We start from the raw sequence: 57,671 nt of genomic DNA, 5'->3' as shown, positions 1-57,671 counted from the left end.
TATGATACATCCTCATATTAATCACATCATATCCACCAATAGCATAAACCGAATTGTTACGTGCAGATGCATGCTGTACAAATGCAAGATTCTCTACAACTTCACCTTTAATCGACTCGTGTCCACCAATGGAAAAATAGCTAGTACGTTTGCAAAGTAAACTTTGGCCAAATCCACCTTTGTTGATCAATCTTTTGCTCAACAAAGGTGTCACAGTCACACCACTAGAGATAAATACAATAAGATGAAAAAAACTAGAAAATTTCTCATAAAACTTTTTCATATGATGATAAGGATGTATGGTTATTATTTCATATTTGCTGCTTTCAAAGAATAAAATAGCATTTTTCATTCCATTTGGTGCAAACCATGTATCTGCATCCACAAACATAAGATAATCACCTTTAGCAACTCTTGCTCCATTCCAGCAAGCCCAAGATTTTCCTAGCCAGCCTTGTGGTAACGGTGGATTATCAACTACCTTAACATTATATTCTAAGGCAATATTTTTTGTTTGATCTGAAGAATGATCATCAACAACAATAATCTCAAGAGGTTGATCAGCTTGAGATTTAATTGAGTTAAGGATTGTACGAATTGTTTCTTCTTCATTTCTTGCAGGAATAATAATAGACAGTGATTTTATAGCACTTCCATCATTCTCAAGATTACCTAGCTTAATTTTCGGTACATGATAGCACAAAATCAGAAATAAACTAATAGCTAATATCCCAGCAATCATCATTTATCTCCTTTTGGATAAATTTCATTGATTATTATTTGTTATCACATTAACCGATTCTTTTTCCTTCCTTATTTTCGTCTCCTAAAATAAGGTCTGCTGTTAACTGGCCTGACAATGTAACCATCGGAACTCCTCCACCTGGGTGAGTTGATCCTCCTACAAAATAAACATTTTCATATAGCTTACTTCTGCTAGGAATTTTAAATCCACCATTCATCTTCTTATCTGTCACAACACCATAAATAGAACCACCATTTGCCCCATATAATTGCTTCAAATCATCAGGAGTAAAGCTATATTCAAACTCAATTGATTCACGTAAATCTGACATTCCCATACGCTCTAGCTTTGAAAGCACTAGCTCTCGATAAGAGTCTTTATACTGCTCCCATGTTTCCCCTTCCTTTAGAGGTGGCACATGAGTGAGAACAAATAAATTCTCTTTCCCTTCAGGAGCTTGAGAGGAATCTGATTTTGATGAAATACCAATATAAACGGTAGGATCATCAGCTAACTGCTTTTTATTAAAAATTTGATCGAACTCTTTCTTTGGATCTTCTGAAAAGAAGAAATTATGATGAGCTAAATGGTCATATTTTTTATTTACACCTAACAATAGCACTAACCCTGATACAGTTGGTTCATATTTCTTCTTTAAATCCATTGTTGCCCGATTTTTCTCTGCTTCATCACTTAACATTGATTGATAAAAAGGGATAACCTCTAAATTTGAAACAACTAGATCAGATGAATAGTGCTCACCATTTTCAGTTATTACCTTATTAACCAAATTACCTGTTTTCGCGATTTCTGTAACTGTACTATTTAGATGTATCTTAACACCAAGCTCTTGTAAAAGCTGTTCCATTGCCTCTGCAATCTTGTACATACCACCCTTTACATAATACACACCAATTCCAAGCTGAACATGTGCAAGCTGACTAAGTATTGCAGGTGCTTGATATGGTGAAGATCCAATATACATAATTAAAAAGTTCATCAATTGTTGAATATGTTTATCTTTGAAGAATTTACTTGTTGCTTGATCAAGAGATTTCATCGGATCCATCATTAATAATTCCTTTAATGGATGTTTTTTACGTAAATCTTGTAACCCACTTATATTCTCTTTATAGAAGCTTTTCATCATGAGGTCATATTGCTTTTCGCAATATTGAAGATAAGAAAGAAAGGATTGCGAATCTTCAACAGATACTTTTTTTATCTCTTGAAGCATTGTTGGTAAATCACTTGTTAAATCAATTTTAGTTCCATCCTCAAAAAAAGTTCGCCAACCTGGCTCAACTCGAACAATATCAAGATAATCATGGACATTTTTCCCTACATCTGAAAATAGCTTTGCAAGTACCCATGGCATCGTTAAAATCGAAGGACCTGTATCAAACGTAAATCCATTACCTTTACGAATATTAAGCTTTCCACCAAGTCGTTCACCTTTCTCCAAAATTGTCACATCATACTTTTCAGCTGCTAAACGAATTGCCACAGACATACCAGCTAATCCTCCACCAATGACAGTCACTTTTTTTCTCAAGATATTTTCCTCCTAATTATAAACTTTGTTGCTTTTAGACTTCAAAAAATGTACTTTGAGATAAACACAAACTGATAACAATCCCTCTTTCAGTAAGTAGTCGTCTATGTAAATCATTATTTCCCTTTTTTACTATGATCAACACATTTGGTAAAAAAATCAATTATGTGTGTGTTGTCATGAATGTTAGGAAATAAAAAAAGTCCATTTAAGGACTTTTTTATTGTGAAGATATACTATTATTTGCTCCTATCAATTGAGACAATTCAATTCATACCACCATAACGTATTTCTCTCTGATAAACGATATGTTTTATTATGAAACTTTATTCTTAACAGTACTCACCTTCTTAATTGATTGCAGCTTTCCATAGGTAACAGATCTCCATAACCATTCAAATGGTCCGAATTGGTATGTTTTTAGCCAGTAATAACTCACTACTATCTGGAGTCCAAAGATCACAAGACATATGATTGTTCCTGCTAATAAGCTTATATCATTATACAAGCCTCCTAAAACGAAAATTGCCATACAAATGATAGTCTGAGCTAAATAGTTTGTAAGAGCCATCTGTCCAGCATAACCTAATGGACGCAGCCTTTTTTGCCATTGCTGTTTTTTTAATAGTAGAGTTAACGTTGAAATGTAAAAGAAACATAAAGTTACACCAGTTAAACTTGTAAATAACTCAATATAAATAACGCCTTTAAATCCTGTTGCAAGCAATTCTAATTTAGCTAAAGCCAAGAAAACCAGTAATGGAATGCTAACAACACCCATGATTATCTGGAATTTTCTAATAAAACCATGATGGACTGTATTTGGTTTAAAAATCCCTGCTTTTCCAGCAGCTAAACCAAATAGAAACATCGCCAGTATAGGTATCATATTTCCGATTAAATTAGATAGCACTGGTATTACTTCTGTTTGAATTCGATAAGACACCCACTCAGCATAACCTGCAGATTCATAAGTCTCAACATATTCATCTATCTTTTCTTCATAAATCATAATCGATTCTTGGTTTATTTCATCAAGTATAGATTCAGGTAAAATTAATGATAGACTCAAAAACAAATTGAATACAACAAGTAAACTAATTGCCCAGATAATCATCGTTTTTATTTTACGCTTATAGAAAAACAACAATAAAAACCCTGTTATTGCGTAAGTATGTAAAATGTCACCAAACCATAATAATATTAAATGCAATAAACCTATTACAAGCAAAGCAACCATTCTTCTTGTAAAAAGCCTTTTCATTTTCAAGCCCTTTTCTTCTGCTCGACTCATAAAAATATAAAAACCTAGACCAAATAAAAACGAAAAGATCGTAAAGAATTTCATATCAATAAATAATGTAAAAAAGAAATCTAACCAATAATCTGCTCCTGTATGTGCATGCTCAACACCATATAACATCGATAGAAATTCAGACGAATGAAAAGCTGGCATATTAACAAGAAAAATCCCAAACAATGCAAACCCCCGAATAATATCAATCGTCACAATCCGCTCTTTCCCTAAAACAGACAAAGAAGAACTCATCATTTCCTCACCCTTTATAAAATATAATTAATCCAACAACCATTATATCTTATAAAGATTGTAATTACTGTAAAAAAATGAAAGGTGCCTGTCACCACCCGGTTTTTGTCGAAAAATCACTACTAAGATAATATTAAAAAGGAACAGGTTCAATTTCTAAGTTCACTCCATTCCCTTAGAAATTGCCTGTCCCCATTTACACTAAACTCTTACGATACAACATCAAATTCGCCAGTTTCCACATCCACTAAATATCCATAAATTGGGATTGTTTTCATAATAAGTGGATGATTTTTCACTAAATCTATATTGTTTTTAATCGTTTCCTTTACATCCTCTGGACCTGCTAACCATTTTAGTAAATCATGATTTACAACATCTATATAATTAAGAGTGTTTATTAATTCCTCTGAAACCCCAGCAGCATGAATATTCTCTAATAGCCTTTCCTTACTCATTACTTCTTCTACATATGTGTTTTCTCCAATGATATAGATTCCATCAATTTCTTCTTTATAAGTTGCTAAAATTATATTTCTCATTAAACATCCAAAGGGCTGTGAAATAACAGAACCAAAACTGCTGAAGATAACTAAATCCTCTATTTTTTTATTTGTAATCTTTTGAACCAATAACCTTGTATCCTCATTAACACCAGTTATAACCAATGATTTATTTTGAGATGAATGATTTAATGTTGTCATTTTGCTTCCTCCTATTGTATCCATTTTGCTAATTCATAAAAAACAGGTATTCCAATAATTAAATTGAACGGAAAAGTTATTCCTAGTGCTAGGCCCAAATAGATAGATGGATTTGCTTCAGGGACAGACGTTTTTAATGCAGCAGGTGCCGCTATATAAGACGCACTTCCTGCTAAAACTCCCATTAAAGTCACACCGCCTAAAGATAAACCAACCATGCTTCCAACAAGAACACCTAAGCTGCCAAATAATACTGGTGTAAGAAGTCCAAAAAGAACTAATTTCATTCCATGCTTTTTAACCTCAGGCAATCGCTGTCCTGCAATCAATCCCATATTCAACAAAAACAGAATTAAAACACTACTATACAAATCCATAAATAACGGCTTCACCATTGGTACTGCACGTTCGCCTAGCACCCAACCTATTAACATACTTCCTACTAGAAGTAAGATGCTTTTTCCAAAAAGGCTTTCTCGAATAACTTCTTTATCAAACAAATTTGCATAAGCTGGCACAAACCCGATATTACGAGTAGAAAGTACTAAACCACTATTCTTATTTTCTAGCGTTTTTAACAGTAGCAGTGAAACTAAGATTGCCGGGCTTTCCATAAGAACTACCAATGCATTCATAAACCCTTCATAAGCTGTTCCATTTTTGTCAAGAAATGAAATCGCCGCTCCATATGTCACAATGCTTATCGAGCCGTAGGTTGCTGCTAAGCCGATCGAGTTTTTCAAATCCATTTTCATTAGCTTTAATATGAAAAGCGTGATAAAGGGAATGATTACCCCCAAAAATAATGCTCCTACTATTGGTCCAAGTACTGATTGAATTGAGTAATGAGATAGCTCAATTCCCCCTTTTATTCCTATAGCAATTAATAGATAAATACTTAATCCTTCACTTAATCCATTGGGGAATTTTAAGTCAGACTTAAAAATAGCCGCAATGAGTCCTAATACAAAAAATAAAACAACAGGTGATAATAAATTATGTAGGATAATTTCAGTCATTAAGTTCCCTCCTAATTAAGATTTTTTATAATAAAAAAACCGACAACATCAGATATTTATGGAGTTATCCACAAACATACTGAAATTGCCGGTTTATCTTTAACTAACTAATAGTCCTTTAAAGATCTCCCTTATTCTGACGCATTAAATGTTTTTTCATAATCCTTGCAAAGTTTAAATACCATCACACGTTCTCCGGTGCATGTACTTATATCTGTATGAAAGGTTTTCACTTCTTCTCCAGTGATGGAGGATACGATCGCTTTCAGATCATCGATACCTGACTCAACCATATCTGCTCTTACTTTCTTTATTGATAATATTCCATCCTTGGTTTCACAAACAGCATACTCAGCAGGAGTTAAAATACCATGTAAATTAATAATAATCATATTCCGCAAAATATCAGTCTTCACTGTTATTGATCCACGCCCAAGAAAATCCTTTTCCCATTGAGTTATTGCTTTGCTAATTTCCGATTCAATAGTACCTTTTGACTTCTTCATATAAATCCCCTCCTAAAACAAAAAATCGGTCTATTTCCCAAAACTAGTTTCCTAGCCAAGAAATACACCGATTTATCTTATTTCTAACCCATTATATTCACAGCACACCTTTTCTTGCAGTCAAAACACTACATTTCAACAACAAGCTAAAGTCCCTGTAATGATAAAAAGTTAAATAAAATCTCTCGTTTATTTATTTTATCTTACATTATTTTGTGGTGCCTGTCACTACCCGAATTTTGTCGAATAGATTTTCCAAGACGAATTACTACAAATTCAAATATATCTTTATATCTAAAATTCCCATCCAACTTTATTAGGTTTAACAATTGATTTATTTACCTAAAGCCCCTAATTGTTTTGCTTTATCTAACCATTTAGTACGATCTTTCATAGAAGAATCTTTAACTGGTCCTATTTCAGTTACTCGAATTGGAGTAATTCCACAAAACTCTAAGATGTTTTTCTTCATCACTTTATGCCCCGCATGCCTATAAATCCATTTGTTATACCATGAAGGTGTGTCCATTGTAACAATTAGATGAGCTGATTTCCCTTTAAGCAGCTTATCCCATTGGATCGAATTTTCTCTGTATTTAAAAGCAAATCCCGGTAAAAATATGCGATCAATGAATCCCTTTAATAAAGCCGGCATAGTGCCCCACCATGTAGGATACACAAAAACCAGATGATGAGCCCAACTGATTAGGTGCTGTGCGTTCAATAAATCATCCTCAAGCTCAACTCTTTTTCGATAACCAAACTTCAAATTAGGATCAAAAATTAGTTTTCCTATTTCAATTCTTTCTACATTTACGTTTATATCACTTAGTGCACCTTTCATATAAGCTTCAGAAAGAGCGGTACAGAAGCTCTCAGTATCTGGATGACCAACTATAATTAAAATATTCCTTTTCATCCTTGTATTCCTCCTTTAAACAATAATCTATAATAAACTTAAACTGTTTTATTGTTTTTAAAAATGATCATTTACGCATATATCTTGATGAATCATGTAAAGGAGGAATAGATTTTGCAAAACCAAGGAATTGCCATTTCTATGGTTTATCCAATCATGAAAACTCTTGTTCACAAAGGCTATGATTTCGATGATTTTTTCAAATATGCTATGTTTAATAAAGCTTTATTAGATGATGTTGAAGCGCGTATTACGGGAAAGGAATTTGAACAATTAATTCTTAGAGCTGCAGCTTATACAAAGGATGACTATTTTGGTTTACACCAAGGACAAATAATGGATATTGCAGATATGGGGATTCTTGGTTATGTAATGTTACACTCTAACACAATAGAAGATGCTCTTATTGCCTATCAAAGGTATAATGTGATCTTATGTAGTGGATTCAACCTAGATTGGGAAGATCAAGATGATAAAGTGTTTATTCGATTGTTTTCAGATGGTGCTGAAACATTGTCTCATCATTGTGTAGAGGATATGGCTAGCTCGTTGTATCGATTATTTAGAACATTAAGTAACAAACCAATAAAATTGCATGCACTTCATTTTACACATCCTTCACCGTGCAATATGGATCCACATCTTTCATTTTTTGGCATTACTCCTACCTTTAACAGTAAAGAAAATATTCTTTGTATGAGTAAAGAAGTGCTAACATATAAGGTTTTGTATTCAGATCCAAAACTATTGGCAACTTTTGAGGCAATTGCTCAAGAAAATAAAGATGATTTAATAAAGTCCGAATTGTTTACAGCAGAAGTATTAAAGTGGATGAAAAAGTGCATTCCTTCTTATTTACCGTGCTTAGAAGAAACTGCTAAAGCCTTCAGTATTAGCACGAGAACACTACAAAATAAATTAAAAGCTGAAGCAACCTCGTATAATGATCTAGCAACAAATGTGCGCAAGGAACTTGCCATGAATTACTTAAGAAAGCCAGAATACTCAGTAGCTGAAGTCGCCTATTTACTACATTACTCAGAACCAAGCGTCTTTCACCATGCATTTAAAAAATGGACGGGAAAAACACCAGGTCAATACAGGGCTTCGTTGCAGGATACGGTGCCTGTCACGCCCCGACTTTTGTCGAAACGTGAAAATTTGTTAGATTAATGCTACAGAGAACCATTAATTATATTTTAGTTTGGAACCATATGTTTTTAAATAATTTAAATTCTACTCCTAAACCTAGCCTATAAAAATATCCCTCAATCCGTTAACGTGTTAACGGATTGAGGGACAGACAAAAACTTAATTCCGATACCTAATCGCCAGGCCTTTCAAGAAGTTCCTCGCGTATTTGTCTCCACATTCTTTATAGTTTTTATGTCCTTCTTTTCGAAGGAGAGCACCTAGTTCACTTTTTGTGATTGAAACTCCTGCTTCTGCTAATATGTCTTGGATATCTTCACTTGTTAATGCTAGTGCTATTTTTAATTTTTTGAGTACAACATTGTTAACATTAGCATGATTTTTTATCGTCATTTCAGGTCTTTGAGGTTGTCCTGGCTTTGGATCTTGCTGTCCTCTATTAAACGTAATGAAGCCGTTTAAAAATGACTCTAACATAAAATTATCACATCGAATATGATCCTCATTTTCAACATCAGCACCAGCATCTTCGTCATAATCATAATCATCTTTATCCTTAGATTTTGTTAAAATCTTAAGCACATCATCTTTTGTAACATCTACTCCACCAAGCTTAAACATTTCCACCATATCATTATTTTTTATATCTAGGGCATATCGTACTCTAATTAATATATCGTTATTATCCATCATAATCCTCCGTATACTTCTTCACAAATTCAGTTATAAAAAAATACAGTCAAAAGTTCGAGAACCTTCACTCAGTCTCGAACCTTTACATATTTATTTCAGTTTTTCTTACTTTTTCACTAGCAATGCAACATTCTCAACATGTGCTGTATGTGGGAACATATCTACAGGCTGAATATATTCAACTTTATAATCTCTACTTAGATAATCAATATCCTTTGCCAGTGTTGAGGGATTACAGGACACGTACACAAATTTTTTCGGCTTAACCTGCTTAATTGCATCAAGTAATTTTTGATCGCAGCCTGTACGCGGTGGATCAACAACTACAACATCAGGACGCCAGCCTTCATTTACCCACTTTGGTAACCAGTGCTCAGCCGTACCTGTTACATATGTCGCGTTCTTTATACCATGGCGTGCTGCATTTTCTTGTGCATCAATAATTGCAGCTTCAATTGTATCCATTCCTCTTACTTCACTAGCATCCTTTGCAAGCCACATACCGATTGTTCCAACTCCACAATAAGCATCTGCGATTTTTTCTTCACCAGATAAACTCGCAGCCTTTTTAACTTCATCATAAAGCTTTACAGTTTGTACAGGATTTAATTGAAAAAATGCGCGAGCAGATAGCTCGAAGCTTAAGTCTCCAAGCGTTTCTTGAATGACCTCTTCACCACTGAGATGAATTGTTTTTTCACCAAAAATTAATGATGTTTTGTTTCCATTTATGTTTTGAACAAGTGATTTTACTTCAGGAAATCTTTTTTGAATTTCAGCCATAATTAGCTTTTTCCTAGGTACTTCTTTTTGGGTTGTAATTAATACAACTTGCACTTCACCTGTTGTAAAGCCTGCACGTGTAACAATTGTACGAACGATTCCTTTTCTCTTTCGCTCATCATAAATTGGTACTTGAAAGTCTTCAAGAATTTGCTTTATTCCTTCTGACACTTTATTTGTTAATGGATGCTGTACCATACAATTTTGGATCGGGACAAGTCTATGTGAATCTAAGCCATATAAACCTGCGATTACCTTTCCTTTTTGCTGACCAAGCTGGAATTGACTTTTGTTGCGATAACTCCACGGATCCTCCATACCAATTGTTTGACGAATGTCTAATGAGCTAAGCTTTAGCTTTGTATGACGCTCTATGGACTGAACAACAATGTCACGCTTTTCTTTTAGCTGCTGATCATAAGATAAATGCTGTAGCTGACAGCCTCCACATTCTTCATAAATCGGACAAGGTGGTTTCACACGAAATGGAGAAGACTTACGGATTTTCTTCACTTTACCTTCAGCAAACTTCGCTTGAATTTTTGTGGCTTCTACAAGCACCTCTTCTCCAGGTAATGCACCAGGAACAAAAACAACCTGTCTTTTAAAATAACCGACTCCTTCTCCGTTAATACCTAGTCGTTTAATCGTTAACGGAAAGGTTTGACCTGTTGTTAATTTTATTGCTGTTTCTTGCTTTTTTTCGTTCATCTACTAACGCTCCGTTTCTACTCAATGCTTCTCCACAAGTACAAAGTGGCATAACTCAAATAAGGAGTCCATTTTTCACTATATATGTCCATTTCTTCACTTGTTGGCTTTTTCTCAAGATTAAAATGCTTTTGAATCGCTTTTTGAATACCGATATCTGCTTTTGGGAAAAGGTTAGGTCGACCAAGGCCAGAAAGTAATAAACTTTGAGCTGTCCAAGGACCGATCCCACGCACCTTCACTAATTCTTTTACAACCTCATCATCTGAAAGCATATCCAATTTCTCTAAATTTAACGTACCATTCTCAACTAATCGCGATGTATCAATAACATACTCCGCTTTCCTTCTACTGAATTGTAGATTTGTTAGCTGCTCATAATCTAGCTCAGCAATTTTCTTGGGTGAAGGATAAAACCAAACATCATCAACTTGATAACCAAAGCTTGTCACAAATCTATTTGTTAACATATGAGCAAATTTTAAATTCAGCTGTTGATGAATAATACTTTTCATTAAACAACTATAAAGATCAAACTCCAACACAAGTGGAGTACCAGCATGCATAGAAAATATTTGAGAAAGGTTTGTTTCTTGAAAATGTAAACTAATTACTTTAAGAGAAAAATCCCACTGGAAAATTCGATTTATTTCTGTTAAAGCACGAATCCTGATGTCTTCATCATGACCACTTATCTCAAATCTTGGTTCTTCTATTGTACCAATTGCTTTTATCGTAAATACATAAGGATTATGTTTGAACACTAATGGAACCTTTACAGTTCTTTCCACTACATCCAATGAAATAACAGGATCCATTGATAATCGGTCAAGAACTTGGTCAAAATGATAGGGTCCCTCAAATGAAACAGTTTCAACCCACATTTCTTCGCTTCCTTTGCAGCTTTTAAAGCTATTATATCATTTCATAGTTAACAAAGCGTAAATCCCATAAGAAGTACGATTTTAAAAAACCCTTTGATCAATTCAAAGGGTTAATAAATATGGATGATCGAGCATCTTATTCATCATCAAATCATCTAAGCTTTTAAATTGGTAGCCCTGTTTTTCTAATTCAACAATGGCATGATCAAGAGCTTCAGCATTATCCTTTGATACAGTGTGTAGTAATAAAATAGCTCCTGGATGGATTTGCTTCATAATATTATCGTACGAATATTTCCAGCCCTTTTGCGAATCAATTTTCCAATCAACAAAAGCTAATGACCAAAAAACAGATGTGTAGCCTAAATCTTTCGCTTGAGATAAAACTCGTTCACTAAATATACCTCTTGGTGGTCTAAGATAGCTCATTCCTTTTTGATCCGTTATTTCTTCTACTTTTAGCCTCACAGATTCTAGCTCTTTTTTCAGCTCTTCATCACTCTGTTTAGTTAAATCAGGATGATACCAGGAATGATTACCAACAATATGACCTTCCTTCACCATCCTCTGTACTAGATCCGCCTCAGTATCTAAATAATGTCCTGTAATAAAAAAGGTTGCCGGTATTTTTCGTTTCTTTAACACATCTAAAACCTTACTTGTATAGCCATTTTCATATCCGTTATCAAAGGTAAGGTAAATTTCCTTTTTTGACGTATCTCCCAAATAAAATGAACCATATTTACCAAGCAACTCATCTAACTCTTGACCTGCAGATGCTGGTTCATGATTTTGACTTTTCTTAAAACCCCAATGTATTGGTTTATTTGATTCTGCATAAGCAGGCTTCATCGAAAGAAAAAATAGACAAAATAAACTAACTAAAACAAACCATTTTTTCATCTTCATTCTCTCCCTAATTTTAGTATTATTTATATTGTTGATTTAGAGAGAAATTCCATACTGAAAATAACTTCCATTCATCTTATCATGCTGTTATCACAAACATTGCTACTAATAAAGCCCTGTTCCCCAAAGAAATTTGAAAAACAAGGCCAGTTTTTATATAGATGTCTATTTCACAAAAATCAACTTATAAAGCTGAATAAGCACTAGTGGCATTAACGCTAGTCCATATACATAGCCAAACTGTTCTGCCGTTAGTGATGCAACCTCGAAAACACCCTGTAATGGTTCTACTAATAACACGAGCTGTAATAAAGCCACACCGATAATAACGGCTGCTATTAAATAAAGATTTGAAAACAACCCAACCTTAAAAATAGACTGTCGTGATCTTGCATTAAAGCCATGAAATAAACGTGCTAAACATAATGTTGCAAAAGCCATTGTACTAGCTGTTAGTGCATCCGTTGTTAAACCAATATGAAAGGCTATCATCGTTGCCACAGCAATTAAAGATCCTTCTACTACTAAGCGTGATGCAAAAACCTTATTGAGAAGCGGAGTAGTAACATCCCGAGGCTTCTCTTCCATAACATGTTTATTGTGAGGCTCTAAACCAATCGCAATTGCAGGTAAGCTATCTGTTAGTAAATTAATAAATAACAGATGCACAGGTGCAAATGGGACCGGCAGAGCACCGATTGTCGCATAAAGAACGGAAAGGATCCCTGCTGTATTTCCTGCTAATAAAAACCGAATGGAGTTTTTTATGTTGGCATAAATACTTCTACCGTTTGCAACAGCTTTAACAATTGTTGAAAAATTATCATCTGTTAAAACCATTGAAGATGCATCCTTAGCAACCTCTGTTCCTGTTATCCCCATAGCAATCCCAATATCAGCTTGCTTTAATGCAGGACCATCATTAACACCATCACCTGTCATGGCAACAATATTTCCTTTTTCCTGCCAAGCACGGACAATTCGTATTTTATGCTCAGGAGAGACTCTTGCATAAACAGAGATATCCTCAACCATATTTTTAAGCTCTTCATCACTTATCTTTTCAAGCTCATACCCTTCAACAGCTTTATCTCCTTCTCGGAAAATCCCAATCTGCTTAGCAATCGCAGAAGCTGTTATTTTATGGTCACCTGTTATCATAACTGGTTTTATACCTGCTGCAATACATCGTTCTACAGCTCCTTTTGACTCCTCTCTAGGAGGATCCATCATAGCCGTTAAACCGACGAAAATTAGATCATGTTCATCTTCTGTGGAGATTTGTGATGCTTCATTCACCTCTTTATAAGCAAAGGCCAGTACACGTAATCCATTTTCAGAAAATGATTGGTTAACTTCTTCAATCTTTTTTCGGTGTTCATTCGTAAAATCTACAATTCCTTCAGATGTCTCCATTTTCACAACACGATCTAATAAAACATCTAACGCACCTTTAGTGTGTAGCTTAGATTTTCCATCCATTTTATTTACGGTGCTCATTAATTTCCGATCAGAATCAAATGGAACTTCTTTTAATCTTGGGTATTTCCTTCTGATCTCAGCTTCATCCATGTTATAACTATCTTCAGCATAATTGACAAGTGCAATCTCTGTTGGATCTCCGATTTCTTTTTCATTTGTAGTAGTCGCATCATTACATAGTAATTGCATTTCTAAAAAATATTTTTGAAAAGGATTATCCAGCTCTAATTGATCTTGATCTTTAACCTTATTATCTAAAAATACTTGCTGAACAGTCATTTTGTTTTGTGTAAGTGTTCCTGTTTTATCTGAACAGATAACAGATATACTTCCTAGACTCTCAACCGCATGCAATTTTCGTATAATCGCATTTTCTTTTGCCATTTTTTGTGTACCAAATGCTAAAACGATCGTAACAATTGAGCTTAATGCTTCAGGAATTGCAGCTACAGCTAAAGCTACAGCAAACATAAAGGAATCTATAAGGGTTCGTCCTCTAATGATATCTATGACAAATATAATCAATGCAATGATAATAATCGCAATCGCAAGCTTCTTACCGAAATTATCGAGATTAGCTTGAAGTGGTGTTTTCTTTTCTTTTGCACTTTCCATCAAATTTGCAATTTTACCAATTTCTGTTTTCTGCCCAATATCTGTTACAACTAAAACTCCTCTTCCGTATGTAACAAAACTCCCAGAAAAGGCCATATTCTTCTTATCACCTATCGATACATCATCCTCCACGATAGGTTCTATTGTTTTTAAAACACTAATAGATTCACCAGTTAAGGAGCTTTCATTAACCTGTAAGCTATGACTTTCGATAATTCTTCCATCAGCACTTATGTAATCACCAGCATCTAAATAGAGAATATCCCCAACCACAATCTCCTTTGAAGGAATTTCAACTTTCTCTCCATTTCTCAAAACCTTTGCTGTTGGTGACGACAGATTTTTCAAGCTATTTAATGATTGCTCCGCTTTTACATGCTGAACAGTTCCTAGTATTGCATTGATCATGACAACAACAAGAATAACAATTGTACTCTCAAACTTTCCTAGGAACGCCGATAATAAAGCAGCAACAATCAAAATAATAACGAGAAAATCCTTAAATTGCTCCATAAAAACCATAAATGTACTCTTCCGGTGCTGCTCTCCTAATTCATTAAGTCCATACTGCTCTTGCCTTTTCTTCACTTCAATATCTGTTAGGCCATCTTGTTTAACATTAAGCTTTTCCATCACTTCATTTGAAGAAATTTTATAGAATTTATCCATTTATAGCTCCTTTCTTACAGCATTATTAAATTTGATCACAGAAGTTTCCTATTACATACTATCCCTTTAAAAAGTACCCTTATACGCTCAAATAAAACACATAAATTTGGTCTTGAGTTATATTAAAAATAATGAGGGGGATTTGTCGAAGATTGTCTAATCGCTGATAAATTTACAGAATCGCCGATAAATTCCAAAAATCGCTGATAAATTTGCAGAATCGCCGATAAATTCCAGAAATCGCTGATAAATCTACAAAATTTGAATCAACAACAAAATGTCAGCGCTTACAAACACTTCATCTTACTCATTTTCTTCATTCTACGTAAATATACTAGCACTCTTAGCCTTTTTGAGAGTCTTTTCTGAAATATTGCTGCTAATTGAACTAATTACCTGTAAAAAGTAAAGAATAGCATCACTGGCCCTCTACAGGTGCAGTATCCCCTTGTTGTGGCACCCTGAAAAAAATTCCATTTGTTTCTAATTACAAAAAAGGATCGAAATCATAATGATTTCAATCCTTTTTGACCTTGTCATTTAACTAGCTATTTCTTTAATCTCTACTTCTTTTTTCTTTTTCTTAAAGATCCGATTAAATCCATTACCAATACTATTAAAAATACGGTACACAGCTGGGATTAATACTAGTGTAATAATTGTTGCAAAAAGTAATCCAGAAATGATCGCCGTTGCCATTGGTGCTTGATAATTTCCTGATGTTCCTGAAGCTAATGCAAGTGGAAGCATCCCACCGGCTGTTGTTAAGGTTGTCATAAAGATAGGGCGTATTCTATTTTTCCCCGCCTCAACTAGTGACTCATTAACACCATGTCCTTCTCTACGTAATTGATTTGTACGATCAATAAGGAGAATTGCATTGTTTAAAACAATTCCAATCAACATGACGATTCCCATCCCAGACATCACACTTAACTCACGCTGAGTGATAAATAATCCTGCAACTACACCAACAACTGTCATTGGAATAATTGACATAACAACAATAGGGTGTGCCAAGTTATTAAATTGAACAGCCATTACTAAGTAAACTAAGAAAATCGCAATTCCTAAAATGAGAAGCATATCTTGCATGAGCTCTTGCTGTGCTTCTAGGTCACCTGCGACAGATATAGTATATCCAGTAGGTGTTTCAAAATCATCAATTAACGATTGAACATCACGGTTAATTGCACCTAGATCTTTATCCTTAATATCTGCTGAAATAGTGACAAAGCGTTCTCCTTCACTATGAGAAATTTCATTAGGAGTATCAACGCTTTTCAGCTCAACAAAGCTTGATAATTCTTTCTCACCATCATTTGTAGGAACTTTTAATTCCAATAATGATTCCTGCTGATTTGTACTAATATCCCATTTCATAACAAGCGGAACATTAACTTCGTCCACCGTTATTTCACCAATCGGCATATTAAGAAAAGCTTGCTCAATAAATTGTCGTATCTGTAAAGGAGTAAGACCAGCATCATCAATTGCACTTTCCTTAAGCTCCACAACCTGCTCGATTGAAGTACGTTCAATCGAATTATTTACCGCAACAATTCCATCTATTTTTTCAAGCTCATTAATGAAGTCTCCTGAAATATTTTGAAGTTCATCAAAATCTTCACCTTTAATTTCAAGCTGGACTGGATACCCACCACCAGCAGAGGTTGCACTTTGAATACTATCAATTGGTGTGCTCTCTTCAAGTTCACGTAAAGCACTCATAATCTCTTCATTTACTTCCTTTTGATCCTTAACGATGTCGTCACCTTTTGTCATGTTAATGATCGTATAGAACATTGTTCCTTCATCCATAACATAGCTTTGCTCCACATCTTCAATAGCAGAAAGTTTTTCATTTATTTTTTCAACAACTGCTTCCTTGTCTTGAACTGATAGGCCAGTTTCCAGATCTACCATTAACTCAGAATAACGATTAAATACATCAGGCATGATGGTCATAGGAATTCTTGGTACTAAAAGAAGTGAGCCTGCAAACATCAAAAAGAAAATGACAACCATAATGATACTATTACGCTTTTTCTTAATAACCCATGAAACCATTCCACCATATCCCTTTATAAAACGACCTTCTTTAGGTTTAGGCTTTTTACTAAGCTTTAAGAATTTCTCCGATAATGTTGGAATTAATGTGAATGATACAATAACAGAACTAATTAATGTAATTGCCACAACAGCAGATAACAGAATCATAAACTGACCCATTTCTCCACCTAATAATCCAATTGGTAAAAATACAACGATTGTTGTTAGCATGGAAGCAAAAACCGCTGATGCAACTTCCTTTGTTCCTTCAACAACAGATTCTAATGCACGAAGTCCTTGCTCTTTTTTTCGATAAATTGATTCTAAAATAACAATTGAAGAATCAACCATCATCCCTATTCCTAAGCCTAATCCTATAAGTGTTAGCATATTAAAGCTGTAATCTAACACCCACATTGATAAAAATGTAAGAAGAATCGACGTCGGTATTGAAATTCCAACGATAATTGTTGCACGGATATTACGCAAAAATAACAATAAAATCAGAACAGCAATTACGCCACCTATTAAAATATTGCTTGATACTCCATCTATTGATTCTTGAACATAATCTGCTTGTGCAACCATTTCATTTAGTTCAAAATCTTTAATTAAACCTTCATCTTCAATATTTTTTATTTCCTCACGAACAGCTGCTGCCATTTCGATTTGAGTCACATCAGCTACTCGACCTATTTGGACAAAGATAAAATCCTTTGTTCCATTCTTCCAAACAAATGAAGAGCTTTCTAACGGCTCCATTGAGACTGATGCAATTTCTTTTAACTTAATAAAGCCGGTACTTGTGGCAATTTGTACGTTTTCGATATCTTCCACTGACTCTAGTTTTGTATTCCAGCGAAGAGTAGGCGCATCTTTATCTTCACTAAATTCTCCTAGAGTTGCTTCACTGTTACCTTGTTGAATCACACTACTTACTTGTGTAACATCAATTCCCTTTTCCAATACTTTGTCTCGATCAAACTCAATGACCATTTCATACTCTTGAATACCAGATAATGAAACATCACTAACTTCTGGAAGTTCTTCCAATCGAGGCTCTAAAACATCCTCAGCAAATGCTGTAATCTCATTCATATCACCACTAGAAACATCCATATAAAACTCATACGCTTGGCTTGTTCCATATTGATCTGTTACAACATCTGTAACAGCTGAAATGTCTGCTGTTGTTGATTGAGCGACAGTTTCAATTTCTTTTGCAACTTCGTCTCCTCTTCCTGTTTCAATCGTAATATTAATACTGCTTCTACCAACAGACGTTGTAGAGCTTGTATCCTCTACCCCATCAATTCCTTGAATTCTTTGCTCGAGTGGATTTGTAATTGTTCGTTCCACCTCAATAGCAGACAACTCTCCAGCACTAACATCAACATAAGCACCATCAAATTCTATTGCTGGCATAAGCTCCTTATCAAGCTTCAATAAAGAGTAACCACCAACAATTAAAACTAATACTGTCACTAAACTAACTAAAATCTTTCGTTTCACAATAAACTGTAACAAAGCTATCCCCCCAGACGCTTTTAAGCAAATCCTGATTTTTGTCAAAAATATGTCTTTTGACACCCAAGATATGATTATAGCTTAGTACCTGAGAAAAATCTTCCTATTTTACATATTTTTAACAATTATTTATCAAAATAATAAAACAGTTGTAGTTCCATATTAAATATAAGGATTTTGTGAATTTAACTACAAAAAAACCCAGCAGCTTCCCCTGGGTTTTCTTCAAACAAACGTTTAATTAGATCTTCAATCGCTCAAATTACTATTTTTCTAAAAGTATTAGATACAATTTCCTTATTTAAAAACAGGCTCTTTAAATTGCGCTAGTTTTTCTAAAGAACTTTTATCAACATCAGCATGTAAGCTGTTTCCGTGTGAATCCATTGTGACAACTGCTGTGAATCCTTCCACCTTCAAGTGCCACATTGCTTCTGGGATACCAAATTGCATTAAATCAACATCCTCAACAGATTTTATACAATCTGCATAATATTGAGCAGCTCCACCAATTGCATTTAAGTAAACTCCACCATGCTCACCAAGTGCTTTAAGCGTTTTTGGTCCCATTCCACCTTTACCAATAACAGCACGTATTCCAAATCGCTTCATAATATCACCTTGATATGGCTCTTCACGAATACTTGTAGTTGGACCAGCAGCTTTGACATGATAATTACCATTTTCATCCTTCATCATAACAGGTCCACAATGATAAATAACTTGACCATTCAAATCAACTGGTGAATCATTTTCAGAAAGATATTTATGGATTGCGTCACGTCCTGTATACATCATTCCATTAATACGAACAACATCTCCAACCTTTAATTCTCTAATTTTCTCCTCTGTAATTGGAGCTTCTAAAACAACCTCTTTTGATTGTTGAGCTTCTTCATTTGAAGCAGCAACTTCATCCTGCGAAAACTCAACATTTTCTCCATCTTGGTACATCCATTCATTAATTGTTCCATTTTCCGGATTAACAATAACTCCTAAACGACGATATGCCCAACAATTATAAGCAACTGATACAAAGAAGCTAGCAGGAATACGATTAATTACCCCAATTTTACAGCCAAGTAAAGTCGTTTCTCCACCAAAGCCCATTGTACCGATTCCTAATTCATTTGCATGCTTGACTACATAATCTTCAAGCTTCTGTAAGTCTTCACGTTGATTCACATCATCTACTCGTCTAAACAGCTGTTCTTTCGCTAACTCATAGCCACTCGTACGATCTCCACCTATTCCAACACCAATAAAGCCAGCACTACATCCTTGTCCTTGAGCTTGGTAAACTGAATGCATAATACATTTGCGTATACCATCAAGATCACGTCCAGCTTTACCTAACCCTTCAAGCTCACATGGTAGACTATATTGAATATTTTTATTTTCACAACCGCCACCTTTTAAAATAAGACGAGCATCAATATAATCATTTTCCCATTGCTCAAATTTAATGACAGGAGTACCTTCACCAAGATTGTCTCCACTATTATCACCAGATATAGAGTCAACAGAGTTTGGTCTCAGCTTTCCATCCTTTGTTGCTTGCTCAATCGCTCTTTTAATCTCTTTTTTCATTTCTATCTGATTTGCCCCAACTGGAACTTTTAACTTAAACGTTGGTAAACCTGTATCCTGACATATCGGTGATACATTATCATCAGCCATCTTAATATTGTTTGTGATTGTTGCTAGTGACATTGCTGATCGTGTACCAGCACTTTCCTTAAGCTTTGCCGCAGCAATAGCCCTTCTTACATCTTTAGGTAAATTGGTCGATGTTTCTACGATTAATTGATACATACTTTCATAAAAATTCTTCATCTCAGACTCTCCCCTTTTACTCCCTATTACTAGCTTTCTATTGGTCTATTACATTAAAAAACAAGGTCATTTCTCTCAAGTTTTATTATACTCCTGGATTGTGTTGTTGAAAAGAAATATTGGAAGTGCTTTCAGGAAGAAAAAAGGAGGGGTGTGAATACATTAATGTTTAGGGTCTGGATTTTAATTAAGATAAAAGCATTTAAAATAGTATCAGTTATAGGAAAAGTCTTTATATAGAACTGATGTAGCTTGTTATGATTTATTAATATAGTGATTCTTTTTTTAAGCAATAAAAAAACTAATTCTAGTAAAGAATTAGTTTTGAACGTGCCTTAGAGGATTCGAACCTCCGACCGACGGCTTAGAAGGCCGTTGCTCTATCCAGCTGAGCTAAAGGCACATGATACCAATAAAATTATGTATAGCAGAAAAATAAATGGCTCCGCAGGTAGGACTCGAACCTACGACCGATCGGTTAACAGCCGATAGCTCTACCACTGAGCTACTGCGGAACAACAATTATTATGGTGGGCCTAAATGGACTCGAACCATCGACCTCACGCTTATCAGGCGTGCGCTCTAACCAGCTGAGCTATAGGCCCATTTTGGAGCGGGTGAAGGGAATCGAACCCTCATCATCAGCTTGGAAGGCTGAGGTTTTACCACTAAACTACACCCGCAAGATGGGGCGACTGATGGGAATCGAACCCACGAATGCCTGAACCACAATCAGGTGCGTTAACCACTTCGCCACAACCGCCATTATATTAGTATTATATTTCGTTAGCTTTTGGAGTCTATGCTTTATGTTTTACTTCCGATTCACGATTAAAGATTAGGTGTAAGTTATTTTGCTTACGCAAAAAACATTGTAGTTTCTCTTCGCAGTAAAAGATTAAATGTATGTTATTTTCGCTTCGCGAAAAAACATTGGTGGAGGGGGGCAGATTCGAACTGCCGAACCCTAAGGAGCGGATTTACAGTCCGCCGCGTTTAGCCACTTCGCTACCCCTCCGTGATGGTGAGTGTTTCAATTAAAAAGTGGCTCAGGACGGAATCGAACCGCCGACACATGGATTTTCAGTCCATTGCTCTACCAACTGAGCTACTGAGCCAATAAGTTTACGGCTTCCACTAAGCTTCAAATCTCTTCGTCAGCTCTTTCACTCACATATCCTCACGTATTAACATACGCTCCGGTGCTCGTTCAGTCGCTTCCTCGACCTTTTCGCTTATTGAAACCACTTTACACTATACAAAGTTAGTGTAAATTAATTATAAAAAAATTAAATGGCGGTCCGGACGGGACTCGAACCCGCGACCTCCTGCGTGACAGGCAGGCATTCTAACCAACTGAACTACCGGACCAAGTTTTTTTCACGTAGTGAAAATAAACATCATTGTACTTTTCTACAGAAGTAAATACTTCTAAGAGAATTGGTTGCGGGGACAGGATTTGAACCTGCGACCTTCGGGTTATGAGCCCGACGAGCTACCAGACTGCTCCACCCCGCGACAATATAAAATTATGGAGGAGGAAGGGGGATTCGAACCCCCGCGGGTTTTGACACCCCTGTCGGTTTTCAAGACCGATCCCTTCAGCCGGACTTGGGTATTCCTCCGAATAAAAAACTTTATAAGCATTAGTTCTAACTGGTCGGGAAGACAGGATTCGAACCTGCGACCCCTTGGTCCCAAACCAAGTGCTCTACCAAGCTGAGCTACTTCCCGAAGTTTGGCGCGCCCGAGAGGAGTCGAACCCCTAACCTTTTGATCCGTAGTCAAACGCTCTATCCAATTGAGCTACGGGCGCTTAGTTTAACCAGATTTTACTTAAAGATGTATTTATACACAAATAAAAATATACATTTGTTTCATATTTGTGAATTTCGTGTTTTTTTCACTTGCATGTTTTAATGTACGTTATTTTCACTTGCATGAAAAAACGATATTAATGCCGAGGACCGGAATCGAACCGGTACGGTAGTCACCTACCGCAGGATTTTAAGTCCTGTGCGTCTGCCAGTTCCGCCACCCCGGCATGTTAAATATGGTGAGCCATGAAGGATTCGAACCTTCGACCCTCTGATTAAAAGTCAGATGCTCTACCAACTGAGCTAATGGCTCTTGTTTTAAAGTTTGAGAACAATCGATAAAGAACAGTTATTTTCGCTTCGCGAAAAAACTTTGGTGGAGGATGACGGGATCGAACCGCCGACCCTCTGCTTGTAAGGCAGATGCTCTCCCAGCTGAGCTAATCCTCCATCTACAAAATGCTTGTCCAAAGCACGTTCCTATATATGATACACATAACCCCCAAAAAGGGTTGCCTGGCAACGTCCTACTCTCACAGGGGGAAACCCCCAACTACCATCGGCGCTGAAGAGCTTAACTTCCGTGTTCGGCATGGGAACGGGTGTGACCTCTTCGCCATCATTACCAGACAGATGATCTTTGCTTTCAATCGAACTTCACATATCATTACCATCAATATGAATATTATTCTTAGAAAACCCTTCAGTGAGATCTATAATTTTTTCTCAACGAGATTTATAATATTACTATTGTATTAAAAATAAGTCAATATTTTTTTAGCTTTTTTCATATTATCCTAACCTTATCTTAAAAGATAAATAACTGCATTCTTCTTTAAAGGGCATACACAATTCGACTGCTAGTTTTAACGTCTATTGATAATCTTGAAGACTTTTACGAATCAAATTTTACGTCAAAGAAAAAGCCCAACTTATTTTGTCAGGCTTATTCCTCGTCTTTCCAATCTTTTTTAAACTGATTTTGCTTTATTTCCAAGTCATCAAGCATTTGAATTAATCGATCTATATCATCTACATCTGTAGATTCAGGATCCATTGAATCAATTACCTCTAAAAACATATTTAAACGATTCTTCAAATAAGATAGTTGTGAATCTTTATCATGTACTGCGTTTCCCATGTTCCTCTCTCCCTTCAGATAAAATAATCGTAGACGAAGATCTTTAGTTTTACAACTTTTCACATTACTCTTTTTTATCATAGGTAACATAGGTTACCTCAACTTTTATAGAAATAACTTTCTTTTTAAAAAACAACACTATAGAAAAGCGCTCATTAAACAAGGTTCATGATAAAATGTAAAGTGGAAAGCAACAAATTCCTACTAGTTACGATAAATTCTCAAGTTATATTAACCTTACTATATGATATTTTTAATTTAAAGGAGTAACACAATGAATGCAACAAAATCAGTAACACCAATTACAGCTTCATTTGATCCATGGGAAGCTTATTTAGATGTTGAGCAATATGGAAAAATGACATTGACGAATATTGAATTCACAACAACTACGCTTTGTAATATGCGATGTGAGCACTGTGCTGTTGGATATACTCTACAGCCAAAAGATCCAAATGCACTACCAATCGATTTACTTCTAAAAAGACTTGATGAAGTCCCTACTCTTCGTTCGATAAGTATTACAGGTGGAGAGCCAATGTTATCGTTAAAATCAGTTGATCAATATGTTGTACCTCTATTAAAGTATGCCCATGAACGTGGTGTTCGTACACAAATAAATTCAAATTTAACACTTGATTTAAAACGCTATGAAAAAATTATACCCTACTTAGATGTTTTACATATTTCTCATAATTGGGGAACGATTGATGAATTTGTTGAAGTAGGCTTTGCCGTTATGGACCGAAAACCAACCTATCAGCAAAGAGCTGCACTATTTCAAAGAATGATTGAAAACAGTCAAGCTCTTGTTAAAGCCGGTGTTATCGTTTCTGCTGAAACAATGCTAAATAAACGCACACTTCCTTATATTGAGAAAATTCATAAACAAATTGTTGAAGAAATGCATTGTCAGCGTCACGAAATTCATCCTATGTACCCTAGTGATTTCGCAAGTTCACTTGAAACACTATCACTACAAGAAATGCGCCAGGCTATTCATCAGTTATTGGATATACGTGATGAAGATGTTTGGATGTTGTTTGGCACTCTGCCTTTCTATGCATGTAGTTCAAATAAAGAAGATCTAGATCTCATTAAACGTCTTCAAGAGACGAAAAATGTGACTGTACGAAATGATCCTGATGGACGTTCACGTTTAAATGTGAATATTTTCAATGGAGAAATTATTGTTACTGACTTTGGTGATGCACCGGCATTAGGTAATATTCAACACAACACTCTACAATCAGCTTATGATCAATGGACAAATTCTTCATTAGCAAAATCACTTAGCTGCCATTGCCCTGCAGTAAAATGTCTAGGACCCAATATTCTAGTAAAGAATAGCTATTATCAGGATGTAGATTTCACAAAAAGAAAATCGATGATATAAGGTGAGAAAATGGATCAAATTAAAACGTTTATGGAGAAATCTGTTTTTTTCGACATTGTAATCGTAGCTGTTATTTTAACGATAAGTGTGTTTTTTATTAATAAGCTTGTAAAGAAGTTTTTTCAGCATTCTAGCTTTATTGAAGAACGAAAAGAAAAGACAATTGAAAGTATGATTCGTTCATTAACAAGATATACAGCTACAATTGGATTAATTTTGTTTATCATTTCTCAATTTGTTGATAATTTCGGATCGATATTAGCTGGAGCTGGAGTTGCCGGTATTATTATTGGCTTTGGTGCCCAAAGTCTTATACGAGATATTTTAGCTGGATTGTTTCTAATTTACGAAAAGCAGCTTCACCAAGGTGATTTTATTACGATAAATAATACGTTTAACGGAACAGTGGAAGAAATCGGTTTACGCTCATTAAAAATCCGTGAATGGAGTGGAAAGCTTTTAACGATAAGTAACGGAGAAATTAAACAAATACAGAATTATAATATTGATCGAATGAGAGTGATTGAACGAGTTGTTGTTAGTTATAGAGAAGACCCTGATCACGTTTGGTCTGTATTAGAAAAAGCCTGTGAAAAAATGAATGAGGAACACCATCATTTTCTTAAAAAAGATTCTACTAATGAATTGATTGAGCCTTTTCAGCTCTTTGGTTTAACATCAATAAATGCAAGCTTCCGTGGATATGAATATACTGTCATCGGCCTTGTTGATGATCAATATTATTGGACCGCATCGAAAGAAACAAGAAGAGTCTTGGCAAAGGTTCTTTATGATGAAAGTATTACACTTGCTGAAGAAAGATTATTAATAGAAACAGCAGAACGTTTACCTCATTAAGAATTGACTCAAACATTATACTGAGGTATTTTTATAGATTTCATTTATGTAATTGAAGCAGCATCTTAGCTTCAATTACATAATCATTAAGTGCATGCTACAGAATACCTCCACTTAGATACATCCTACTAATCTATATCGAAAATTGATCAGGTCTCCAACTAATAACCGCAGCATTATATTCGTTCTGATAAATGTATCTTCCATTTTCATGTACAATATATTTACTGAGAACATCCTCAACCAATGAAACATCAATATCCCTGGTTAAAATTTTACTCATATTTTTCTCAAGGCATTCTTCATATGTTGAATATTCTTGCTTCCTAGTTAACGGAATAACCTTACAATCTGCATAGATCCCTAGATTGTATAATAAATTTAGCAAATCAATATAATCCTTCCGTGGAAATTTCACATCATAGCCATATTCACGATGAAGCTCTAGGTAATGGGGTTGAATAGGACCTGTCGTCATCCCAATGATCGCTAAGCGCTTTGAATGTTTGTGTATAGAAAGTAAAGCTTTCTTAATTTCAAACATTCGATAGAAGCAATTGAACCCAAATATCACATCATAGTCTTTACTTAGATTTATATGCTCCCATTTTTCGTGGATAAACTCTACATCCGTAATAGTTCGTTTATGTAATAGTTGCTTTAAAAAATCCAGAATCACTGAAGAACTATCAACTAATGTAAGCTTTTTTACTTGTTCTGCTAAAGAGAACGTATAATTTCCCCAGCCTGGTCCAATTTCAAGTAAATCATCTTCATCAGATAAAAGACTCGTCACATATTTCATCACTTCAACAGCATAAGGATCAGGTTCCCCAGCGTTGTTCTTCTTTTTTAATAATTCTTGCCAGAACCTCTCTTCACTCTGGTCATTAACCATCCTTTCAGGGAGATTTCCTTCCCAATCTCTAATTCCTTCCTGCCACTTTGCTTCTAAACTCAGTAAAGCATCCTTTTTATTATCCATGAGACCTCCAGTATTAATTAGTAGTTCCAGCTTATCACTATTAATTTAACTTCTATTATTATACAGCTATTATTTGCTATAACACGAAGGATAATATGCTATCTCTAGAAGATAGATAGATAAATAAAGAAGAAAGAAACATTACTAATACACCTTAGGTGACAATTTCCCAAACCAATACTCTGCCTTTTATTTGTTAACAATATTACTTTAACAAGTAATTTTTCACCTTAGAAATAACCTATCTGATAAAGTACCTCCAATACAAAAAAGCCCATCTGAGTTTTGACTCAAATGAGCTTCGACAAAATCCGAGAAGTGACAGGCACCACCATTATTTCGGTTGATCTGATGTCACAAATCCAAATGATGCATGGTCTTGTAGTGGAATCCAAGCACCAATTCCTTGTGAGGTTATATTTTTGACAACGATACTTTTTTTGTTACCTTTTAACACTAAATAAACTTCACCATAAGTGACTTTTCCTTTTTCATTAACTGCTGGTGCATAGGCATATAAGTAGCCAAGCTTTTTTGATGGAATATTATACACTTGATCCTTTTTCGTGCCAGCACCTATGATTGTTTCAAACGAAAGTGGCAGGTTGGTTTTTTTCATTGCTTTTAATAGCATTAGTTTCTTTACATCATCTGCTTCTGGAACTTTTGCTGTTAAGCCACCTTTGATTGCCTTTTGTGCTTCTTGTTTATAGTGAATTTGCACTTGTGATTTCCCACCACGGTTGTCTTGATAATTTGTATTAATTTTTTGGTACTCCCAATTAGTTGCTGTTTCTGTAGACTCATAATTTAAAGCCCATTGCCCTAGGTAAATTGTTGCTCTGTAGCCAAATGCCAACGGTGCATCTGATATTGTTGATTCATTTAGAATACGAATCAAGTCAGGGTTTTCGATTGTCACATTAGATGTGTCAATTAATTGTTGAGTAAGTTCACTAGGCTGTAGGAACGGCAAATCCTGTGTTGGATTTGGATATGTGTTTTCTTTTGATATATCCATTACAGAGTTAGGCATCTTGGGCTTTTCAGTTTTACCCTCTGCTAAAACAGCACTTGAAAAACTAAGAGATAAAAGCAAAACTAAAGAAACGAGCATAGCTTTTTTCATCATGATGACTCCTTTCATAATGCTTATTCCTAGTGTTTTCAAGAGTGAAGCTGTTTATCCAATTTTTTATCGCTTTGTTAAAATTTCATATCTTCTTGATACTGGTCCATTTAAATATTGAATAAAAGGCCCGATTAAGAATGTAATGATAATGGTTCCGACCCCGATAGGACCTTGTAAAATAAAGGCTAAAATCAATGCACTTACTTCACCAATTGTTTTTGCTACCATAAAATTCATTTTAAATCTCTCATGAAGTGACAGCATTAATTGATCGATAGGATTAGCTGCAAAGTTTGTTTGCAAATACATTGCTACGCCAACAGCTATTAATACAATTCCGCTAATAAGAGCCAGAATTCGTGAAAACAATGAGCCTAGCTCAACACTTGTCATTACAAACATTAACCAAAAGTCAACACTAAATCCGATTAGTAGTATTGTTATTAATGCAAAAAGCTTGGGTCTTCCTTTTACTATTAGCGCATTAATAAATATCAATAAAATTCCAACAATAATAACCCAACTACCCACTGTTAATCCCATTGCATTAGAAAGTCCGACATTTAACGCATCCCATGCACCTGCACCAAGGTCAGCTTTAATAGTTAATGAAACACCGAAACCCATTAGAAATAAACCAATCAAATAAAATGCTATTCTAATTTTCATAAAATAAATTTCCCTTTCAAAATTAAGTATTTAAATTTAGGCTGAATATTTACAAAATGCTAAAAATATCATATAATTTAGTTATACAAAAGAGTAATTTTAGATTTTGGTTTAACTCTTTTGCAAGCGTTACCAATATCTCTAGTTTACTGTTTCGTCCTACACAAACGTAAGACTCTGTGCCCTTGCACAGAGTCTCTTTTTTTAGCCCAATTAGTCTATTCACTAAATATAGATAATATCACATCATGCATTCGAGTCATAGTCATAAAATTTGGTTTTGTTTAACAGAGTTACACAATTAAATCTAATCATGATCAAGAAAATTTCATAGCAAATAAGTGCCTACTTTCACTAAATTAATTAACAAATGAATGAAAATAGGTTTTTATTGCACATTAATAAGGGTACGTAATTTATATACATACGCTTAGCATAGCGTAATACCTTATATCATATGAAAGGGGTTTTTTGATCATGAGTGATAAATTAAAGGAAAAATTACTAGAGGTTGTTAAAAATCACAAAGTTGGTACACTATCGACAATTAGACAAAATAAACCGTTTTCTCGTTTTATGATGTTTTTCAATGACGATTTAGTTTTATACACAGCAACAAATAAGGAAACACATAAAGTTGAAGACATACAAGCAAATCCTAATGTTCATGCTTTGTTAGGTAATGAGTGCAAGGGCTGGGACGACCCTTATGTTGAAGTGGAAGGCACAGTATCTGTAGAAGAATCAAAAGAGCTTAAAGAAAAGTTCTGGAATGACCATCTCAAAAACTGGATTCCATCTGCAGATGATCCAAATTATCTACTTCTAAAAATCACACCTAGCTCTTACCGCTACTTTGAAAAATCATCAAGTAAAGCAGAAGTATATGATTTATAAAAAAACTGGGTCAGTCCCTCATCGCTGTAAAGCGTTGAGGGACTGACCCTTCATCTTAAATCAGTTCAAATGTTTCCTCTATTTCAATGCTGCCTTTTACTGATTGAGCCATCGGACAGTTTTTACTTGCTAACTCGATGGATTGTTGGATTTTGTTTTCTTTTAGGTTGTCACCTTTAATGCGATAATGTATGTATATCTTCTCAATTTTATTTGCTTCTGCTTCATTTCGATCAACTTTAGTATCGATTGTGATATCTTCTACTTCAATTCTTTTTTTTGCCAGAATTTTGCGCAATACACCACCACTACAAACTGCGATTGAAGCAACCATCAACTGAAACGGTCTAAAACCATATGCCTCATCACCAGCTATATGTAATTCACCAAATTCTGTATTTGTTGTAAAACCAACATCCTTCTTCATATTAAATTGCATATTCTAACACCTCTTGTTTTTTATCGATATTGTATACGAAAACACCATCATAGAAAAGTTAAAGGTTTCCCATTAACCTTGTTAATTCCTACATTTCATTATAAAGTATTAATGTGCTAACTGTCTTTCTTAGAAATACAGACTATTTATATGGTTCAATGAAAATTTGTAAAATTGAGGTATAGAATATGAAAAACCAACAATTTCGTTTTTGGATATTAGTTTCAATCGTCGGTATTTCGGGTTTTAGCCAAGGAATGCTTCTGCCTCTTATCGCGGTAATATTCGAAAATAGTGGTGTATCGTCTGACCTAAATGGTCTAAACGCAACTGCTATGTATATAGGGATACTACTAGTCTCCCCTTTTATGGAGGCACCTTTAAGGAAGTACGGATACAAACCGATTATCATCTTAGGCGGATTGCTCGTTGCCCTTTCTTTAGGGTTATTTCCGTTGTGGAAATCATTTTGGTTTTGGTTTGCACTTCGATTATTAATTGGAATTGGAGATCACGCCTTGCATTTTGGAACCCAAACCTGGATTACAACATTCTCCTCTGAGAAGAATCGCGGAAGAAACATTTCCCTCTATGGATTGTTTTTTGGTATTGGATTTGCAGTGGGGCCACTACTCACTCCATTAGTTAAAATAAATGAAGCATTACCATTTATCATCTCATCTGCTTTATGCTTTATCGGTTGGGTTTTCTTGTTTATACTAAAAAATGATTTCCCTGAGCAAACAATCGGAGTTAACTCATTTAAAGAAACGATGAGACGATTTGGTAACGCATGGCGTTATGGCTGGGTCGCCTTTTTACCACCCTTTGGTTATGGTTTTTTGGAGGCATCATTGAATGGTAGCTTCCCTGTCTATGGGTTAAGAATTGGTTTAGATGTAACAAATATCTCAATACTGCTCTTTTCTTTTGCAATAGGAGCAATAGTTTTCCAACTTCCTCTAGGCATATTAAGTGACAAACTAGGAAGAAGACCTGTTTTACTTTCAATTCTATTTTTAGGATTTATAAGCTTTACGTCTGCTAGCTTCCTAGAAGGCTCTGTAATTGGATTAACAATATGCTTATTTATTGCAGGAATGGTTGTCGGATCCACATTTTCTCTAGGCATCAGCTATATGACAGATCTTATGCCTAAAAACCTGTTACCAACAGGAAATCTATTATGTGGGGTTGCCTTTAGTATAGGTAGTTTGACTGGACCATATTTAGGTGGAATGTTTATCAAATATACAAGTAACATCAGTTATTTCCTGATTATTAGTAGTATGTTACTTCTAATTTTTATCTCGATCGCTGTTTCTAAACAAAAAAACATGTCAACATACAACATAAGCAATAATTCCTCAATGAGTTAATAAGCTGACAATTTGTCAGCTTATTTCTTTACCTCAGAATCACTAGATTATCTTAACAAGCTAGTATTTTTAAAAGAACTATTCCAATGTTCTCATTAACTTTAAATGCCAAGGTAGATAAAATATAAAGACAAAAATAAAAACAGGTATAGAATACCATGTTTGCCATCCTTTATTTATCATATATCCCGATGCTACAGCACCCCATTCACATAAAAACGCAAAAACTACCCACCCCCATTTAAAAAGAATAGATTTTTTCACACTTAAAAAATTGAGGTATATAATACCAATCGCTAGAGGAACAAATGATATAAAAATATGATCAATTAGATAGGTTTGACGAGAAGGACCAAGTTGAAATGCTTTAAACACATCACCTACTAGCGCATCACCTATCCATGCACCAAAACCTAAAATACCTGCAGAATAATATATTTCTTTAAGTGTTAAGTGTTTCGGCATAAATAGGAGGAATAGCAAAAATATTACAATACTTGTATACGCATACCACATCATGAATCACCTCCCCGTTTGAAAATTTGCATCCAAAATATAAAATAGTTTTTCAAGCTTAAAACCCCCCTTTATAAATGGATTTATCCGACAATAGTATAGCCAGCTTATTCCCTATTTTTTACGTATCTTTTACTACATGCTGTCAAAATAAAATTTTCAATAGTATATATATGCCCATACAAGTCGTGTGCTAAAATATAAATATTCTAAAAATGTAAATATTTATATACTAAGCTTATAAATACTCATCATTAAAGGTGGTAGGTGTGTTGTTTGGTTTACAAGAGTTATTACTCAATGTGCTGTTTTTAATCATTTTTCTACTATTTATACCTGTAATTTTAGAATTAAATTTTAGTAAACTTTCTCAACAAAATAAGACAGTTATTTTTAACCTTTCGACCGTACTCGCTATTATTTGTTGCCTTTTAAATCCTATCAAAATTGTGGATGGCTATATTTTCGATTTACGTTTAGCTGCTCTAACATTCGGAGGCTTATATGGGGGGATTAGATCGATTGTTATATTAGGTGTCGTTACAATTACTTCCCGAGCTTTACTAGGGGGTCTAGGAGCTTTTGCAACAGTTATAGTTGTGACCATTTTAGCTTTACTATTAATTTTCACTACAAAAAAATTTAACCACTCATCAGGTAAGAAGAAAGTTCTACTTGCAACTCTAGTTTCTTCTTTTGCTTCTGTACTAGCAATATCCAATTCGACTCTATTTTTTGGACAATCCATTCAACCAGCATTTATTTTTATATACATACTTATAACAATAACCATAACAGCACTACTAATTTATCTATATGAAGTTTTTCAGGGTAGTATATTACTAAATAAACAATTAATAAAAATCGAGAAAATGGAAGTAGTAAGTCATCTTGCATCATCTGTTTCACATGAAGTGCGTAATCCACTAACTGTCACAAGAGGTTTTTTACAATTAATGCTTCATTCTGATTTATCTGCTAGTAAAAGAGAGGAATATCTAAAAATCTCGATAGACGAAATAGATCGAGCAAATGATATTATTAAAGATTATCTGACATTTGCAAAGCCTACTCCAGAGAACGTTACAGTTCTTAATATCAAAGAAGAGCTTCAAAGAATTCTTCATGTTATCACTCCATTAGCTAATATGAATGGTGTTGAAGTTGAAACTAAATTCTCTGAATTCTACGCCAAGGGAAATCAGCAATACTTCCAACAGTGCTTGCTTAATATTGTGAAAAACTGTATAGAAGCCATGCCGAACGCAGGAAAACTTACTTTAGAGTTAAAATCTGAAAAGAAAAATCTGATCATTGTCATATCTGACAATGGTGAGGGTATGAGTAAAGAACAATTAGCTCGTTTAGGGGAGCCTTATTTTACAACAAAAGGCAAAGACGGTACAGGTTTAGGAATGATGGTTAGCATGAAAATAATAGACTCTATGGGCGGAAAACTCAACGTAAATAGTGAGCTTAACGTTGGAACGAACTTTTATATCACATTACCGAGTGTTAAATAAAATTAAATATAATAATAGGAGAATCAATCAAAAATGGTTCTCCCTATTCAAGTTTCAATTATTACTAACCACAAAACCTACCCATTAAAATCGTATTATAATATTGACCATCAGATAAAAGCTTGTCTTTTTTCAATACTCCTTCAATCTCAAAGCCATATCTCTCATAAAGCTTTATTGCTTTAGCATTCGTTTCAAGTACACTTAAATTTATTTTTTTAATATCACTTGAATCTGCCCAATGAATTGATTCGTTAAGAAGGTTTTTACCGATTGAAAAACCCCAATATTCTTTTAATACACAAACACCAAACTCCACTTTATGTGCTGTTCTTTTCAACTTATTACCAGCACACCTTGAAAAGCCTACAATCTCACCACTAACTTCCGCTACTAAAAATAGGTTACTTATACTTTCTGTATCATTTTTAATTATTTTTTTAAACTCTAATTCATCTATATATGCTTCACCTTGTTCTCGATCTAAATTCTCTGTCTCTCCATCTATTCGTAGTCTAAGCTGAGACAGCTGCTTCGCATCGTCACCATTTGCAGATCTAATTATATAATCTAAATGTTTGACCTTAAATTTCATCTGTTCAACTCTCATCACATAGCTCCCATCGATTTATGATTGCATTTTTAATTTACACTACCCTGCTATATAAAAGATATAAAAAAATGTTTGAACTTTTCATTTATTCTGTTATATAATAGATTTAATAAAAGTAAACTGTATCATAACAATAAAGGGAGATGGTTGAAAATGATGAACAGACAAGAACGTAAGAATATGATTGAATTTATTGAAAGAATGAAGGATATTGATAAGAATTCTTTACTTTATATGACAGATGAAGATATTGAGCATATTTATAGTACAGTGTATAACAGCTATATTGAACTGGCAGAATAATACCAAATAAAAAAGGCTAACTAGGAAATAAATCCTAATTAGCCTTTTTCTTTAATGGTAGCCGTTTTGTCCGTTCGCACTACCACTCGTTTTATGCTTTGGTTTATGCTTTGAGTTTTGTTTAGTATGCTGACCGTCTTTTTTCTGTTTTGCCATCACTAATCCCCCGCTTTATAAAATAGTAAGACGAATGTCTTCACTCATTACTATTCCACGAGATATTGAAGGCTATTAGCAAGAACAATTGGTAAATCCTTATGCAGCACGTTTCCTTTTATATAACATGGCGTTCAGTTCTCCACCTAAGATAATAATCATACCGGATAAATAAAGCCAAATCATCAGTACGATAATACCTCCAATGCTTCCATATGTAGCACTGTAATTTGCAAAATTACCAACATAATATGAAAAAGCCAATGATGCGACAATCCAACCTATAGTTGCGGCAATAGCACCTGGTAACCCGTCCTTAATATGCAGTCGCTTATTCGGTGCAACAAAGTATAATGCTGTAAAAACAATAAATAGAATAATTCCACTAACAAGCCATCGTAATGTATTCCATATTGTTAAAAATTGATCTGATAAACCAAAATTTGAGGCAATAAATAAGCCAATTTCCTTACCGAACACAGGTAACAATAATGCGACGACGATAACAAATACCATACCAATAGTTAAAAGAATAGCCATTCCTCTAGCGACTATAAATGATCTGCTTTCCTTAACATCATACGCACGATTAAACGCTCTTACAATCGCATTAATTCCGTTTGATGCAGACCAAAGAGTCGCAATAATACCAAAAGATAAGAGACCACCATTTCTATTATTTAAGATCTGATCAAGTGTCTCATTAATAAGCTGCATTGATTCTCCTGGAGCAAACTCCTGTATTGTATTAAGAACATCAACTTGGGAAATTGGTAAATACCCTAAGAGCGTAATAAGGAAAATTAAAAAAGGAAACAATGATAAAAGAAAAAAATAAGATAATTGTGCAGATAAGCCCGGCACTTCATCATTTGTAAATCTTTGAAGTAATTCTTTGAAAAAAGAGCCTTCCTTAAGCATATATTCACCTCACGATTATTGTCGTTTTGGAAGAAATCTATCTTTGGTTTCTTGTAGCATGTTAATTACTTGTGGAGTAGTTGTTTTCAGTTCATTTACCTTTTCAGTGATAAAGGTAATATCCTCTGATACTTCTTTAACTGTATCCTTCATATCATCTATCTTTACCTTAACTTCATTTGTAAAAGCTGTTGGATCTTTTACATATTTATTAAGCCTATTGTTTATATTTCTCCCGCATTCCAAAACATCTTCCCGAGTACGTTTGTCCATTAGTGAAATAGCCGCACCCACTAGTGCACCAACTAACATACCTGTTGCCAACTTATTTTCTTTCCCCATAGAATTCACCCTTTCTTTGCTTATTATAGATTATGTTCTATTTTGATTTCCTTTAAAAGATTTTCACAGCTTTTACTTACCATTTCATAAACCTCTTCAAAATTACCTGTATAATATGGATCTGGAACATCTGCAATCGGAAAATCCTCTATGTAATCTAGTAGGCGTTGAATTTTTCCTGATGGTTGAAATCCTGCTAAACGCCTTATATTGCCTACATTCTCAGTATCCATTCCAATAATATAATCATAAGCAGCAAGATCTTCTTTTCTTATTTGCCTTGCCTTCTGACCTTTGTACGATATGTTATACTGATCTAAAATATTCCTTGTTCCTTCATGTGGTTGTTTACCCACATGCCAATCACCCGTCCCTGCAGAATCTACTTCTACTTTCTCCTTCAGGTCTTCTTGTATAATAAGATGCTTCATAATCGCTTCAGCCATAGGTGATCGGCATATATTACCTAAGCATACAAATAATATTTTTACCATGATGTCCTCCTATTCTTTTTACCCAATTTTACACTTTGAAAACACAATTCCTTTTTATCATGATACTATCTTTTAAATAAGTTTTCCTCTTCTTAAGGAACTTTCATTCATACTATTTGTTAAATACATTAGAAGGAAGTAACTAGATTATGTGGGAAGTTTTTGAATGTTTACCATGATTTCATGATACAATAACAATAAAACTAGGCGTTATTATGAAAGGAATGAAGTAAGTGAACCTTACAGAAAAATCTGCTGAAAACGTTGAATACATGATCGAGCAAATAAAGGAAAAGCTAAGAGTATTAAATTTCGGAGCAATTAAACCATCTCATTTTGATGAAAACATGTACGAAGAATTAAAAGATATTTATGAGCTTGTTATGAAGAAAAATTCATTCAGTCCAAATGAAATGCAAGCTATTGCTGAAGAATTAGGAAATCTTCGTAAAGGTCAATAAACGATTCTTACCTCCCAAACGTCATCATATGATGTACTAAAGGGGAGGTTTTTTATGTTGAATTTATGGTTAGTCACAATCTCTTTAGGCGGATTCCTCGTCGTATCGATTGGACTTGTCCTATTTGCATTAAAAGGGGCTATGAACTCTGAAGATTCATATCGTGTAGACCCAATCCCAATTGATAATGACGTAGAAGATAAGAAGTGAAGATAGAAAAATCCCTTCTTAAAAATAGAAGGGATTTTCCTTAAAAACAGTATTAACTTAACTAATAAGCTTTAGAGCTTCTCTTGTGAAAACAGGAATATCGTCAGGATTTCTACTTGTTACGAGCTGATTACTACATACAACAACTTCTTTATTCTGTAATGCTGCTCCTGCATTTTTTAAATCAACGTGAATTGATTTATAGCCTGTTGCATCACGTCCCTTTAATGCTTCTGCAGTAATCAAAAGCTGTGGACCATGACAAATAGCAAAAACAGGCTTTTTGTCAGTCATAAACGATTTTGCAAACTCAACATATCTTTGATCAGCTCTTAAAATATCTGGAGAAAATCCACCTGGGATAAATAACGCATCAAATTCCTCAGGCTTTACATCATCAATGCCTTCATCAATTTCTACCCTAGCTTCTCCTTGCTTACCTGAAACTGTTTTACCTTTTACTTCCTCAATTACCGTTAAGCTATGCCCAGCTTCTTTAAACTCTTTTGCTGGTGCTGTATATTCCACATCTTCAAATGAATCTGTCAACAATACCGCAATTTTCTTTGACATACTGATCATAACCTCCAATTTTTTTCTATATTAGTTAGTTACCCGGGCTTGTTTATGTTAAACATCTAATTAATTGCTGTATTTTAACAAATCTCTAAGCTAGATAAAATAAAGGAAATCCTAAATCTAACGAAGAATATACTCAATATATTTAAAATAAGGAGCTGTATATATTTGATTTTCCAAATAAAAAAGGCTTCCCAAGAGGATATTCCCTTTCTTTGGGATATGCTCTATGAAGCTATTTATGTAAATGAAAATGAAGAAAAGCCACCAAGGAGTATTGTTAACAATCCTGAATTAGCAAAATATGTTGAAAATTGGGGCAGAGCTGGAGATTTTGCTTTAATTGCAAAGGATGAACATGATCAAAGCTTAGGCGCTATCTGGATGCGGTTATTTAATGAATCAAACAAAACCTATGGCTACATTGACAGCAATACACCTATCTTAAGTATGGCTATTTCACCTGAATTCCGAGGAAAAGGCATAGGATCAAAGCTATTAAATGAGATCTGTACACAAGCCTCTATAAATGGCTATAAAGCAATCTCACTTAGCGTTGATCCAGCAAACAAAGCGTTAACATTATATGAACGAGTTGGATTCCAGAAAGTCGGAATCGACGGAACTTCTTGGGATATGAAATTAAGCTTCTAATGACTAAGGGTATTTTTGTAAACATTGTGGCTTTAAGTAACTTGTTTACAGTCTAGTGGCTTCAATTCTTCTTAGATAATTACTATATTCTAAAAAAAACACTGTGTTTAACATGTAAATAAGTCAAATAGCAGCACTCTTTTTGAAAAGAGCCTTTACTAAACCTGTTGCTTCTCTTTGAACAAGCTTCCTGGACAAGCTTGTTCAATTTCTTTAATAAATTCAATAACCTTCCTTTCATACCCCTTAGGATCTGTATTATATGCTTCAGCATGACCTGCTTCAGGTACAATAAATAGTGTTTTCTTACCTTTTTTACGTTTAAACATTTCAATTGTCATTTGTAGGGGTATAAATGAATCTCTTTTTCCATGAATAAAGAGTATGGGCGTTTTTATTTTTTCTAGCCCTTTAATTGGCGAAATCTCCGGAAAGCTCCACCCATGACGAAGCTTGACCAAATAACTAATAACATCTATTAAAGGATAAAAACGTATTTTCAAATCTAGCTTTAATCTTAACTTTAATAATGCTTTAAAATCACTAAATGCACAATCTGCTATACAAAATCGAACTCTGCTATCTCGCTTACTTACTTCAAGTGCTGAAGCAGCACCAAGTGATTCACCTAAAAGACCTATAAATGCTTTCGAACCAAAACGTGTTGTTGAGTAATCAATCCATGCCATCAAGTCATCTTTTTCATAATACCCAAACGATGTGTAAGCTCCCCCACTCAATCCATGAAAACGATGGTCACATAATAAAACATGAAATCCTCTTTTTTGAAACATTTCTACATACTTAAAGCTTCCAAATAATGACCACTTTATCCCGTGTGCAATAATAATCACTTTTTTACTATTCGCTACAGGAAAGAGCATGCCATGTAGCTTGTATCCATGATAAGAACGAATATATACTTCTTCCTTTCTTATTGTTTGAAAAACGTGATCATCAATTTCACCCTTTTGTATCCCAAGCTTATAGGTTTTATCATAAGCAACCTTTTTAGGAGATAGAAGGAGACGACTAAAAACATATAGTAACAAAGCGCTAACTAGACAGACTGTCACAATTGATAAAACAAGCCACTGCCACATACAACATCTCATCCCTTCTAGGCTTTTTTATATCTTATTAACAAACTAGAAAAGGTGTGAAAACAAAACACATCCATCTTCGTAAATCGTAATCAAAATGGATAAAATAACTATAAAGTCCTTTATGATCGGTGGTGAGCAACAATATCAAATGAAATGATCGTTATAGGAGGAGGAATCGGTGGATTAACAGCCGCTGCCTTTTTAGCTAAAGATGGTTTTAACGTGACAGTATTAGAAGCATCAAACGAATGGGGAGGCTGTGCTGGAAAATTTGCTCGTGGACAATACTTGTTTCCTGTTGGTGCTACATTAGGTATGGGCTTTGAAGAAGATGGTGTTCATTCCTTATTATTTAAAGAACTAGGAATAGCTGCTCCTTCCCATTTCTTACTTCCTACTGTTATGGATATTCACTTTCCAAACAAAACAGTTCATTATTATAAAGACCGCTCATTATTTTTAGAAGAATTAAAAAAGCATTTTCCACACCTAGATCGGAAGCTACAACCTTTTTATGAGGAAATATGGAAAATTGGAGCAGAAGTAAAAAAATTGATGGTTAAGCTACCTGTTCTTCCAGCAAAAACAATGTCAGAGTGGCTGCTTCTCATTAAGTCAATTCGACTCCAATCTGTTATACTGCTTCCATATCTTAATCAAACATTTTCTTCACTGCTTGAGAAGCACAATTTGACCGAGGAAAAGGAATTTGTTGCCCTCCTGGATTCCCAGTTAATCGATTCTATGCAAACAACATCCTACAATTGCTCAGCAATTATTGGAGCCTTTGCCCTTACCATATACCATGAAGGAGCCTTTTACCTTGAAGGTGGCTTATTCGAAATTGCCCACTCCTTAACAAAGGTAATTGAAGATCATGGCGGGAAGCTAATAAAACGAGCAAAAGTGACAAGCATCACTAAACAAAATCTAAAATACGAAGTTGTTGATCAACGTAATAGATCTTGGTCTGCTGATCATGTTATTTGCAACTTACCAATTCCGAATCTAGTACAATTACTTGAGCCAAGTCTTTTGAAAAATCTTTCAAACAGTTATCAAAGAAAAACGGATGCTTCTCATTGGGGAACGATGACTCTTTATCTAGCTATTAAAGAAGAAGTTATTCCTAATGATACACCATTATTCCAGCAAGTTCTCCAAGGTAAAATTCATGAAATGTCAGAGGGAAATCACCTTTTTCTTTCTCTTTCAAGATATGGTGACACAAAGCGCTCACCTGCTGGAACAAGAACATTAACAGTAAGCACACATACCAACCTTGACCTTTGGCGTTCAAAAGAACATTATGATCAATACAAAGAGACATTAAGTAAAAAAATGATAGAAGGAGTAAAAAAGGCTTTTCCTTCAATTGAAGAAGGAATGATTCACTTTATAGAAGGAGCACCACGTGCGTGGGAGCGTTTTACTGGCCGACAACAAGGAATGGTCGGAGGCTTCGCTCAAACTAAGGAAAACGCCCTATTCAACAGTTTATCCCACAGAACTGGCATCCCAAATCTCTGGACTTGTGGTGACAGTGTATTTCCCGGTGCTGGAACAATAAGTGTTTCTATTAGTGGCTATCATGTTTATCGTTCGATTAAAGCTCAAATTAAAAGACCTTAAAAAAACTGTTCACATGAGTAACGGTTCGTATTCATGGTGTAATTATGTAAATCACATTAAGACTTAAGCGTGAATACACACTTTTATTCACGACGATAACTCCCCATATAATGAAGTTCAGTGAATAATGACTTTTTGCTTGGTTTTATAACATGAAATGGTGGTTATAGCTTAGTTGAATGATGACTTTTTTATTAATAACAAACGATACTTCCTATATTAAATTAGAATAAAGTAAAAACTAATTAAAGTTTTCCAACGTTCGAATTTGAACTTAAAAATGCACCAATACCCATTTTTATTAGCCTTAAGGTTAAAAAAACTTAGTGTAATGTAGCGGAAGCCACTTGACTCCTGCGGGTGCAGAGGAAAGGATGAGACCCCACAGGCGCTTGCGCCGAGGAGGCTTAGCTTCCTCCCCGCGGAAAGCAAGTGTCTGCAGCGAAATGAAACGGACTAGTTTCTATATCTATATATACTTTTATAAAAAACAACAAATAAAGCGAAAACAACTAAAAATAAAAAAGCTGTTGACTCCAAAATCAACAGCCTTTTCGAATATGATTTCTATACTAATTTCTTTGTATTTTACAAATTGTCACCTCTAAACAAAACCCATTACTACAAAGTAAGCCCTTTTATATAGTCCACTGATCATGCAAAATCGCAACTAACTTCCACTCACCACTCTCGTCTTGTTCAAAAGCTAAATTCAACGCTTTCCAGTCCATATTGTCGTATTCTTCTGTCCCTCTTACATAATACTCAACAACATGTGCATCTGGAAAAATATCCTTCACATTACGTATCATATTACCTCTCGCTTCTTTTGGATCAAACACAACCTCATTTTCTTCATCAAAAGAAGCATCATAAACATATTTATCATAATAATCAGCGGGTGTTAATTCAATCGGGTGTCCACTTCCATCTTCATTACCCCACATATACTCTTTCTCATCATTCAAGAAATTCTCAACTTGATCTTTCTTAAAGGTAACTGCATTTTCTTCAATATATACATACGGTGAAAATAACAAACCTTTTTCTGGGTGAACATATTCAGTCAGTTTTTCAACATCATCTTCTTTTAACAAAGTAATGATTTCATCCGCTTTCTCTTTAATCAGTTCTTCATGTGACATTTGAGCTTCCTCATTGTTTTCATTTGATTCATCTGTATTTTCTACTTCTTCATTACTTTTGTCATTAGTACTTTCATTTTCAGTTCTGTTTTCCTGCTCTGAAGTATTTTCAGTTTGATTTTGATCTTCAGCACCACTTTGACATCCTGTCACTAGAAAAGCAGCTAATAATAGAGATAAATATACATTCATTTTCATTAAATGCTCCTCCTTTAAAACTTAGTAAACAAGTCCAAAATTTACTATTCTCTTACTATTTGTTACGTTTTGCAAAAATATGCTTTTTTTGTAGCTATAGTCAGCTAGCCTTTTCAATCGTTATTTTTTTATATCCTTTAAATAATATTGTTCTGAAGTAAAAAATTCATCCTTCAAGCGCTTCACTTCATTACTTAACAATAAAACAGCGATAATATTTGGTATTAAAATAGCAGCTAAAGCTAAATCAAGGAATTGCCAAATCACCTTGGCACCACCTATACTTCCGATGATGATCGAAGCTAAATAAACAAATTTCATCATTTCACCTGTTTTATATCCAAAAAGAAACTCTGCTTGCTTCACACCATAATATATAATCACAACAACGGTTGAGATCACAAAGAAGATAAGTGAGATACTTACAAGATAGCTTCCTATTGTTCCGAAATAATAACTGAACGCCTCGGTTGTTAGTGAAGCTGAATTATCAATCGCACCTTCTTTTGTCCAAACTCCAGAAGAAAGCACAACAAATGCAGTTGCTGTACAAATAATTAACGTATCAATCACAATACCCATAACTGCCCAAAACCCTTGTCTAACTGGGTGGTCGGTTTGAGCTGCTGCATGTGCGATTGGCGCCGTTCCTAAACCTGCTTCATTAGAATAAAGGCCACGCGCAAAGCCCCAACGGATAATTTCTCCTATTGCTGCTCCTGCAAAACCACCTAAGGGAGCCATAGATGAAAAGGCATTTGAAAAAATCAGGTTAAGTACATATGGAACTTGGTCAAGATTCATTAGTAGAATAATGACGGCTGCCCCGACATAGAAGAATGCCATGATAGGAACAATAACCTCAGTTACTTTTCCTATTCTTTTAATCCCACCAAATACAATAAGAGCAACGATTAAAGCGATAACAACCCCTGTCACTAATGGAGAAAGTTGAAATGTTTCGTTTACAGCTGCTGAAACAGCATTTCCTTGAACCATAATACTTGGAATTAACTCAATCATTAGTGCAAAGGCAAACCATACACCGAGCCACTTCATTTTTAAGCCCTTTGTCATGTAATACATTGGTCCACCAACATATTCTCCATTTTCCTTTTTTTCTCGAAATCTGACAGCAAGTACACTTTCAGAGAACTTAATCGACATACCAATCAGTGCAATGATCCACATCCAAAATATTGCACCAGGTCCACCAAACATAATAGCTGCAGGTACACCAACGATATTTGCAGCTCCTACTGTAGCAGATAATGCCGAGGTTAAAGCTTGAAGAGGTGTAACCGTTCCTTCACCCTTTGGTTTTTTAAATACACTTCCAAACGTTTGTTTAAACATATAGAGAGGATAACGAAATTGGAAAAACCCTAATCTTACCGTTAAATATATACCTGTAACTGCAAGTAGTGTGATGAGGGGTAATCCCCATAACCAACTTGATACACTATTTACTACTTCTAAAATTTGGTTCATCGCTTTTCTCCTTTTAGGTTAGTTGTATAGCGATTTCCCTATTTAGAGGCTTACGAAACAAAAAAATGGAAGAACATTGTCAAAAATTGTTCTTCCATATTACTTGATATATTTATTTTTTATTCTTTCCACAAACTGATCTCGGTTAGCTAATCGCTGTAGCTTTGCCTCTTGATTTGTTTCTACTTTTACGTTAGGAAGCTGTGACACAATGTCGAAAATGTGATTAGGTTGCTGAATCTTTTCCCAAAGCTGTTTAGTAAAGTACGCTTTTTCATCACTACTTAACCATCCCTCTGGTATTTCATGAATGATACTAGATACATCTTCTAAAGATATTTTTTGAAGACGTGTAACAAACTTCTTTAATGAATCTTCATATTTATCATTTGTATTAAATGGGTGACGTTTTAATTGTTTTAAGATTTGAGTATTCACTTTTAACGTTGAATGGGACAGTATTTGCTTTAACAAAAAGGAAAAGCCATAATCTATCGCAATAATTTTGTTATTAACCTTCAACAAATTTAGATTTTGTGGTGTACGGTCTATATTGATCAAAAAACAATCCCAAAAAAAGAGAAACAAAAGCTGATTCTGTTTATCAATAAACTCTCTTTGAACTAGCTCCTCACTCTCGATATATTGAAAGGCAAGATTATATCCTATACTCTTCTCTATTAACTCCCTTGTTTCAATATCTGCTGATTCATAGTTCTCCAAGTAGTCAATATTCAATAATACAGGCTCTAATACAGGAAGGTTTATTTTAAGACCAAGCTTGTTTGCGATCCATTCCATAACAAGAGAATCTGTTCCTTCACCTGAACCAGATAGCTTCACAAAGATTTTCTGATTATCTCCATCTCGTATAAGAATTGGTAAAGAAGATCCTGATCGGATTTCTCTTATAAACTTTAAAGGGCTGCTTATATTCATATTAATTCCTCATTTTCTAATTAATTTGTATCACCTTAACTAGTATATAATGGAAATCCACTGTCGGAAGTTTATTATTGTCTTAAAAGCTATGAACGAACTTTTTATAAATAATGTATCCACTTTAGTCTTGATAAATAATATTCATATGAATTAGTAATAATCCTTTAATAGCTTACTTAGAAAGTGAATTATGATTGTTATATCGACAAGCTTAGAATAACCCATATTGTTAAAGAAAGCGTTATGCAATGAAAATCAACAGATACATGTAGCATGCATTCGGTTTCTTTAACACTATATTACACTATTAATTTATGGTAAAAATTGAAATACCTCTATTGTATTTCGACTTCCGAAAGAGTATGATGAGTACGGTAGATTACATGAATTGGAGACACTTCTATGAGAATAAAAGATTGGGATTATAACCTTAAAATACGTCTTGTTGGCGAAGGATTAATGAATATTACATTTTGGATGTTTTTTCCGTTTTTAACAATCTTCTTTGCAGATGCATTTGGAAAAGGCAAAGCAGGTTTTCTTCTAATACTTTCACAGGTTTTTTCTGTTTTAGCTAATTTAATGGGTGGATATTTCGCAGATCGATTCGGAAGGAAAACAATGATGGTTGTTGGTTCCTTTGGTCAAGGCTTATCCTTTATGATATTTGCCCTTTCAAATTCACCTTGGTTGCAATTACCTATTTTAGGATTTATCTGTTTTGCTTTCGCCGGTGTTTTCGGCTCGTTTTACTGGCCTGCATCACAGGCAATGGTCGCAGATGTAGTAGCTGAGAAAGACCGAAGCAGTGTATTTGCTGTCTTTTATACTTCGATTAATATTGCTGTTGTTATTGGGCCTATTTTAGGTGCCATTTTCTATGTTCGATATCCTTTTGAGGTTTTACTAGGTGCAGGAATCATGTGTATGTTACTCTCACTTTTACTAGCAAAACAAACCCGAGAAACTGCTCCAGTGTTCCAGGGGGAAACTGATATAAATAAGCAAAGATGGTACCACCCAATAATAAAACAAGTGAAGGATTATCATATCATTTTTAAAGATCAAACATTTTTATTATATATTGTTGCAGGAACTCTTGTTGCCATGACATTTATGCAGCTAGATATGATCATTCCAGTTTATATTACAGATATGATTCAACAGCAAGAAATGCTTAAAATTGGTGATTGGTCACTCACACTTAATGGAGAACAAGCATTTGGTGTTATCTTATCCGAAAACGGTCTGCTTGTCGCTTTATTTACAATAGTGATTACAAAGTGGATGACTAAATTCAAGGAACGAAATGTCTTTATGATTTCCTCTATCATCTATGGAATTGCTATTTTCATATTTGGTCAAACAGGTTCTATATGGATCTTTATTTTTGCAATGGCTCTTTTCACTTTAGCAGAGCTTATGACAGCAGGTATTCAACAAACGTTTGTTTCAAAATTAGCACCTGAAAATATGCGTGGGCAATACTTTGCTGCAGCAAGTCTTAAATTTACTGTAGGTCGAACAATCGCACCAATTGCCATTCCCATGTCACTTTGGTTTGGCTATCCTATTACTTTTTCTATTCTAGGTGGTTTAGCAATCTTTAGTGCATTTTTATATTACCTGATGTTTCAAAAATCTGAGAAAAATGCGCTTCAGAATGTGGAAGCAAGTTAAGTACACAAAAAGAGAGGCATGGACAAAGTATTTAAGCTATTGATAAACCCGAAATATTAGGAGATATTTCAATTAATTATTCTCCTAATATTTTGGGTTTTTATTTGCTGTCTTTAATTGGATTTTTTGATTTTGCATACTATTTTTAAGAACTAGTGGAATGTAGCGGAAGACATTTGACTCCTGCGGGTGCAGAGGAAAGGCTGAGACCCCACAGGCGCTTGCGCCGAGGAGGCTTAGCTTCCTCCCCGCGGAAAGCAAATGTTTGCAGCGCAATGGAACGAACTTGTTTCTTTCAGCTTAACTGAATTTAGACTTATTCGTTTTTTTGAATGTCCCAGCCTCTCTTTTTATGCTAGTTTCTTAAGATACTCCAGATAAACTTGCTTTCCTAATATTTTCAGCACTAGATGATGTACGCTCCATCAAATCTGCTATTGCAAGATTATCGTGAGTCAAATTTTCTATTGTCGCACTCATTTCCTGCATGCTAGCTGAAGATTGTTCTATTATCGCAGCTAAATCATTTGTTAATAATTCAACATTTACAGATTGCCCTTTAACACTTTCTGCAAATATAGTAAACTGCTCAAGCTCATCTGATAAATGATCCAATGTTGCTTTTACCCCAGTAATAGAATTTGTTACTTTTTCTGTTGAAATAGCTCCTTTATTAATAACAAAATGACTTTCTTCAAGCTTTGTAACCGCTGCTGCATTGCTATCATTAAGAGTTTGTAGGTTTCCATTTATCTTTTCAGTTGTTGCTCTCGTCACATCAGCTAATTTTCTTATTTCAGTAGCAACAACTGAAAAGCCTTTACCAGATTCACCTGCCCTTGCAGCCTCGATCGATGCATTTAGAGCTAATAACCCTGTTTGATCTGTAATATCTTTAATAGAGTTTGTTAAAGTATTCATTTCAGTTATTGTGTTTGAAAGCAATAAAAATGTTTGATCTAATTGAGATAACATTGTTTTTAATTCACTCATATCAGTATTCAATTCTGTAGCATACTGCTGACTTTCAACGATTGTGTTACTTGCTCGACTAGATTCAGTTTTTAATTCATTTGAAACAGAATGCAATTGCAGCATAGACTCCATTGTTTGTCGTGCATTTTGCGAAATCTCGTTAATCTGCTCGGATTGGTTCTGACTCCCTGCCGCTACCTCTTGAATTGCAAACTGCATTTCCTTTTGTGCCTGCATACTACCTTGCACTTGCTTATTTGCTTGTGCAATCGCTTCGACAATACCTGATACATTTTCTTCTAAATGATGCCTTTGTTCTTCTTTCTGTTTTGTCTCTTTTTCTGCAACAGCAATAAAGTTTTGTAGCTGTTTAAATTGTTGCGAATTTAAATGAATAACCACACCTAAGATAACACCCATTAGCACATAGATAATGCATGAAGCAGTAAAGATGGTTACTAGTGCGGTATCATTCGGTTGTTTTAAGTAAAATGAGAGAATCATACTAACTAGACCAAACACGTATCCTAAAATGAAAATATCTCTTTTCATATGAACAGAAGAAATAAGTGTTAAAAAGAGTATGATTAGTATAACTTCGGCATTTGGCTCGAATACAAATAGAGAACAAATAATAAAAGAATAAATTAATAAAATACTAATGTATGGAAACCATATAGGTTTCTTTAATAATTTTTGAAAAATAACATACAATAATGTAAACGCTATTAATTCTGAACCATAATAGAATCCCTTTGTAAAGTCTTCAACAACCAGTGTTTTGGCAGTAGCTAGTAACAATGATATTGAAAACGTAATAAACATCAACGTATTCTTTTTCTTGATATCAGCCACGATTATTTTCTCCATAGCATTCATATGTGGTTATCCCCTCTAAGCGTCTTATAGTCTTACTACTATCATCATATATATCATAGAAAATAGGTAATTCATATCAGATTTTGTCGATTTATTAAAAATGTTTAGTTAATTTGTTTACGGCATGATTTTTAAAGGCAAATTAACTTCTCGGCATCAAAAATTATTTTTCAACTGCTGAATCCGGGCATGACAGTTTTTAGTGAAAATTCGATAAAAAACACCCCTTTTCACATCTTTTTATAGATGTTACAATGGCACCACAAATCAAAAGAAGCCCCTATTCCTATGGAGTAGTGGCTATTTTTGTCCCGTCTTTTTGACGGAGTTTATTAGAATTAAATTTGAAAGGGTGTTTTTAATGCATAACGGAAGCAAAGGTTGGTACGTAAACGAATTAAAAAAGATGGGTGTTCGCCGTCATGAAGAGAAAAAACTCGAAAGCTACAAAAAACATTTTCTAGCTAACCTACTAGATAAACATAGTAGGTAACAATATGGGGTCTGACCCCACTAATATTGCTGGGGTCAGACCTTAATTAATTTTTACCCTTATCCATAAGGTGGCTCTTGGTAAAAGTAGTTAGGTTTAAGTATTTTATTTTCATAACTATGATGAAACATATGTGTTGTTGCTGGTGATACTGGCGGTATTAACCAAGTCCAATCCCCTGTTATTTGTCTAGAGCTTTCTGCTTCATTTTGCTCGAATCGTTTAAATTGCTGTGCAGCTGTATGATGGTCAACAACACTCACTCCAGCTTTTTTGAAAGAGTGTAAAACAGCCACATTTAACTCAAGTAATGCTCTATCCTTCCATAAATTCGCATGAGTTTTCGTATCTAAATTCATGATCGAAGCCACTTTAGGTAATAGATTATATCGAAAGGAATCTGCTAAATTTCTCGCTCCTATTTCTGTTTCCATATACCAGCCATTAAATGGAGCAGCAGAATATTCGATTCCACCAATTTCTAGCTTCATATCAGAAATTAATGGAACTCCATACCATTTCATGTGTAGATCAGCTATCCCTTCAATAGTTGGGTGAGTGATCTCCACTTCCAACACTAGTTCTTCTGGTAATGAAAAGCACTGTGGTGTATTGTTGTTTTGTTGGATAACGAGTGGTAGTATATCAAAGTTTGTTCCCTCTCCGTTCCAGCCTAGCTGTTCACATTGCTTAGTAAATTCAATTGATGCTGGATCACCTAAAAAACCATACTCTGTCTCATATCCCGCATACCGAATAAGCTGATGATTCCATATGCGCAACCGATCCTCCTCACCATTATCTGGCTTAAAAATCGTAATAGCAGGCCTAATCTTCCCACCATTTGTAGCAAATGCAATATGATTTTCCAATGCCTTAAAAACAGCTTGCTCTGTATTTGCTTGTCGCTCATCAAATACGGTCAACGTATTCCAAAACAAACGTCCAATGCATTTATTACTATTTCTCCAAGCCATTTTTGCTCCATATGTTAATTCTTCATTAGTATGCTCGTATATACCTTTATTCGCTATCTCATCTTTTATCACGTGCAATCGAACTTCTATGTCAACCTCTGATTTGCCAAGTTCTTGATAGGAAGTGTGAATAAACTGTTCTGCTTCTTTTAACAGTTGTGTGCTTGCAACCAATTTGGTCACCTCTTGTAGTTATACTTGTGTGCGTATTCTATCTTACGCTTACATTCTCACGTCGTCCATTAATAACAATCTAAGACTTAGGTTTGTTTATATTTTAAATCCCAAAGCTGCTGTAACACTGGCATCTCTTCCATTTCTTCTTTAGAAACATGTTTCCATTCTATCCCCGTTGGCTTTTCATATGGAGAGTTCGTCTTAACGATCCCCTCTTCAGTTGCGATCCAATCTACTGTTAAATCATATGTATCTCTTGGTATATCATCAGGTACTAATTGTGTACTATGTATGGATGTCACAATCGTAACTGGCGGATTACCAAGCTCCATTAAAATCGCATATTCTCGGTCTGCATAGCCCTCACCTTTGCCAATTCTTCTTCCATCTTGATGAATTGCCACAGATCCTACAACCATTAAATCAATTTGCGGGATTTCTGTTAAAGGTATTTCTTTTCCATATGATTTTATATGACTTAAGCTTGCAGCACGTCTTTCTTCACCCGCTGGAACCCATTCAGGCTTCACAATAATAAAGCCCGCCTTTAAGCGTGGAGTAGGAACTAATAATGTTTTACCATCAAGTAAAATCTGCTTTCGAAGTGGTAGCTGTGGTGAATCAGGATTTACTTTTATCACTTTTGCTAACTTGTATTCAGGCAATGTTGTAATATAGGTCGCTGCTTTTTCAGCACCTTTAAAATTAGGTATTCGATTTATTAAAGGAAATGGAAATCGCCCATTTTTTTCGTCTGTTAGCTGTTTCCAAATTCTTTGCCTTATTTCGTCTTTTGTTTTCATTGTTATTCTCCGTTTTTCTATTAAGTAAGTTGTTGGTTAAAAATGTTTGTTATGCTCGGGTGCACTATTTTCACTCTGTCGAAAGCTAACAGCACCCAACAAAACCTATTAAAAAGAACTTAAAGCTATCAATACACTTTAAGCTCAATTTCATTTTATTAAGGCTATTTAATGAAGAGTTGTCACTATATTATATATTTAACTATTTTCAATTTCTTCAACAAGTAAAGATAGTTCTTCCCATCTTTCCATTGTTTCATCAAGCTTATCGTCAATCTTCTCTTGTTCTTTGTATAGTTCTTGTACCTTGCCTAAATCACTACCAGCTGCGGCAATTTCTTGTTCAAGCTGCTCTTTTCGTTCCTCAAGACTCGCAATCTTATCTTCAATTCCTGCCCATTCCTGCTGTTCTTTATAGGAAAGACGTTTTTTCTTTTCTTTTTTATAACCTGCTTTCTCTGATGCTGGCTCTTTTTCTTGAAGCATTTCCTGAAGCTTTTTTTCTTCCATATAATCGGAATAGCTTCCCTGAAAGCGTGAGATATTTCCATTACTTTCAAAAACAACGAGATGGTCAACAACACGATCTAAAAAGTAACGATCATGTGATACAGTTAAAACAACGCCTGGAAATTGATCTAAATAATCTTCTAATACACCTAATGTTTGTGTATCAAGATCATTTGTCGGCTCATCAAGAAATAGAACATTAGGCTCTTCCATCAAAACCTTCAATAAGTAAAGACGACGTCTTTCTCCACCTGATAACTTTCGGATATATGTCCACTGAGCAGGTCGAGGAAATAAAAATCTCTCAAGCATTTGTTCAGCCGTAATCACTTGATTATCTATTGTATATACAACTTCAGCTGTTTCTTTAATATACTCGACAACACGAAGATTTTCGTCCATTTCCTCCTGCTCTTGTGTATAAAAACCTATTTTAACTGTTGTACCAACATCAATTATTCCTTGATCAGCTGGGATTCTGCCAGCCATAATGTTTAATAATGTTGATTTACCTGTACCATTTGGCCCGATAATTCCAAGTCTTTCACCTGGAGTAATTAAATAGTTAAAATCTTTAATAAGCTGCTTACCATCATATGATTTTGAGATATTTTCAAGCTCAAGTACTTTCTTTCCCAATCGAGTAGAGCCGATTGCAAAGTCTAAATCCTTTTTAGCGGCAGGACCCTGTTGATCTTGAAGGTCCTCTACGCGACCTATGCGAGCTTTTTGCTTTGTTGTCCTAGCCTTCGCACCACGTCTAAGCCATGCAAGCTCACGTCTTAATAGGTTTTGCCTTTTTTCTTCAGCACTCTCTGCATTGATTTCTCTTTCAGCCTTTTTTTCTAAAAACACTTCATAATTTCCAGAATACGTATAAAGCTGTCCTTGATCAAGCTCAAAGATTTGATTTGAAACACGATTTAAAAAATAACGATCATGTGTAATCAAAACAATGGATCCACTATAACCCGCTAAAAATCCTTCAAGCCACTCTATTGTTTCATTGTCTAGATGGTTTGTTGGTTCATCTAATATTAAAATATCAGCAGGCTGAATAAGTGCCTTTGCAATCGCGACACGTTTTTTCTGACCACCTGATAAATACGTTACTTGCTTTTGAAAATCTGTAATTCCTAGCTTTGTTAACACTGTTTTTGCTACAGTATTTGCTTCCCAGGCATCATGCTGATCCATTTTTTGCTGCATATTCATAAGATGCTTAAGCTTTGTTTCATTTTCAGGATCTTTTTCTAGCTCACTTAACGCAAGCTCATACTCTCTCATTACCATCATAATCGGAGCATCACCATAATAAATCTGCTCAAGTATTGTTAAACCCTCCACAAGCTCTGGCTGCTGTGGCAAATATTCAATTCTCAGTGAATTAGAATGGGTAATTTCCCCAGAATCAGCTGTTTCAATACCTGAAATCACCTTTAATAAAGTAGACTTACCTGTTCCATTCACACCAATTAAACCAATTCTTTGCTTCGCTGCAATGCTAAAAGAAATATGGTCAAATAACACCTTTTCTCCATATGTTTTATATAAATTTTCAGCTTGTAATATGCTCATAATTATCCAGTCCTTCTAAACAGTATGCATCTATTGTACAGCATAATAGGCTCTCAATGCGAAGAAAAGCAAACTTGAAAAGGTTTTCCTCCTGTCACTTTGTGGTAATGAATAGTACAAACAGTAGAAAGTGGTGAGTATCGTGAATTCAGCAAATAACAATCAAAGAAAAAAACGAGATCATCCAGAACAATACAAAACAGATAAAGAAACATTATTTGACCGCTTTGAAAGTGAACAACATGTTGATCCGATCCCAATGAAAGACCTAAAAAAAGAAAAACGCGAGGAAAAACAGAAGCATAAAACAAAAGATGAGTCTGCTAGTGAAGACAAATATAAGTAGCTTTAAAAATGAGCCAATTTTTGCTGTAGATTGGCTCTTTTTTCTTTGAAATCAGGCAGGCAAATATGGAATCGTTCAACTTTGCTGGAGAATCGTTCAACTTTAGCAATTATTCATTCAACTCTGCTTTGAGTACATGTGCTAAACCAGTTTCCATCAACTTTGCCGAATAATCCACCATCCGACACCGTTCGTACACATGCTATGTTGAAGCACACCCCCATAGCGTGAAACTACATACAAAAAAGCTACCTCATCAGAAGTAGCTTTCATCTATTATTGGGCATCCTCAGCTTTTTCCAAAAGAGAATTTGCTAAAACTGATAGATTGCTAGTTGTATTATTAATTTCCTTAATTGACAATACAATGGAATCAAGATCTTCTTTGTTTCGATCAAACATAGATAGATAGTTTTCCATTTCCATTTTAACTGTAGCAAGTCCACCTTTTACTTGTTCAATTTTCGTCTGAGATTGCTGTGTTGATTGATTCATTGTTTTCATATTTTCAACAAGATCATTTGTGGAATTATTATTTTTTTCAACTAGAGCTTTGATTTTATTACTCATCATTTTCGAATTTTCAGCAAGATTTCGTACCTCAGAGGCCACAACTGCAAAACCACGTCCCTCGTCACCAGCTCTTGCTGCTTCTATTGATGCGTTTAGGGCAAGTAAATTAGTTTGATCGGCAATTTCTTCAATACTTTTTGTCATTTCGAAAATTTTCTCTGAGTTCTCTTTCAGTTCAAAAATACCATTGATCGATGTGTCGACCTTTTCTATTAAATCACCAAATGTTGTAATCATCGAAGTCATTTGCACTTCATTTTCATTTGTTAAAAGTACTAGATTTTTACAACTTTTTTGTGTTGTTTCTGTTTCTCGGCGAATTTGGTCTGCTTTTGTACTTGTTTCATAAACTGTTGCTTCTGTTTCTTCAACTGAAGCTGCTACCTCTTGACTAATAGCAGTTAATTCCCTTTGAAGGACTTCCTTAGAAGCATTTAATTCCTCTAACTCATTCATTCTAGCTTGAATGTAATTTTCAACAACTAATTGTGAGTCAAGATTTGTAATGTGCGTAATCGCCAATATAAGTTTTGATAATTTTTCTGGTTCTTTTTCAAACTTTTTTACAACCTGTGGAACTAATAATGTATTAATAGCAGAGTATGTGGCGATAAACCATGACGCAGGTAAACTTGCTCCATTGTGTGTATTACCTATTCTTTTTCGCATTTCAAAAAACTGATCATCAAGCTTTCCACTTAATAAGCTTTGAAAATATCGAACAAATACATTGTACAAGCGCTCTCTTGATGTATGCTCAGTTGCAATACCTTTTAGAATCGGCTGTTTATACAACTGATTTAACACCTTTTGAAGTATTTCATCTAGCATTTCAACTAAAAATGGCTGTGCTTCTCTTAATAGCTCTAAATGCTCGCTAGTAACACCCATATATTCTAATCTCGATGCTATATTCTGATCGTCAACAGTAGCAATATGATTCACTTCTGGAAATTCGATTTTAGGTACAAACTCCTCTATCTGAATACGGTCTTTTTTCCCAAATCCTAACATAGTTTCCATCTCCCTAATATCTATCTATTCATATTGTATAACATTTGTACTAGTTTTGTACATATAAAGACTCGCCCACATTACAATATCTTTTTATAGAATATTTATTGCATTTTGATTAGCAAAAATATACAATAACTGTATTAACAATATTAGTACAGTTAACACAAGAAGGGGGTAACTCATGTTTCAGCTTGATGTTAGAAGCAGAAAGCCCATTTACGAACAGCTAGTTGATAAAATTAAAGAATTAATTATTAACAGAATCCTTAAGCCTGATGAACAATTACCTTCTGTAAGAATGCTCTCCAGTCAATTAACCGTGAATCCTAATACAATACAGCGAGCATATCGAGAATTAGAAAGCCAAGGCTATCTATATTCAATTAAAGGAAAAGGAAATTTTGTTTCTGCAATTGAATCAATGCCAAATGATAATAAATTAGGAGAATTAAAAACTGATATTCAAAAGCTAATTGCTGAGGCGATATATCTTGGTTTAACAAAAGAGGATTTATTTGTGCTTTTTGATCAAGCACACCAACAAACAAAAGGGGATAAACATTAATGATAAAAGTTTCTTCCATTAGTAAAAAATATAATAAACAGTTAGCAATTAACGAATTATCCCTTTCCGTTAAGAAGGGTTCTATATATGGATTGTTAGGATCAAATGGTGCTGGAAAAACATCTTTATTAAAAATAATTGCTGGAATCAATAAGCCTGATAAAGGTCAAATTACCATAAATGAGTTACCTTCATTTGAAAATGTCTCTGTTAAGGAACGTGTTGTATTTATTCCAGATGTACTATATTTTTTCCCTCAAGCAACCATCGCTAATATGGCGGCACAATATAAAGAATTTTACCCAGCTTGGAATCCACAGCGCTTTGATCAACTAAAAAGTGCTTTTAAAATTGATGTAAATAAAAAAGTACATCGTCTTTCAAAAGGAATGAAACGACAGGTTGCATTTTGGCTTGCTTTATCAGCAATGCCTGATGTACTGATTTTAGATGAACCAATTGATGGGCTTGATCCTGTAATGAGACAAAAGGTTAAAAATCTATTATTTCAAGATGTTGCAGAACGAGAAATGACTGTCATTATCTCTTCTCACAATCTACGAGAAATAGAAGATTTATGTGATCATGTTGGAATTATGCATAATGGAAAAATCATTATCGAAAAAGAAATTGATGATTTAAAATGTGATACACATAAAATCCAACTTGCACTAGCAGATCCAACACATGAAGAGCATTTATTAAATCAGCTAACTACCCTTCATTATGAGAAAAGAGGCAGTGTTTCTCTACTCATTGTCAGAGGAAAGGAAGAAGAAATTAATAAAATCATCTCCACGACTGAGGTTATTTTATATGACTTATTACCATTAACACTTGAAGAAATATTTATTTATGAAATGGAGGATATTGGCTATGAAATCGAAAAAATCCTTCTTTAAGCCTGTGGTTGTTAAACAAGATTTAAAACAGCATGGGTGGGTTAGTATCGTATATTTCATCTTACTTTTGTTTGCACTTCCATTAGAAATGCTGAAGCTTGCAGACATGGAATATGTAATATTTTCAGATTATAAAAACTATTTTATGATAAATACTGAAATACAAGCATTCATACTATTTTCCATCCCAATTGCTTGTGGTCTGTTAATTTTTAGATACTTACAAACTGAGGCTTCTGTTGATACAGCTCACAGCTTACCCATTCGGAGGGAAACTTTATACGTTAGTCATATTATAAGTGGTTTACTTTTACTCCTTATTCCAGTATTACTTACATCTTGTATTACATTCTTGGTCACAACGTCAATAGATGAATTTAATGGTATCCTTACAATCTCAGAATTAATATCATGGACATTACTATATATCTTGTTTACTTGCTTTTTGTTTACCCTAACTTCATCTGTTGGTATGATTACAGGGATGACTACAGTACAAGCCATTTTCACTTATATATTTCTCTTTTTACCTATAGGTCTAGTTTCAGTGATTACCTTTAACCTTACTTTTCTATTATTTGGCTTTTCTCCGGCCTTTACTGAGGAAGCTTTAGTATATTTATCTCCATTTCATCGATTTTTCGATACATATGGTGATATTAATACATACTCAAGTTTAGAGATCATTCTTTATATACTATTCACAATTCTTCTTTTCTTTATTGGTCTTGGTTTTTACAAGGCAAGACAGCTTGAGAAAGCAACAGAGGTTATTGCTTTTCCATTTTTAAAACCAATTTTTAAATATGGTGTTACGTTTTGCAGTATGGCTCTTGGAGGCTCATATTTCTCTATATCAGCGACACTTAATTGGAATTGGATAATTTTCGGATACATTGTTGGAGCATTAATCGGCTATACCGCTACTGAGATGATATTGCAAAAAACATGGCGAATATTCAAATTAAAAGCATATATCGGCTTTGTTATATATAGTGTTATTTTCATTATCATTCTGTTTGGTATAAGATCTGATCTATTTCATTATGAAAACAAACTTCCGAAAATGGATCAAATAAGCGAAGTTTATTTCGGAGATAAGTGGGCGATGCAAGAAGCTGAGCGAAATGATCAACAATTATTTTCAGACTCAAAGCTCTATATTCAAGATGTTCGAAATTTACATGAACATATTATAGATGAACGTGAGTTAATAGAGAATACTTCTTATGTTGAGAATATGAACTATATGCAAGGAATGATTATCTACAAACTGAAAAATGGTAGTAAAATTTCAAGAGAATATCACATTCCAATTGATCCAATGAAAAAGATCTTAGAGCCAGTAATGGGTACCGAAGATTATAAAAAAACACACCCTGAGTATATTCAATTAAACACAAAAGAAGATATTAGTCGTATACGAATTTCCCCCAATGTTCCGGGTTTAAATGCTATTACAATCTCTAATAAGGAAGACATTGAAAGCTTTAAGAAAGCTATAAAAGCAGATATTCTTTCACAAACACTAGATTCAATGTATTACCCTAATAGTGGTTGGGGATCTATTGAACTCACCTATAATAGTAGTGACGCTAGTTTTAATAATGAGCAAATACCTTCTGATTTTTTTACTGAATCTATTAATGTGGATTGGAAAAAATCCTATTCAAATATCTCAAATTGGTTAGAACAGCATAATTATTTAGAGGATTTAACAGTCAGTGAAAAGGATATAAATAAAATTGAATTGGCTAAGCTTCCAGAAGCATTTCAAAAAGATAGTGAGCTGCACACAGATGGAGATATGATCAATTCAGAAAATCTTTTCAGAAGTGATAACAACATCCTTACCATGACAAAAAATGAACATTATTTAGATGTTGT

General features: G+C 34.5%; 51 protein-coding genes, 15 tRNA genes and 1 rRNA gene (2 of these 67 only partly in view). 17 read left to right on the top strand and 50 right to left on the bottom strand.

Features of this window, described 5'->3' with window-relative positions; all coding sequences use genetic code 11:
* The 7 genes from JOC75_RS14880 to JOC75_RS14850 all read right to left on the bottom strand — a co-directional run.
* Nucleotides 1–742 carry the 5' portion of a glycosyltransferase family 2 protein gene (locus JOC75_RS14880; protein ID WP_204954800.1) on the bottom strand. It extends 377 nt beyond the left edge of the window, so the window shows 742 of its 1,119 coding nt (coding positions 1–742); its start codon is at nucleotides 740–742; its stop codon lies off the left edge, out of view.
* Between the two features lie 49 nt (nucleotides 743–791).
* Nucleotides 792–2,300, bottom strand: a complete 1,509-nt coding sequence (locus JOC75_RS14875) for a phytoene desaturase family protein (protein WP_204954799.1) — start codon at nucleotides 2,298–2,300, stop codon at nucleotides 792–794.
* Nucleotides 2,301–2,616: 316 nt separating this feature from the next.
* Nucleotides 2,617–3,849 (bottom strand): DUF418 domain-containing protein, encoded by a 1,233-nt coding sequence (locus JOC75_RS14870; protein ID WP_204954798.1) that lies wholly within the window; start codon nucleotides 3,847–3,849, stop codon nucleotides 2,617–2,619.
* A gap of 209 nt (nucleotides 3,850–4,058) precedes the next feature.
* Nucleotides 4,059–4,553, bottom strand: coding sequence for a carbonic anhydrase (locus JOC75_RS14865; RefSeq protein ID WP_204954797.1), 495 nt, complete (start codon nucleotides 4,551–4,553; stop codon nucleotides 4,059–4,061).
* An 11-nt stretch (nucleotides 4,554–4,564) separates the two neighbouring features.
* Nucleotides 4,565–5,572 carry a sodium-dependent bicarbonate transport family permease gene (locus JOC75_RS14860; RefSeq protein ID WP_204954796.1) on the bottom strand — a complete coding sequence of 336 codons (1,008 nt, stop codon included), beginning with the start codon at nucleotides 5,570–5,572 and terminating at the stop codon, nucleotides 4,565–4,567.
* Nucleotides 5,573–5,703: 131 nt separating this feature from the next.
* The gene (locus tag JOC75_RS14855; protein ID WP_146950858.1) at nucleotides 5,704–6,078 is read right to left on the bottom strand and encodes a Na-translocating system protein MpsC family protein; all 375 of its coding nucleotides are present in this window, start codon (nucleotides 6,076–6,078) and stop codon (nucleotides 5,704–5,706) included.
* 334 nt (nucleotides 6,079–6,412) lie between these two features.
* Nucleotides 6,413–6,997 carry an NAD(P)H-dependent oxidoreductase gene (locus tag JOC75_RS14850; protein ID WP_204954795.1) on the bottom strand — a complete coding sequence of 195 codons (585 nt, stop codon included), beginning with the start codon at nucleotides 6,995–6,997 and terminating at the stop codon, nucleotides 6,413–6,415.
* 114 nt (nucleotides 6,998–7,111) lie between these two features.
* Here JOC75_RS14850 and JOC75_RS14845 point away from each other — a divergent pair, with 114 nt between their 5' ends.
* Entirely contained in the window at nucleotides 7,112–8,170 is a 1,059-nt protein-coding gene (locus JOC75_RS14845) for an AraC family transcriptional regulator (RefSeq protein ID WP_204954794.1), read from the top strand.
* Nucleotides 8,171–8,308: 138 nt separating this feature from the next.
* Here the strand turns inward: JOC75_RS14845 and JOC75_RS14840 are convergent, their stop codons facing one another.
* The 24 genes from JOC75_RS14840 to JOC75_RS14725 all read right to left on the bottom strand — a co-directional run bounded on the left by JOC75_RS14840 (nucleotide 8,309) and on the right by JOC75_RS14725 (nucleotide 23,268).
* Entirely contained in the window at nucleotides 8,309–8,845 is a 537-nt protein-coding gene (locus tag JOC75_RS14840; RefSeq protein WP_204954869.1) for a DUF1456 family protein, read from the bottom strand.
* Nucleotides 8,846–8,947: 102 nt separating this feature from the next.
* Nucleotides 8,948–10,336 (bottom strand): 23S rRNA (uracil(1939)-C(5))-methyltransferase RlmD, encoded by a 1,389-nt coding sequence (gene rlmD / locus JOC75_RS14835; RefSeq protein WP_204954793.1) that lies wholly within the window; start codon nucleotides 10,334–10,336, stop codon nucleotides 8,948–8,950.
* Nucleotides 10,337–10,353: 17 nt separating this feature from the next.
* The gene (locus tag JOC75_RS14830; RefSeq protein WP_204954792.1) at nucleotides 10,354–11,220 is read right to left on the bottom strand and encodes a DNA-3-methyladenine glycosylase family protein; all 867 of its coding nucleotides are present in this window, start codon (nucleotides 11,218–11,220) and stop codon (nucleotides 10,354–10,356) included.
* A 102-nt stretch (nucleotides 11,221–11,322) separates the two neighbouring features.
* Entirely contained in the window at nucleotides 11,323–12,123 is an 801-nt protein-coding gene (gene pdaA / locus JOC75_RS14825; RefSeq protein ID WP_204954791.1) for a delta-lactam-biosynthetic de-N-acetylase, read from the bottom strand.
* Nucleotides 12,124–12,294: 171 nt separating this feature from the next.
* A complete protein-coding gene (locus tag JOC75_RS14820) occupies nucleotides 12,295–14,895 on the bottom strand; it encodes a calcium-translocating P-type ATPase, PMCA-type (protein ID WP_204954790.1) in 2,601 nt (866 codons plus the stop codon).
* A 540-nt stretch (nucleotides 14,896–15,435) separates the two neighbouring features.
* Nucleotides 15,436–18,474, bottom strand: coding sequence for an efflux RND transporter permease subunit (locus tag JOC75_RS14815; RefSeq protein ID WP_239589487.1), 3,039 nt, complete (start codon nucleotides 18,472–18,474; stop codon nucleotides 15,436–15,438).
* Between the two features lie 297 nt (nucleotides 18,475–18,771).
* Nucleotides 18,772–20,310, bottom strand: coding sequence for a fumarate hydratase (locus JOC75_RS14810; protein WP_204954789.1), 1,539 nt, complete (start codon nucleotides 20,308–20,310; stop codon nucleotides 18,772–18,774).
* 329 nt (nucleotides 20,311–20,639) lie between these two features.
* A tRNA-Arg gene (locus JOC75_RS14805) sits at nucleotides 20,640–20,713 on the bottom strand.
* A gap of 37 nt (nucleotides 20,714–20,750) precedes the next feature.
* Nucleotides 20,751–20,825: transfer RNA gene (locus JOC75_RS14800), tRNA-Asn, on the bottom strand.
* Between the two features lie 13 nt (nucleotides 20,826–20,838).
* A tRNA-Ile gene (locus tag JOC75_RS14795) sits at nucleotides 20,839–20,915 on the bottom strand.
* Nucleotides 20,916–20,919: 4 nt separating this feature from the next.
* Nucleotides 20,920–20,993: transfer RNA gene (locus JOC75_RS14790), tRNA-Gly, on the bottom strand.
* A 4-nt stretch (nucleotides 20,994–20,997) separates the two neighbouring features.
* Nucleotides 20,998–21,073: transfer RNA gene (locus tag JOC75_RS14785), tRNA-His, on the bottom strand.
* Nucleotides 21,074–21,244: 171 nt separating this feature from the next.
* A tRNA-Tyr gene (locus JOC75_RS14780) sits at nucleotides 21,245–21,328 on the bottom strand.
* Between the two features lie 27 nt (nucleotides 21,329–21,355).
* Nucleotides 21,356–21,428, bottom strand: a tRNA-Phe gene (locus tag JOC75_RS14775).
* Nucleotides 21,429–21,604: 176 nt separating this feature from the next.
* Nucleotides 21,605–21,681, bottom strand: a tRNA-Asp gene (locus tag JOC75_RS14770).
* 70 nt (nucleotides 21,682–21,751) lie between these two features.
* A tRNA-Met gene (locus JOC75_RS14765) sits at nucleotides 21,752–21,828 on the bottom strand.
* A 14-nt stretch (nucleotides 21,829–21,842) separates the two neighbouring features.
* Nucleotides 21,843–21,935, bottom strand: a tRNA-Ser gene (locus JOC75_RS14760).
* A 32-nt stretch (nucleotides 21,936–21,967) separates the two neighbouring features.
* Nucleotides 21,968–22,044, bottom strand: a tRNA-Pro gene (locus JOC75_RS14755).
* 5 nt (nucleotides 22,045–22,049) lie between these two features.
* Nucleotides 22,050–22,126: transfer RNA gene (locus JOC75_RS14750), tRNA-Arg, on the bottom strand.
* Between the two features lie 142 nt (nucleotides 22,127–22,268).
* A tRNA-Leu gene (locus JOC75_RS14745) sits at nucleotides 22,269–22,354 on the bottom strand.
* Nucleotides 22,355–22,364: 10 nt separating this feature from the next.
* Nucleotides 22,365–22,440, bottom strand: a tRNA-Lys gene (locus JOC75_RS14740).
* 61 nt (nucleotides 22,441–22,501) lie between these two features.
* Nucleotides 22,502–22,577: transfer RNA gene (locus tag JOC75_RS14735), tRNA-Val, on the bottom strand.
* Between the two features lie 64 nt (nucleotides 22,578–22,641).
* Nucleotides 22,642–22,757: ribosomal RNA gene (gene rrf, locus JOC75_RS14730) — 5S ribosomal RNA — on the bottom strand.
* 316 nt (nucleotides 22,758–23,073) lie between these two features.
* On the bottom strand, nucleotides 23,074–23,268 hold the full coding sequence (locus tag JOC75_RS14725; RefSeq protein ID WP_146949904.1) for an SE1561 family protein: 195 nt from the start codon (nucleotides 23,266–23,268) through the stop codon (nucleotides 23,074–23,076).
* A 274-nt stretch (nucleotides 23,269–23,542) separates the two neighbouring features.
* Here JOC75_RS14725 and yfkAB point away from each other — a divergent pair, with 274 nt between their 5' ends.
* Both yfkAB and JOC75_RS14715 read left to right on the top strand, forming a co-directional pair.
* Nucleotides 23,543–24,664, top strand: a complete 1,122-nt coding sequence (gene yfkAB, locus JOC75_RS14720; RefSeq protein ID WP_204954788.1) for a radical SAM/CxCxxxxC motif protein YfkAB — start codon at nucleotides 23,543–23,545, stop codon at nucleotides 24,662–24,664.
* A gap of 9 nt (nucleotides 24,665–24,673) precedes the next feature.
* The gene (locus tag JOC75_RS14715; protein ID WP_204954787.1) at nucleotides 24,674–25,522 is read left to right on the top strand and encodes a mechanosensitive ion channel family protein; all 849 of its coding nucleotides are present in this window, start codon (nucleotides 24,674–24,676) and stop codon (nucleotides 25,520–25,522) included.
* Between the two features lie 133 nt (nucleotides 25,523–25,655).
* On the opposite strand, the gene JOC75_RS14710 is transcribed toward JOC75_RS14715, so the two are convergent.
* The 3 genes from JOC75_RS14710 to JOC75_RS14700 form a co-directional block, all read right to left on the bottom strand.
* Nucleotides 25,656–26,507 (bottom strand): class I SAM-dependent methyltransferase, encoded by an 852-nt coding sequence (locus tag JOC75_RS14710; protein ID WP_204954786.1) that lies wholly within the window; start codon nucleotides 26,505–26,507, stop codon nucleotides 25,656–25,658.
* 334 nt (nucleotides 26,508–26,841) lie between these two features.
* The gene (locus JOC75_RS14705; RefSeq protein ID WP_146949908.1) at nucleotides 26,842–27,639 is read right to left on the bottom strand and encodes a YfkD famly protein; all 798 of its coding nucleotides are present in this window, start codon (nucleotides 27,637–27,639) and stop codon (nucleotides 26,842–26,844) included.
* A gap of 63 nt (nucleotides 27,640–27,702) precedes the next feature.
* Nucleotides 27,703–28,308, bottom strand: a complete 606-nt coding sequence (locus JOC75_RS14700; protein ID WP_204954785.1) for a YczE/YyaS/YitT family protein — start codon at nucleotides 28,306–28,308, stop codon at nucleotides 27,703–27,705.
* 477 nt (nucleotides 28,309–28,785) lie between these two features.
* On the opposite strand from JOC75_RS14700, the gene JOC75_RS14695 reads away from it, so the two are divergent.
* A complete protein-coding gene (locus tag JOC75_RS14695; RefSeq protein ID WP_204954784.1) occupies nucleotides 28,786–29,205 on the top strand; it encodes a pyridoxamine 5'-phosphate oxidase family protein in 420 nt (139 codons plus the stop codon).
* 55 nt (nucleotides 29,206–29,260) lie between these two features.
* On the opposite strand, the gene JOC75_RS14690 is transcribed toward JOC75_RS14695, so the two are convergent.
* Nucleotides 29,261–29,644: an OsmC family protein gene (locus JOC75_RS14690; RefSeq protein WP_204954783.1), complete on the bottom strand. Its 384-nt coding sequence runs from the start codon at nucleotides 29,642–29,644 to the stop codon at nucleotides 29,261–29,263.
* A 188-nt stretch (nucleotides 29,645–29,832) separates the two neighbouring features.
* Here JOC75_RS14690 and JOC75_RS14685 point away from each other — a divergent pair, with 188 nt between their 5' ends.
* Nucleotides 29,833–31,023, top strand: coding sequence for an MFS transporter (locus tag JOC75_RS14685; protein ID WP_204954782.1), 1,191 nt, complete (start codon nucleotides 29,833–29,835; stop codon nucleotides 31,021–31,023).
* 78 nt (nucleotides 31,024–31,101) lie between these two features.
* Here the strand turns inward: JOC75_RS14685 and JOC75_RS14680 are convergent, their stop codons facing one another.
* The gene (locus JOC75_RS14680; RefSeq protein WP_239589486.1) at nucleotides 31,102–31,542 is read right to left on the bottom strand and encodes a hypothetical protein; all 441 of its coding nucleotides are present in this window, start codon (nucleotides 31,540–31,542) and stop codon (nucleotides 31,102–31,104) included.
* A 269-nt stretch (nucleotides 31,543–31,811) separates the two neighbouring features.
* Here JOC75_RS14680 and JOC75_RS14675 point away from each other — a divergent pair, with 269 nt between their 5' ends.
* Nucleotides 31,812–33,062 (top strand): ATP-binding protein, encoded by a 1,251-nt coding sequence (locus tag JOC75_RS14675; protein ID WP_204954781.1) that lies wholly within the window; start codon nucleotides 31,812–31,814, stop codon nucleotides 33,060–33,062.
* 64 nt (nucleotides 33,063–33,126) lie between these two features.
* Here JOC75_RS14675 and JOC75_RS14670 read toward each other — a convergent pair whose 3' ends face one another.
* Complete coding sequence (locus JOC75_RS14670; protein WP_204954780.1) at nucleotides 33,127–33,672, bottom strand: GNAT family N-acetyltransferase; 546 nt, start codon at nucleotides 33,670–33,672, stop codon at nucleotides 33,127–33,129.
* Between the two features lie 159 nt (nucleotides 33,673–33,831).
* Here JOC75_RS14670 and JOC75_RS14665 point away from each other — a divergent pair, with 159 nt between their 5' ends.
* Complete coding sequence (locus tag JOC75_RS14665) at nucleotides 33,832–33,978, top strand: BH0509 family protein (RefSeq protein WP_146950044.1); 147 nt, start codon at nucleotides 33,832–33,834, stop codon at nucleotides 33,976–33,978.
* Between the two features lie 255 nt (nucleotides 33,979–34,233).
* Here the strand turns inward: JOC75_RS14665 and JOC75_RS14660 are convergent, their stop codons facing one another.
* Genes JOC75_RS14660 through JOC75_RS14650 form a run of 3 tightly spaced genes read right to left on the bottom strand, consistent with a single transcriptional unit; the run spans nucleotide 34,234 to nucleotide 35,891 of the window.
* Nucleotides 34,234–35,055 carry a YihY/virulence factor BrkB family protein gene (locus JOC75_RS14660; RefSeq protein ID WP_146949913.1) on the bottom strand — a complete coding sequence of 274 codons (822 nt, stop codon included), beginning with the start codon at nucleotides 35,053–35,055 and terminating at the stop codon, nucleotides 34,234–34,236.
* Nucleotides 35,056–35,070: 15 nt separating this feature from the next.
* A complete protein-coding gene (locus tag JOC75_RS14655; protein WP_204954779.1) occupies nucleotides 35,071–35,397 on the bottom strand; it encodes a YtxH domain-containing protein in 327 nt (108 codons plus the stop codon).
* Nucleotides 35,398–35,420: 23 nt separating this feature from the next.
* Nucleotides 35,421–35,891: a low molecular weight protein-tyrosine-phosphatase gene (locus JOC75_RS14650; RefSeq protein ID WP_204954778.1), complete on the bottom strand. Its 471-nt coding sequence runs from the start codon at nucleotides 35,889–35,891 to the stop codon at nucleotides 35,421–35,423.
* Nucleotides 35,892–36,124: 233 nt separating this feature from the next.
* Between JOC75_RS14650 and JOC75_RS14645 the strand changes: the two genes are divergently transcribed.
* Together JOC75_RS14645 and JOC75_RS14640 are read left to right on the top strand one after the other, a co-directional pair.
* Nucleotides 36,125–36,352 carry a DUF1128 domain-containing protein gene (locus JOC75_RS14645; RefSeq protein WP_204954777.1) on the top strand — a complete coding sequence of 76 codons (228 nt, stop codon included), beginning with the start codon at nucleotides 36,125–36,127 and terminating at the stop codon, nucleotides 36,350–36,352.
* Nucleotides 36,353–36,406: 54 nt separating this feature from the next.
* Entirely contained in the window at nucleotides 36,407–36,562 is a 156-nt protein-coding gene (locus JOC75_RS14640; RefSeq protein ID WP_204954776.1) for a hypothetical protein, read from the top strand.
* A gap of 57 nt (nucleotides 36,563–36,619) precedes the next feature.
* Here the strand turns inward: JOC75_RS14640 and JOC75_RS14635 are convergent, their stop codons facing one another.
* A complete protein-coding gene (locus tag JOC75_RS14635; protein WP_204954775.1) occupies nucleotides 36,620–37,135 on the bottom strand; it encodes a type 1 glutamine amidotransferase domain-containing protein in 516 nt (171 codons plus the stop codon).
* A gap of 174 nt (nucleotides 37,136–37,309) precedes the next feature.
* On the opposite strand from JOC75_RS14635, the gene JOC75_RS14630 reads away from it, so the two are divergent.
* Entirely contained in the window at nucleotides 37,310–37,795 is a 486-nt protein-coding gene (locus JOC75_RS14630; protein ID WP_239589485.1) for a GNAT family N-acetyltransferase, read from the top strand.
* 158 nt (nucleotides 37,796–37,953) lie between these two features.
* Here JOC75_RS14630 and JOC75_RS14625 read toward each other — a convergent pair whose 3' ends face one another.
* Nucleotides 37,954–38,898, bottom strand: coding sequence for an alpha/beta hydrolase (locus JOC75_RS14625; protein WP_204954774.1), 945 nt, complete (start codon nucleotides 38,896–38,898; stop codon nucleotides 37,954–37,956).
* Nucleotides 38,899–39,054: 156 nt separating this feature from the next.
* Here JOC75_RS14625 and JOC75_RS14620 point away from each other — a divergent pair, with 156 nt between their 5' ends.
* On the top strand, nucleotides 39,055–40,533 hold the full coding sequence (locus JOC75_RS14620; protein ID WP_239589484.1) for an FAD-dependent oxidoreductase: 1,479 nt from the start codon (nucleotides 39,055–39,057) through the stop codon (nucleotides 40,531–40,533).
* A gap of 638 nt (nucleotides 40,534–41,171) precedes the next feature.
* On the opposite strand, the gene JOC75_RS14615 is transcribed toward JOC75_RS14620, so the two are convergent.
* The 3 genes from JOC75_RS14615 to JOC75_RS14605 form a co-directional block, all read right to left on the bottom strand.
* Entirely contained in the window at nucleotides 41,172–41,876 is a 705-nt protein-coding gene (locus JOC75_RS14615; protein WP_204954773.1) for a hypothetical protein, read from the bottom strand.
* A 120-nt stretch (nucleotides 41,877–41,996) separates the two neighbouring features.
* On the bottom strand, nucleotides 41,997–43,367 hold the full coding sequence (locus tag JOC75_RS14610; protein WP_204954772.1) for an alanine/glycine:cation symporter family protein: 1,371 nt from the start codon (nucleotides 43,365–43,367) through the stop codon (nucleotides 41,997–41,999).
* A 99-nt stretch (nucleotides 43,368–43,466) separates the two neighbouring features.
* Nucleotides 43,467–44,306 carry a HipA family kinase gene (locus tag JOC75_RS14605; protein ID WP_204954771.1) on the bottom strand — a complete coding sequence of 280 codons (840 nt, stop codon included), beginning with the start codon at nucleotides 44,304–44,306 and terminating at the stop codon, nucleotides 43,467–43,469.
* Nucleotides 44,307–44,711: 405 nt separating this feature from the next.
* On the opposite strand from JOC75_RS14605, the gene JOC75_RS14600 reads away from it, so the two are divergent.
* Nucleotides 44,712–45,989 carry an MDR family MFS transporter gene (locus JOC75_RS14600; RefSeq protein WP_204954770.1) on the top strand — a complete coding sequence of 426 codons (1,278 nt, stop codon included), beginning with the start codon at nucleotides 44,712–44,714 and terminating at the stop codon, nucleotides 45,987–45,989.
* Nucleotides 45,990–46,352: 363 nt separating this feature from the next.
* Here JOC75_RS14600 and JOC75_RS24370 read toward each other — a convergent pair whose 3' ends face one another.
* A complete protein-coding gene (locus JOC75_RS24370; RefSeq protein WP_204954769.1) occupies nucleotides 46,353–47,819 on the bottom strand; it encodes a methyl-accepting chemotaxis protein in 1,467 nt (488 codons plus the stop codon).
* A 385-nt stretch (nucleotides 47,820–48,204) separates the two neighbouring features.
* Between JOC75_RS24370 and JOC75_RS14590 the strand changes: the two genes are divergently transcribed.
* Nucleotides 48,205–48,336: a YflJ family protein gene (locus JOC75_RS14590; protein WP_146949925.1), complete on the top strand. Its 132-nt coding sequence runs from the start codon at nucleotides 48,205–48,207 to the stop codon at nucleotides 48,334–48,336.
* A 59-nt stretch (nucleotides 48,337–48,395) separates the two neighbouring features.
* On the opposite strand, the gene JOC75_RS14585 is transcribed toward JOC75_RS14590, so the two are convergent.
* From JOC75_RS14585 to JOC75_RS14575, 3 genes are all read right to left on the bottom strand, one after another.
* A complete protein-coding gene (locus JOC75_RS14585) occupies nucleotides 48,396–49,487 on the bottom strand; it encodes a nitric oxide synthase oxygenase (protein ID WP_204954768.1) in 1,092 nt (363 codons plus the stop codon).
* 86 nt (nucleotides 49,488–49,573) lie between these two features.
* Nucleotides 49,574–50,293 carry a 5-formyltetrahydrofolate cyclo-ligase gene (locus tag JOC75_RS14580; RefSeq protein ID WP_204954767.1) on the bottom strand — a complete coding sequence of 240 codons (720 nt, stop codon included), beginning with the start codon at nucleotides 50,291–50,293 and terminating at the stop codon, nucleotides 49,574–49,576.
* Between the two features lie 198 nt (nucleotides 50,294–50,491).
* Nucleotides 50,492–52,381 (bottom strand): ABC-F family ATP-binding cassette domain-containing protein, encoded by a 1,890-nt coding sequence (locus JOC75_RS14575; protein ID WP_204954766.1) that lies wholly within the window; start codon nucleotides 52,379–52,381, stop codon nucleotides 50,492–50,494.
* 142 nt (nucleotides 52,382–52,523) lie between these two features.
* On the opposite strand from JOC75_RS14575, the gene JOC75_RS14570 reads away from it, so the two are divergent.
* Entirely contained in the window at nucleotides 52,524–52,727 is a 204-nt protein-coding gene (locus tag JOC75_RS14570; RefSeq protein ID WP_239589509.1) for a hypothetical protein, read from the top strand.
* A gap of 276 nt (nucleotides 52,728–53,003) precedes the next feature.
* Here JOC75_RS14570 and JOC75_RS14565 read toward each other — a convergent pair whose 3' ends face one another.
* The gene (locus tag JOC75_RS14565) at nucleotides 53,004–54,314 is read right to left on the bottom strand and encodes a globin-coupled sensor protein (protein WP_204954764.1); all 1,311 of its coding nucleotides are present in this window, start codon (nucleotides 54,312–54,314) and stop codon (nucleotides 53,004–53,006) included.
* A 184-nt stretch (nucleotides 54,315–54,498) separates the two neighbouring features.
* Between JOC75_RS14565 and JOC75_RS14560 the strand changes: the two genes are divergently transcribed.
* The 3 genes in view from JOC75_RS14560 to JOC75_RS14550 are tightly spaced (each overlapping or abutting the next) and all read left to right on the top strand, a layout consistent with a single transcriptional unit that may run on beyond the window.
* Complete coding sequence (locus JOC75_RS14560; RefSeq protein ID WP_146949931.1) at nucleotides 54,499–54,882, top strand: GntR family transcriptional regulator; 384 nt, start codon at nucleotides 54,499–54,501, stop codon at nucleotides 54,880–54,882.
* Nucleotides 54,882–55,784 (top strand): ABC transporter ATP-binding protein, encoded by a 903-nt coding sequence (locus JOC75_RS14555; RefSeq protein ID WP_204954763.1) that lies wholly within the window; start codon nucleotides 54,882–54,884, stop codon nucleotides 55,782–55,784. Before JOC75_RS14560 ends, JOC75_RS14555 begins: the two co-directional genes overlap by 1 nt.
* Nucleotides 55,759–57,671, top strand: the 5' portion of a protein-coding gene (locus tag JOC75_RS14550) for a hypothetical protein (RefSeq protein WP_204954762.1). 118 nt of this gene lie beyond the right edge of the window; 1,913 of the gene's 2,031 nt are visible here — the first part of the coding sequence; its start codon is at nucleotides 55,759–55,761; its stop codon lies off the right edge, out of view. The genes JOC75_RS14555 and JOC75_RS14550 overlap by 26 nt, the downstream gene beginning before the upstream one ends.

The sequence above is a fragment of the Metabacillus crassostreae genome (assembly GCF_016908395.1).
Taxonomy (GTDB): domain Bacteria; phylum Bacillota; class Bacilli; order Bacillales; family Bacillaceae; genus Metabacillus; species Metabacillus crassostreae.
The sequence above is the reverse complement of the archived record's forward strand: the minus strand, read 5'-3'. Positions and strand labels throughout refer to the sequence as shown.

Excerpts from the sequence above, each read along its gene's own strand:
- JOC75_RS14870 (WP_204954798.1), bottom strand. The coding sequence starts at position 3,849 with ATGAGTTCTTCTTTGTCTGTTTTAGGGAAAGAGCGGATTGTGACGATT.
- JOC75_RS14865 (WP_204954797.1), bottom strand. The coding sequence starts at position 4,553 with ATGACAACATTAAATCATTCATCTCAAAATAAATCATTGGTTATAACT.
- JOC75_RS14860 (WP_204954796.1), bottom strand. The coding sequence starts at position 5,572 with ATGACTGAAATTATCCTACATAATTTATTATCACCTGTTGTTTTATTT.
- JOC75_RS14855 (WP_146950858.1), bottom strand. The coding sequence starts at position 6,078 with ATGAAGAAGTCAAAAGGTACTATTGAATCGGAAATTAGCAAAGCAATA.
- JOC75_RS14850 (WP_204954795.1), bottom strand. The coding sequence starts at position 6,997 with ATGAAAAGGAATATTTTAATTATAGTTGGTCATCCAGATACTGAGAGC.
- rlmD (WP_204954793.1), bottom strand. The coding sequence starts at position 10,336 with ATGAACGAAAAAAAGCAAGAAACAGCAATAAAATTAACAACAGGTCAA.
- JOC75_RS14830 (WP_204954792.1), bottom strand. The coding sequence starts at position 11,220 with ATGTGGGTTGAAACTGTTTCATTTGAGGGACCCTATCATTTTGACCAA.
- pdaA (WP_204954791.1), bottom strand. The coding sequence starts at position 12,123 with ATGAAAAAATGGTTTGTTTTAGTTAGTTTATTTTGTCTATTTTTTCTT.
- JOC75_RS14820 (WP_204954790.1), bottom strand. The coding sequence starts at position 14,895 with ATGGATAAATTCTATAAAATTTCTTCAAATGAAGTGATGGAAAAGCTT.
- JOC75_RS14810 (WP_204954789.1), bottom strand. The coding sequence starts at position 20,310 with ATGAAGAATTTTTATGAAAGTATGTATCAATTAATCGTAGAAACATCG.
- JOC75_RS14725 (WP_146949904.1), bottom strand. The coding sequence starts at position 23,268 with ATGGGAAACGCAGTACATGATAAAGATTCACAACTATCTTATTTGAAG.
- yfkAB (WP_204954788.1), top strand. The coding sequence starts at position 23,543 with ATGAATGCAACAAAATCAGTAACACCAATTACAGCTTCATTTGATCCA.
- JOC75_RS14715 (WP_204954787.1), top strand. The coding sequence starts at position 24,674 with ATGGATCAAATTAAAACGTTTATGGAGAAATCTGTTTTTTTCGACATT.
- JOC75_RS14710 (WP_204954786.1), bottom strand. The coding sequence starts at position 26,507 with ATGGATAATAAAAAGGATGCTTTACTGAGTTTAGAAGCAAAGTGGCAG.
- JOC75_RS14705 (WP_146949908.1), bottom strand. The coding sequence starts at position 27,639 with ATGATGAAAAAAGCTATGCTCGTTTCTTTAGTTTTGCTTTTATCTCTT.
- JOC75_RS14700 (WP_204954785.1), bottom strand. The coding sequence starts at position 28,308 with ATGAAAATTAGAATAGCATTTTATTTGATTGGTTTATTTCTAATGGGT.
- JOC75_RS14695 (WP_204954784.1), top strand. The coding sequence starts at position 28,786 with ATGAGTGATAAATTAAAGGAAAAATTACTAGAGGTTGTTAAAAATCAC.
- JOC75_RS14690 (WP_204954783.1), bottom strand. The coding sequence starts at position 29,644 with ATGCAATTTAATATGAAGAAGGATGTTGGTTTTACAACAAATACAGAA.
- JOC75_RS14685 (WP_204954782.1), top strand. The coding sequence starts at position 29,833 with ATGAAAAACCAACAATTTCGTTTTTGGATATTAGTTTCAATCGTCGGT.
- JOC75_RS14680 (WP_239589486.1), bottom strand. The coding sequence starts at position 31,542 with ATGATGTGGTATGCGTATACAAGTATTGTAATATTTTTGCTATTCCTC.
- JOC75_RS14670 (WP_204954780.1), bottom strand. The coding sequence starts at position 33,672 with ATGAGAGTTGAACAGATGAAATTTAAGGTCAAACATTTAGATTATATA.
- JOC75_RS14665 (WP_146950044.1), top strand. The coding sequence starts at position 33,832 with ATGAACAGACAAGAACGTAAGAATATGATTGAATTTATTGAAAGAATG.
- JOC75_RS14660 (WP_146949913.1), bottom strand. The coding sequence starts at position 35,055 with ATGCTTAAGGAAGGCTCTTTTTTCAAAGAATTACTTCAAAGATTTACA.
- JOC75_RS14655 (WP_204954779.1), bottom strand. The coding sequence starts at position 35,397 with ATGGGGAAAGAAAATAAGTTGGCAACAGGTATGTTAGTTGGTGCACTA.
- JOC75_RS14650 (WP_204954778.1), bottom strand. The coding sequence starts at position 35,891 with ATGGTAAAAATATTATTTGTATGCTTAGGTAATATATGCCGATCACCT.
- JOC75_RS14640 (WP_204954776.1), top strand. The coding sequence starts at position 36,407 with ATGTTGAATTTATGGTTAGTCACAATCTCTTTAGGCGGATTCCTCGTC.
- JOC75_RS14635 (WP_204954775.1), bottom strand. The coding sequence starts at position 37,135 with ATGTCAAAGAAAATTGCGGTATTGTTGACAGATTCATTTGAAGATGTG.
- JOC75_RS14625 (WP_204954774.1), bottom strand. The coding sequence starts at position 38,898 with ATGTGGCAGTGGCTTGTTTTATCAATTGTGACAGTCTGTCTAGTTAGC.
- JOC75_RS14620 (WP_239589484.1), top strand. The coding sequence starts at position 39,055 with ATGATCGTTATAGGAGGAGGAATCGGTGGATTAACAGCCGCTGCCTTT.
- JOC75_RS14615 (WP_204954773.1), bottom strand. The coding sequence starts at position 41,876 with ATGAAAATGAATGTATATTTATCTCTATTATTAGCTGCTTTTCTAGTG.
- JOC75_RS14610 (WP_204954772.1), bottom strand. The coding sequence starts at position 43,367 with ATGAACCAAATTTTAGAAGTAGTAAATAGTGTATCAAGTTGGTTATGG.
- JOC75_RS14605 (WP_204954771.1), bottom strand. The coding sequence starts at position 44,306 with ATGAATATAAGCAGCCCTTTAAAGTTTATAAGAGAAATCCGATCAGGA.
- JOC75_RS14600 (WP_204954770.1), top strand. The coding sequence starts at position 44,712 with ATGAGAATAAAAGATTGGGATTATAACCTTAAAATACGTCTTGTTGGC.
- JOC75_RS14590 (WP_146949925.1), top strand. The coding sequence starts at position 48,205 with ATGCATAACGGAAGCAAAGGTTGGTACGTAAACGAATTAAAAAAGATG.
- JOC75_RS14580 (WP_204954767.1), bottom strand. The coding sequence starts at position 50,293 with ATGAAAACAAAAGACGAAATAAGGCAAAGAATTTGGAAACAGCTAACA.
- JOC75_RS14575 (WP_204954766.1), bottom strand. The coding sequence starts at position 52,381 with ATGAGCATATTACAAGCTGAAAATTTATATAAAACATATGGAGAAAAG.
- JOC75_RS14565 (WP_204954764.1), bottom strand. The coding sequence starts at position 54,314 with ATGTTAGGATTTGGGAAAAAAGACCGTATTCAGATAGAGGAGTTTGTA.
- JOC75_RS14560 (WP_146949931.1), top strand. The coding sequence starts at position 54,499 with ATGTTTCAGCTTGATGTTAGAAGCAGAAAGCCCATTTACGAACAGCTA.
- JOC75_RS14555 (WP_204954763.1), top strand. The coding sequence starts at position 54,882 with ATGATAAAAGTTTCTTCCATTAGTAAAAAATATAATAAACAGTTAGCA.